The sequence below is a fragment of the Saccharospirillum alexandrii genome (assembly GCF_004000275.1).
Lineage (GTDB): Bacteria > Pseudomonadota > Gammaproteobacteria > Pseudomonadales > Natronospirillaceae > Saccharospirillum > Saccharospirillum alexandrii.
This window is the reverse complement of record NZ_RCIP01000002.1, coordinates 460,589-518,259: the sequence shown is the minus strand read 5'-3', so window position 1 is coordinate 518,259 and position 57,671 is coordinate 460,589. Positions and strand designations below refer to the sequence as shown.

Sequence of the window (57,671 nt, the reverse complement as noted above, 5' to 3'; positions counted from 1 at the left end):
GCACTTGTCCGTGCCTTCACGTTTATGGCCAGCCAGTTTTTTGAAACACTCAAGCGGGATGGCACCACCGATAATTTTCGGAGTCAGATGTTGAACTTTACCGAGTTGAACGATTATCTCGGCACTCAGTCCATGCTGGAACTGGGTCAGCAGTACGAAGACATTTCGCGCTAGGAGCAGAGGCAATGAACCGATCAGGAGGCGATGTATGATTACCACCGACAAGACGGCAAAAGAAATTTTCCACGAAGTGATGGCCAATCCGCAACGCGTACCCTTCGGGTTTGGCAAGAAAGCGGTGCTGGTTAATGTGGATCCGCAAAAAGCCTATACCCGCACCGATTTGTTTAAGACCGCGTATGAACATGACCCCAACCAAATGACGTACGTCATGGATCTGGTAAAACGCTTTAGGACACTCGGCTGGCCGGTCGTCTGGACGCATGTTGCCTTTATGGACAACGCCGATGACGCCGGTGTCTGGGGAACCCGAACCGACACGCCGGATTCGTTGCAAAACATCAAGCACGGTTCAGAGCGGGCCGAGTTTGATGACCGGCTCGACATCGACCCGACAACAGAGCCAATCTACACCAAGCGCATGCCGTCCGCCTTTTTCGAAACACCCTTACAGTCGTTATTGGTCTGGCATCAGGTGGATACCGTGATCATTACCGGTGGCTCCACTTCCGGGTGCATTCGAGCCACGGCGGTCGAGAGTCTGTCACGTGGGTACAGAACCATTGTTCCGGAAGAATGCGTGGCGGATAAACACGAAAGCTACCACTACGCAAATCTAACGGATCTGCACCTGAAGTACGCGGACGTGATGACCGTCGCGGATGTAAAAACCTGGCTGGACCAGGAAATCGCCAAGTAAGAGGGGCTCCGCATGATGGAATCATTGAACGCCTACGAGTATTACGCATACGAGAACCGGCCTAAAATCCGTTGGCCAAACGGTGCCCGGGTGGCGTTTTGGGTAGCACCCAATATTGAATTCTACGAATTGAACCCACCACCCAATCCATCCAGAAAAGCCTGGCCGCAGCCGAACCCGGCAGTACCCGGCTATAGCATACGTGACTGGGGTAACCGGGTCGGGCATAAACGTCAGATGGATCTGCTTGAAAAATACGGCATTCGCGGTTCGGTATCCTTATCGGTTGCGCTGTGCGACCACCACCCTGAAATCATTGCCGCCTGCAAGGATCGCGACTGGGAGTTTTTCAGTCATGGCATCTACAACACGCGCTACACCTACAACATGAGTGAGGATCAGGAACGGGCGATGATTCGCGATAGCATCGAGACCATTCATCGCCACACCGGCCAGAAGTGTGCGGGGTATCTGGCGCCGGCACTGTCGCATTCGGAGCACACCCTGGACCTCTTTGCCGAAGTGGGCACGGAACTGTTCGGTGACGACGCCGGTTTTTACACCTGCGACCTGTTTCATGACGACCAGCCGACACCGGTGCAGGTACGGTCGGGAAAACGCTTTATATCCATGCCCTATTCACTTGAGATGAACGACACCATTGTCTACGCCGTGAATAAGGTCGAGCCGCGCCACTACCTCAACATGCTGAAGCGGCACTTTGATCGTTTGTATGAAGAGGGGGCTGAATCGGGCACGGTTATGTGCATTCCGACGCACAATTACCAGATCAGTTGCCCGCACCGGATCAAGGCGTTTGAAGAAGCGCTGGAATACATCACCGGCCATTCCGATGTGTGGGTGGCAACCGGACGGGAGATTGCCGAGCATTATCTGGCCAACGGCTATGACGACGCTCGCACGGCGATCGCCCGGCAAAACGGAGGGCAGCGCTGATGAGCTTGCCAGACGACTACCTCGACTACCCCTGGCGCCAGTACGGCAATGACCACAACCGCTACGACTGGTCGATGTTGACCGATCGCCCCCCGGTTCAGTGGCCCAATGGCAAACGATTAGCGGTGTGGGTGAATGTATCGGTTGAGTTCTATCCGCTCAATCAGCGTGGCATTCCGTTTAAGGTGCCAAACGGCATGACGATGCCGTACCCGGATTTGCGACACTATTCCTTGCGCGACTACGGGAACCGGGTGGGCATTTACCGGTTCTTGAAAGCCTTCGACCGGTACAACGTCACGCCCACGTTTGCGCTGAACGGACAGATAGCCGAACGGTACCCGAGTCTGTTGAGTCGCCTCGCCGATACCGGTGCTGAGCTGCTGGCCCATGGCTGGAACATGGATCATTTGCACTACGGTGGGCAGGATAAAGCCGAGGAGGCGGAGCAGATCAAACGCACGCTCGACACGCTTCGCAAACACAGCGGTCAGTCCATCGACGGTTGGCTGAGCCCGGCCAAAAACCAGAGTGAGAATACGCCGGATTTGTTGACCGCTGAAGGCGTTCGGTACTGTTGCGACTGGGTCAACGACGAAATGCCGTACCCGTTCCGGACCGAACAGGGCGACCTAATGATGATGCCGCTGCCCACTGAGCTTGAAGACCAGTTCGTCATTGGCAACAACCTGCATTCGGAAGATTCCTGGGTGCAACAGGTAAAAGACGCCTTCGATTTTCTGTTGGAAGAGTCGGCTACTCAGGGTGGGCGGATGCTGGGGCTGAATATCCACCCCTGGATGATGGGGCAACCGCATCGTATTGGATGCCTCGAAGAGGTTCTGGAGTACGTGTCCGGTCATGACGCTGTTTGGCAGACCGGTTCTGGCGAGATACTTCAGGCCTTTCAGGGACAACAGGGCTCTGGTCGCGAGGCATCGTCATGAGTGCGGTGCATACCGGGAGTAAACCGTCTGAATTCGACTTCAGCATGCCGCTGGTCATTGTCGGCGCCGGTGCCTGTGGACTGGTGGCGGCACTGGCGGCCAAAGAAGCCGGCATTGAACTGGTGGTGCTTGAGCGTGATGCCTTTCCACGGGGCAGCACATCCATGTCCTCCGGTTTTGTGCCCGCTGCCGGTACCCGCTTTCAGATGGCCGTCGGTGTCGTTGATTCTGCCGACATTATGGCTGGCGACATTCAAAAGAAGAATGGTAACGAAGCTGATCCAGCCATTGTGACTACCCTTGCTGAGCAGTCGGCGGGCATCATCGAATGGCTAGCTGACCGTCACGATATTCCGTTTGAGCTGGTGCAAGGGTTTTTGTATCCGGGTCACAGTGCCGAACGCATGCATTGCACGCCTCGCCGTACCGGCGAAGAGTTGATGGGCGCCTTGCTGACGGCCGCTGAAAACGCGGGTATCGACATTATCACGGATGCGCTGGTGACGGATCTTTATGCGAAGGCCGACGGTCGGATTACCGGCCTGACCTATGAACAGCCGGATGGATCTCGTGAAACATTGGGCTGTGATACGCTCTTGCTCGCTTGTAACGGGTATGGCGGTAATCAGACTCTGGTCAAACAGTACCTGCCGCAGATGGAACGTGCCCTTTACTATGGGCACGAGGGGAACCAGGGCGATGCCATTCGCTGGGGCGAGCAACTGGGGGCCAGTCTGAAAGATCTGGGGGCTTTTCAGGGGCATGGATCGCTCGCCGACCCACCGCAAACCCTCATTTCCTGGGCGGTGATGATGCAAGGTGGTATTCAGATCAATATCCATGGTCATCGCTTTTCCAATGAGCACGGCGGGTATTCCGAGCAAGCCGCCAAAGTATTGTCGCAGCCGACTCAACACGCCTGGAACGTATACGATGAACGTATTCATGATTACCTGACCCGGTTTGAAGACTATCAAAATGCGATGGCAACGCGATCGGTCAAGACCTTCGAATCCCTAGAAGACATGGCTCGTGGATTGAACATGGACCTCGCCGTCCTTCAAGCCACATTTTCTGAGATGGCGAGTCTCGCAGAGAGTGGCCAGAGCGATCGGTTTGGTCGCACCTTTGCGGCGCAGGATTTGTTAAAACCGCCTTACTGCGCCATTCGGGTCACCGGAGCCTTGTTCCATACCCAGGGTGGGCTAGAGATTACCCCAGACGGCCGGGTAGTTGATAAAGCGGGTGAGGTGTTGCCGAATCTCCTGGCAGCCGGTGGTGCCGCACGCGGTGTTTCTGGCAGTAACGATACCGGGTATCTGTCGGGGAACGGGTTGTTGCATGCCATTGTGATGGGAGGCATTGCCGGTCGCACGGCAGCCGCGATGCTGGCTGACTCACGTTGATCGTATAGCCACCAAGGTGAACTCAATGGCAACCAGCAAACAGGGCCAGCGCTGACAACGCAGGCTCTTTCTTCAACTGATGCTGGCGCTTCTATTGAGATAAATCCACCTGTTAAACCCTGCTTTTCAGACTACACTGCCCTGCGTCGGGATACCCCGGCCACGCAGCACTCATTCGAGTCTGCCTCTGCAAACGAACACCAGGGAAGCACCATGTTTCTACCCATTCTTGCCATCGTCTTCGGCTTAATGCTGCTGGTTTGGAGTGCCGACCGGTTTGTCGGTGGCGCGTCCTCAACGGCGCGTCATTTTGGCATGCCACCCTTATTGATCGGTATGGTCGTGGTGGGTTTCGGCACATCGGCCCCGGAAATGGTGGTCTCGGCGCTGGCAGCCAGTCAGGGAAACCCGGGCATCGCGCTGGGTAATGCCTATGGCTCGAACATTACCAACATCGCGTTGATTCTGGGCGTTACCGCGCTGATCAGCCCGATCGCTGTGCACTCTCAGGTACTGCGCAAAGAATTGCCGATTCTCATGGCGGTAACGGCTCTGGCTGCCTGGCAAATCTGGGATAGAACACTTACCCGGCTGGATGCGGTCGTGCTGGTTGCCGTGTTTGCGGGATTGATGGGCTGGACCATTCGACAAAGCCTGCGTCAGCCAACGGATGCTTTGGCAGCCGAGGTGGCACAAGAGCTGACGGCGCAACCCCTGCCGTTGAAGCGCGCCCTGATGTGGCTGGGTATTGGTCTGGTACTGTTGATTATCAGCTCACGCATTCTGGTTTGGGGGGCGGTGTCCATTGCTCAGAGTCTGGGTGTGAGTGATCTGATCATCGGTTTGACCATCGTGGCTGTTGGCACCTCACTACCTGAATTTGCCTCGTCGATTATCGCCGCCCGCAAAGGTGAGCATGACATCGCCATCGGCAACATCATCGGGTCAAACCTGTTCAACACCCTGGCGGTTGTCGGCATTGCCGGTTTAATCAGCCCCTTGTCGGTTGGTCCCGAAGTGTTCTCGCGTGACATCATGGTAATGGCCGGTCTGACACTGTTGCTGTTCCTGTTCGGCTATGGTTTCCGTGGCCCGGGGCGCATTAATCGGGTTGAAGGCGGAGCTTTGGTGGCGGCTTATGTTGCCTACACCGGATACCTGATCAGCACGATGTTCAGCTGATGAACCTGCGTCACAACCAACCCTTGTGCTTAAAGAACCAATAGGGGGCAATGCCGGAGGCCAGCATTAACACCAGTGCCATCGGGTAGCCCAGCATCCAGTTCAGTTCCGGCATGACATTGAAGTTCATGCCATAGATGCTGGCCACCAGGGTGGGTGGCAAAAACACCACCGCTGCGATGGAAAACGTCTTGATGATCTTGTTCTGATTGATGTTGATAAACCCCTGGGTGGAATCCATCAGAAAGTTGATCTTGTCGAACAGAAAGCTGGTGTGAGTCAGCAGGGTCTCGATGTCGTGCAGCACTTCATTGCACAGTTCCGAGGTGGAGAGCCGGCTGCGCACCTGGCGTTGCAGGAAGGTCAGGGAGCGTTGCGTATCCATCAGACACAGGCGGATCTTGCCATTGCTGTCTTCCAGCTTGGCCAGTTGGTCAATCGCCCATTCCAGGTCGGAATCCTCTTCTTCCAGAACCACCTTGCTGACGCTTTCCAGATCCCGGTGAATGTCTTCAATGAAGTCGGCCAGGTTCTCCACCTTCTGTTCGAAAATGGTCATCATCAGCTCGGATGGAGACGCGGCTTCAACCTGGCCGCGCCGAGCGCGCAAGCGCAGCAGGCGGAAGTCGGCGAGCTTGCCTTCGCGTACCGTGATCAGGCGTTTGGGTTGCAAAATAAACGCAACGGTCGCGGTTTTATGCCGGCCTTCCGAGTGGCTTAAAAACAGGGAGTGAACGTGAACGCCCTCGTCGTCTACAAAGTAGCGGGCGGACGATTCAATTTGTGACACATCACTGCTTTGCGGCAGATCCGAACGCATCAGCGCGTTAATCAGTTCGCGCTCGCCAGAATCGGGTTCGTGGGCGTCCAGCCAGTCGGCATCAGCAATGCTGCTTTCAGTGAGTTCATCGTTGGGTAACTGGTGAATGGTGTTCTGGTCGAGCTTAAACAGTCGCAACATGATGCAGAATCCTGAACGTCATACGGGTAGACCCACTGTACCGGGAACATCGTTCAAACTCACCTCTGGCGAGCGGTCAATGCATTGCCATGTGAACCCGGTGACATGCCGGCTGAATCAGGGCAGGGCACTGCGAATCGCGGCTCTCAGGGTTTCGATGCGCACGGGTTTTGGAATGAAACCATTCATCCCGGCAGCCGAACAAGCCCGGCGCTCTTCATCGATAACGGCCGCCGTAAGCGCGACAATGGGCAGAGTGTAGCCCAAAGAGCGAAGTTGCTGGGTGGCCGTAATGCCATCCATCTCGGGCATGTTAATGTCCATTAACACCAGATCGAAGGGTTTCTCTTTAATGCGGTTGATGGCAGCAAGCCCGGTATTCACTACTTCAACATCGGCCTCAAGGAACTGAACCATGCGTCGAATGATGATCTGGTTGGCCGGGTTGTCTTCGGCCACCAGAATGCACAGCCCGCTGGGAATGCCGAGCTGTGGTGCCTGGTCCGAATCTGCGCTGCTTTGAACCAGACGCACGGGAAGGTGCACGCTGACCTCGGTGCCTTTGCCGGACTGGCTTTCGATGTGAAAGCGGCCGTCCATCAGTTCCGCCAGCGATTTGCACACCGACAACCCAATACCCGAGCCTTCGTGCCCGCGGTTGCGCTCCGGGCTGATCTGGTAAAACGGAATACCGACGTTGGCCAGTTTCTCGTGCGGAATGCCAATACCGTTGTCGCTCACCTTAAAGTTGACGATGCCGGTCTCCGGCGTTTTTTGCTCGTAATGAACCGCCAGCTCTACTTTGCCGCTGTCGGTAAATTTAATGGCATTGGTCAACAGGTTGGACAGTATCTGGCGAATGCGCGCTGCGTCGGCCAGAACCAGGCCGGGCAGGTTGTCGTCTACCACACAGGCATACTCGAGTTGCTTGTCTTCCGCCTGCTGTTGCACCAGTACAAAGGAATCACGAACGGGCTCCCGCAGGTTGCAGGGGGCCAGATCAATATCGAGCCGGTTATTCTCGATTTTCGACAGATCCAGAATATCGGCGGTCAATCGTTCCATCGCGGCGGCAGACCGTTCGACCAGGTCGAGGTTTTCGAGCAATTCCGGGTCCTGGCTGCGTGCGCGCAGCAATGAGACGGTGCCAACAATGCCGTTCAGTGGGGTGCGCAGCTCGTGGCTCATGTTGGCCAAAAACAGGTTCTTGGCCCGGTTGGCTGATTCCGCCTCTTCTTTGGCGTGGGCCAGAATGGTTTCGGCTTCTTTTATGTCATCGATGTTGCGCGAGGAACCAAGCAAATACTGGTTGCCCTCATGCCACACAGGCACCAGCATGGTGTGAAAGTAGTGAACCGAGCCATCCGGGGCGACCCCGGCTTCTTCATAATAAATGGCTTTATCTTCACGCTGGCACTTGCGATAGCGTTCAATCTGCACCTTGTGATCCGGCAGAAAATCGGCAACCCGGGTGCCCGACAACTGATCGCTGGTGACACCAACGGCGGCTTCTAGAACCGGGTTGATGTTGTGGATGAAAAAGTCATCGTCTTTCACCAGTATCAGGAACATGGTGTCCCGGGTGTTTTGCCACATTCCCCGGAAAAACAGCTGCTCAATGACGTCCATGTTCAGCTTCTTCCCAGTAAGACAACGGCTGGTAAGGGCCCGGGTAGCCCATAGGCAGCAGCGCAGCCCGATAGGCTGCCAGAATGCTGGGTGTCAGCAACTGGGGAACGGCACTGAGCCCAATCAGGTGCAGGGTCGGTGCAGTCGGGCTCAGGTAGTCATTCAGGGTGGCATTTGAGAAGGGTACGCCGTCTTCGGTCACCCAGCACAAGCTGTCTGGCCCAACGGCCAGCGGGTGCGCCAGATCGTCGCGCCAGGCCATCATCGATTCGTTCAGGGCGTAGAGTGTCAGCCCCGGCTGGCCGTCGCTGGCCATTCGCACCTGGGTAATGTCAAAGCCCTGGGCGGTGTGGCTGTCGACTTGGGTCAACTTGCCGGTATAAAGGCAACGCATCCGGCTGCCAAAGTACTGCTGTAAGGCGGATACCGGGTCTGCTCCCTGCGCGCGCACCTGTTTCAGCAGGCGGCCGACGTCCATTGCCTGGCCGACCGAGCCTTGTACCGCCACTTTTCCCAGCTGGCTGGCGGTCGAAGGCCAGGTGGCAAAGGCACCGCTTGAGCCGAAACTGGCCTCGCTGACAATGCCGCGCGTCAGCGCATCGGCCTGCTCTGGCGATTGCACGGTAAGCTGGGCAGTGACCTGGTCGGCCTGGGTTTCGGTTTCATTACCCAGCAGGTAGGGCTGAGTGGCCGCGACGGCATTAAAAGTACTCATTGCCAGCGTAGACATGGCCCGGCCAGCGCCGTCGCCATTGAGCACAGGTATGCCCAATTGCGCGGCTGCCATCATCGGGATCAGGCTGTTCATGGGGCCGGTTTCGCCGGGAATCAGACACTCAATTGAGTATCCCAGCGCCTGCTCCAGGGCTTCAATCATGCGTTTGGGGGCGATGGTAAAGGGCGATTGGACCGACTCAGCCGCGTTGGGCGAGCCAATACCAGCGGTGGTTGCCACCCGGTAATTGCCGGGTACTTCAGCCCATTCCACCAGCGTTGGGTTCATGCCTTGCTGCTTCATGGTGGCCAGCAGACTGCGCGCCAGTGGCAGCGGGCCGCCGCCGCCGCTGCCCATAAAGGCGGCGCCTTCGATCAGGTTATCCAGGTCGTCAAAACTCAGTACGGTCGGCATCCCCATCCTCCGGGTTTTTGTTTGTAACGCTGGCCGCGACTCCTTCAGGCAAGTGCCCGGTCAAGGCCCCGCTACGGACAGCGTTTTAATGGGTGCTGAAGGATGTTTTTTGAGCATCCTGAGGCCAGTTTAGGGGGATGCAGCGTTCGGTACTAGTGAAAAATGCCCGGTACGACCCGGATCGATCAAATCAGGCCGTAGCGCAGGCTGATCACCACCAGAGTTGACGCGCCAATCAGGAGGTTCATGGGCAGGCCGACCTTCAGATAGTCGCTGAACCGGTAACCGCCTGGCCCCATGACCATGAGGTTTGTCTGGTAGCCGAGCGGGGTGGCGAAGCTGGCCGAGGCGGCCATCATCACAGCGATGATAAAGGGTTCGGCGGCTACGTTCGCGGCACTGGTAATCGACAGAACAATGGGCACCATCACCACGGCTGCGGCGTTGTTGGTGATGATTTCGGTCAGCACCGATACGGTAAAATACACCATGATCAGCATCAGCAGGGTATCGCCGCCACTCAGTGACACCAGCCACTGGGCGATTACTGCGGCCGCTCCGGTTATCTGCAGCGCGTTACCCAGTGCGAACGAGGCCGCAATGGTTAGCAGTACAGGCGCATCCAGGCTTTTCTGAATCTGGCTGACACGCAGGCAGCCGGTAGCAATCATGGCTGAGGCTCCCAGCAGCGCCGCATTGAGAATGCTCAGCAGGCCGAACGTGGCACTGAGAACCACGGCAGTCAGTATCACCCAGGCGAGGCCCGCTTTATCGTGACGCGGGCGCTCGGTCTCGAGATCGTTGATCAGCAGGAAATCCTGAGCGTAGTGCTGGCGGCTGACAAAAGCCGGCCGGGCTTCCAGCAACAGCACATCGCCCGCTTGCAGCCGAATGTTGCCCAGATTCCCCTGCACTCGTTTACCGTGACGGGCCACGGCCAGTACCACAGCGCCAAAGCGGTCCCGAAAGCGGGCATCGCGAATGGTCTGGCCAATGACATCAGACCGGGGCGAGAGCGCCGCTTCAACCAGACGGCGCTCGGCCCGGTGCTGGTCGAGGCTGGGCTCGTCATCGTGGGTGGAAGGCACAATGCCCTGAATGCGTAACAGGTCGGAAATGGCCTGGGTTTCCCCGGCAAATACCAGGCGGTCGCCGCCCATCAGTCGCTCTTCCGAAGGCACCGCCGTCACCACGCTGCCCTGGCGTTCAATCTCGACCAGATACAAGCGGTCGAGGTTACGCAAACCGGCCGAATCGACGGTTTTACCCACCAGGGGCCCGGTCGGGTTCACCCGCACTTCCAGCGTAAACTCCCGCAGTGAACCAAATTTCTGGGCATCCTGCCGCTCCGGTAGAACCCGGGGAAAGACCCAGATAATGGCGACCAGGCCAATCAGCGCCACGGGTAGGCCAATGGCGGTGATGGAAAACAGCGACAGTGAGGTATCACCGGTCAGATCCCGGTACAGGCCGTTGACCACCAGATTGGTGCTGGTGCCCATCAGCGTGAGAGTGCCACCCAGAATGGCGGCATAGCTCAGCGGAATCATCAGTTTGGACGGGGCAATGCCAATACGGCGGCACCAGGCGTGAATGGCCGGAATCAGCGTCGCAACGACGGGGGTGTTGTTCAGAAAGCCACTGAGCAGCGCGACCGGGAAGATAATGCGCGCCTGGGCGCTTCGGGTAGAGGCGGGCCGGCCCAGAAAGCGGTGCACCAGTACATCCACACCGCCCGAGTTATGAATGCCGGCGGCGACCACAAACAAGGCAGCCACGGTCATCACGCCGGTGTTGCTGAACCCGGCAAGGGCGGCTTCGGGGCTGATAATGCCGCTGGCACTGAGCACAATCATCACTGCCAGCATTACCCAATGCGGCGCATAACGACCGCTGGCCATCGCCGCCAGGGCGATCAATGCCAGTGCAATGGTGGCGCAGCCTTGCCAGGTCATTCAGGGGGTGCTCCCGCTCGGAAAACCCCAAGAGTAACCAAGGCCGATGATTCTATAAATGAATTAAAAAGAATCTACTGCTAACTAATTGGTATAAGGAGGCTGTCACTGAAACGGCTTGTCCTCTGCGCCTGATGTTATTCAGTCGAGGCGACTTCGGCTTTCTTGCGCTTGATCACCGGGTAGGCCACCGCTGTCAGGTGGGAACAGATGCGTTGCATATCGCGCAGTACGTCGATGAAGATCTGAGTCGACAGAAGGTTTTCCGAATGGTGGCCGCCCAACTGGTCGAGGTGAGCATGGCGCGCGGCCATGATTTCGGTACGGTAATTGCGCTTCACGGCGAGCAAGTCCTGGGCGAGGGTCAGGCTATCGCTCGTAAATACCGCTTGCGACAGACGAAACGCATCGACCAGCTCATCGTGCAATCGGTTGAGTACGGCTTTTTCTTCAGCATTGAACGCCACATTGTTGCGCACTTTGGTGCGCGCCTGGTGCATCAGACTGGCATCGATGATGTCGCCAATGTGTTCCAGGTTGGTCATGTAGATGATGATTTCACGGCGCAGCGGTTGCGTCGAATGGGAATGATCCGACTTATCGATCGACAGAATGTAATTCAGGGCTTCGCGATGCAGCCGGTCGATGTCGTCGTCGAGTTCACTGATCTGGCGGGCCAGATCCTTGTCGTCAAACGCATCCATGCTGTTGTTCAGCATGCGAAACACAACATCGGCAATGTGCATCGCCTCGTTGCGCACGTTGGCGATTGCCCGGCGCGGGTTGTGAATATCGTCAATGGCGAGGTAAATGGGCATCTCGTCTTCCTGCGACAAATCGGTGCCTTCTTCCTCGCCGGGGGCCGTGCGGCTGATCAGCGGCAGCAACCAGGGCAGGAACAGCAGGAGCAGCAGGCCGTTGATCAGATTCAATAGACTGTGCGCGACGACGACGCCAACAGAGCCGCCGGGCAGGAAGTCGCTCAGATGCCCGGCCGTCAGCGTCAACATCAGCAAACCAAGTACCATGGCGATACCGCGGAAGATCAGATTGCCGATCACCACCTGTCGGCCCTTGCGGTTCAGCGACCAGCCGGCGACCAAGGCGGGCATAGCACCGCCGAGGTTCGCACCCAGCAACATAAACAGCCCCGCATTCATGCTGATCGCATCGTCGCTGACAAACTGGGCAATCAGCAACACGCTGGCCAGGGTGGAGTGAATCAGCCAGGTCAGAATGGCCAGCATGGTAATGGCCAGTGCCGAGTCGGATTCTACCCGGTTGATGATCAGCGTCGTGATATCGCTGTGGCTCAGCATCGAGGTGGACTGGCCAATCAGATCAAGGGACAGCAACACCAGACCAACACCAATGGTAATGCGCCCGGTGTGTTTCCAGGCCCTGCTTGTGCTGTTTTTGAAAAAGACAAAACCGAGCAGTACCAGCGGTAACGCCAGCGCCTGAACATCGAGGTTGAGCAGAAACGCCGCCAGGCTGGCGCCGAATTCAGCGCCGAGTACGGTGGCCAGTGCCGCCGTAAGCGTCATCATGTTGGAGGCGGTAAAGCCGCCGACCATCAACACAACCGCCGTCGAGGATTGCAACAGAAACGCCGCGCTGACACCGCTGCTGAAGGCGAGTGGGCGATTGCGGGTGGTTTTGCGCAGCAGACGTTCCATGCGGCTGCCCAGCAGCCGGCTGAAACCGGTTTGGACCATGCGTATGCCCCACAGCAGCAGGGCAATGGCGCCGGCCAGTTGAATCAGAACACCCATGTTCCGTTATTGTCCCAGTGTTGTCGCCTGGCCTTTGGTTGCCAGCCAGGTCTGTATCAGTTCAGTCACCCCATCGCCCGAGGCAGAGGGTGTTATGGCTTTCGGGTGGTGCGTCATGTGCTCAAGGTGTCGGGCAATATTGGCAACGCCCACCGAGTTCGGGAAAAACTCGAACATGCTTTCATCGTTGGGGGCATCGCCGACGAAGACGACTTGCTGTTGCATCTGGGTATCGGTCAGTTGCCATTGCTCGGTTAGCATTCGGCGAGCCATGGCACCTTTATCGAAGGCACCGCGCCAGACATTGATGTGGATCGAGCTCTTTTTCACGCTGAACCCGGCCTGGCGCAGTGAGTGTACCACGGTGTCGGCCTGCACTGGCGTCAGACGAGTGTCCTGGTTGTAATCGATCGCGACATCAACGTGCCGGAACGATTGGTCTTTAGCGTACGTCACCTCAAACGGCAGTGCCAGCTTGTCGACCGTCTGCACGATGGCTGCCTGGTCCGCCCGGTGTGTTGCCAGGTCCTGCCAGTAGTGCCAGCGCGTGCGTTGCTCTGGGTCTTTGACGATATAAAAGCCACCGCTTTCGCCAATGACACCGGCCACTGGCCAGGTACGAATAATCTGGTCGCACCAGCCGGCGCAGCCACCGGTCACCGGAATAATATGAATGCCGGCGTCGGCCAGTGCCCAGAGCGCCTGGTAGGTTTGCGGCAGCAGTCGGCCGTGGGTGGTCAGGGTGTCGTCGACGTCGGTTAACAGGAACCGCGCCTGGCTAAAATCCAGAGTTTTCATTCGGTGGGGGTGACCTCTGTGTCAGTAGGAGCTGTATTTGAATCATCCGCCGGGTTGCCGGTTTCAAAAACGGTCAGTGCCGTGGGTCGCCAGTCGGACCGGCCGTCGGGGAGCTGATCGGTCACGAACCAGTCCAGGGCGGTAAAGGGGGCAACCCGGGCCAGCGCCTGGCGTTCCCATTTGCTGGCATCGGCAACCAGCACCCGGTGCCGGCTGTTATCGAGAATGGCGCGGCTGATCTGGGCTTCGCGCATGTCGAAATCCATCAGGCCGCGCTCCGGGTCGAGGCTGCCGGTGCCGATGAGGCCATAGTCGGCGTAGTAATCGGAAAAGAAGCGGGTGGTTTCCTGGCCCACCACATCATGGTCGTTGTGGCGCAGCTGACCGCCGGAGACAATGACATCGATGTTGGGGCAGTTGCACAGCAACGAGGCTATGTTGAGGTTGTTGGTCAGCACTTTCAGCCCCTGGTGCTGCGACAGCTCCCGCGCTACAAACTCCAGGGTGGTGCCGATGCCCAGAAATACCGAGGAGTTGTCCGGAATCATCGCCGCGACTTTGCGGGCCATGGATTGTTTGGCGAACTGGTTCAGCACCTGGCGTGACGTGAACGACAAATTGGACACCGAAGAGGGTAGGCTGACGCCGCCATAACGCCGTCGCAACAGCCCGCTTTCGCACAGCTGGTTGATGTCGCGTCGAATGGTTTGCGGCGTTACCCCAAACCGGTCAACCAGGGCATCCACTTCAAGATGCTCCTGCAGCTGTGCCCAGTCGAGAATGGCTTGTTGGCGTTCTGTGATTTTCATCGGCTCACGGTTCCGGTGCATAAACAGGGTTCAGGATGGCCACAACGAGCGCCAGTGTCCCCTTGTGGTGTTACCGGCTGGCGCCGAGCAACAGCGGGTCGTCGGTGATAATACCATCAACGCCCAGCTGCAGAAGGTGCGCTGCCCGCTCGGGCTCGTTTACGGTGTAGCAATACAGGTCGAGACCGCTGGTGCGAATCTGGCGTATCTGCTCTTCCGTCAGGTGGCGGTGGTCACAATGCACACTCACCAGATTCAGGTCTTCGGCAATCTCTGCCCAGTCTTTGGGAATACGCTCCCACAGATGGCCGCATTGCCAGTCGGGCCGCCAATGGTGCAACAAATTCAGCACCTCGGAGTTGAAACTCGAGATCAGCAGTTTGTCTGTGTCATGCCACTGAGTATCCAGCACCTTGATGGTATCGAACACAATTTGCTCGGGCGTGAACTCCGGGTAGACCTTGATCTCAAGGTTCAGGCCGAGCCCCAGCGCCTGAATATGATCCAGCGCCTGACTAAGCGTCGCCATGCGTTCACCGCTGTAGTCAGCCGAAAAATGGCTGCCGATATCCAGCGCTTTCACATCGTCCCAGCGCTGGTCGCACAGCCGGCCCCGGGCCGAGGTGAGTCGGCCGAGCTGGTCGTCGTGAAACATCACCAGAGTGCCATCACCCAGGCGGTTGACGTCGATTTCCACCCAGGGTGTGCCGATCTCGTAGGTTTTGGTCATCGCCCCGAGAGTATTTTCCGGTGCCAGTAACGAGGCACCGCGATGCGCGATCAGGCGGCTGGCTATCATGAACCCAACCTCTTGCCGGTGGCCTTGTCGAACAGGTGGCAACGCTCCCGGTCGACGCGTAAGGCCAGGCGATGGCCACGTTTGAATTGCTGCTTGCCAGGCTGCTCCGAGGTGATCAGCGATTCCGTACCCGGGAAATAGCCGTACAACAAGGTGTCTGCACCCAGGGGTTCAATCATGTCGACACTGAGCGTGAAGTCGGCTTCGGCTTCCTCGCAGGCTTCCATGTGTTCGGGGCGAATACCCAGCACCACGTCGAGGTCGTGCGCATCGGCAGGCAGGTTCGGGTCGTTCAGCTCCAGCACCACATCAGCTGACAGGGTTAGCCGGTTGCCGTTCAGGCTGGCGTCGAGAAAGTTCATGGCCGGTGAACCGAGAAAGCCCGCCACAAATTGCGTGGCCGGCTTTTCATAGAGTTCGATCGGCGGGCCAACCTGTTCGACGTTGCCTTCGTTCATCACCACCAACCGGTCAGCCAGAGTCATCGCTTCAACCTGATCGTGCGTCACATAAATAGCGGTGGTCGCAAATTCCTGCTGCAGGCGTTTTATTTCGATGCGCATCTGTACTCGCAGTTTGGCATCCAGGTTCGACAGTGGCTCGTCAAACAGAAACACCTTGGGGTTGCGCACAATGGCGCGGCCCATGGCAACACGCTGGCGTTGTCCGCCGGAAAGTTGGCCGGGTTTGTTATGCAGCAAATTGGTGATTTCAAGAATCTCGGCCGCTTTCTCGACCTTTTTCTGAATCTCGTCTTTGGGTACCTTACGGTTTTTCAGGCCATAGGCCATGTTCTGAAACACCGTCATGTGTGGGTAGAGTGCGTAATTCTGGAACACCATGGCGATGTCGCGCTCGGAAGGTTCCAGGTCATTCACGCGAACATCGTCGATGTAGAGGTCGCCGCCGGTAATGGTTTCCAGCCCGGCCACCATGCGCAGCGACGTGGATTTACCGCAACCGGAGGGCCCGACCAGTACCAGCATTTCGCCATCGGTAATATCGAGGTTCAAGTTCTCGATTGCCTGATGACCGTTGGCGTAGGTTTTGTTGATGTTTTTCAATGAAACTGTGGCCACGCTTAGTCCCCTTTATTTTTCCTGCTCAATCAGGCCTTTGACGAATAGTTTTTGCATGCCAAGCACCACAATAACTGGTGGCAGCATGGCCAGAATGGTGGTGGTCATAATGATATTCCACGGAATGTTGCCTTCACCGGCCGACATCAGGCGTTTGATCACCATGACGATGGTGTAGTAATTCTCATCGGTAGTAATCAGCAGCGGCCAGAGGTACTGGTTCCAGCCGTAGATAAACAAGATGACAAACAGGGCGGCAATGTTGTTGACTGACAAGGGCAACAAAATATCCTTGAAGAACTTGAATGGGCCAGCGCCGTCAATGCGTGCCGCTTCCATCAGCGAACTCGGCACCGACATGAAAAACTGCCGGAACAGAAAGGTTGCCGTCGCACTGGCGATCAACGGAATGGTCAGGCCGGCATAGGAGTTCAGCATCCCCAGGCTGGCGACCACTTCATAGGTTGGCAGAATGCGCACCTCCACCGGCAGCATCAGCGTTAGAAAAATCAGCCAAAAGCAGGTTTTGCGAAACGGAAACCGAAAATAGACGATGGCGTAGGCCGACAGAATGGAGATCACAATTTTACCCACGGCGATGACCATGGCCATAATAAAACTGTTCCACATCATCCACGAGGCCGACACACTGACACCGAGCACGCGTTCTTCATTGGTCAGCACACGCCGGAAGTTGCCAAACCCTTCCTCGCCAAACCACAACGGCATCAGACCAGAGACAAATTCGCTCGACGAATTGGTGGAAGCCACCAGGGCAATCCAGATCGGGAAGCCAATAATAAACACACCCAGAATCAGAACCAGGTGCCGGGTTACGGTAAGCCAGGGGCGATTCTCAACCATCAGTATTGCACCTTCTTCTCAACGTAACGGAACTGAACGACCGTCAGCGTAATCACAATAATCATCAGAATGACCGACTGGGCCGCCGAGCCACCCAGATCAAGCCCGACAAAGCCGTCTTCGTACACCTTGTACACCAGCGTTTTGGTCGAACTGCCTGGCCCGCCGAGGGTGGTGGCGTGAATCACACCGAAGGTTTCAAAGAAGGCATACACAATGTTCACCACCAGCAGGAAAAAAGCCGTAGGCGATAGCAGCGGAAACACAATTTGCCAGAACCGTTTGAACGGGCTGGCACCATCGATGGCCGCCGCTTCAATCAGCGAGCGGGGAATGGCCTGCAGGCCTGCCAGGAAAAACAGAAAGTTATAACTGATCTGCTTCCAGGCCGAGGCAATCACCACCACCGTCATTGCCTCACCGGAATTGACGTAGTGGTTCCAGTCATAACCGAAGGCGTCCATCCAGAACGGCAGCACACCCATGGATGGGTTGAACATGAGCCACCACAAGACGGCAGCAACAACCGGTGCCACGGCATAGGGCCAGATCAACAGCGTTTTATAGGCGGAAGCGCCTTTAACCACCCGGTCGGCCATGGCGGCGAGTAACAGCGCGAGAATCATACCGACCAGTGCGACCATGGCGCTGAACACAAAGGTAACGCGGACACTGTTCCAGTATTCCGGGTCTTCCAGCAAATAGATGAAGTTCTCGAACCAGACAAACTCCACCGAGAATCCAAAGGCATCTTCAATCAGAAACGATTGATAGAGCGCCTGACCCGCAGGCCAGATAAAGAACACCAGCGTGATAATCAGCTGGGGAGCAAGCAAAAAAAAGGGCAGCACTTTATGGCTGAAAACCGCATTGTCGTGCATGGTTTGGCTCGTTGCGCAAAAGTGAAAAAGGACGCCGGCACCTGCGGGTGAATTACTCGGGTGAACCGGCGTTAATAGAAGTCAGGAGACTCCTTAGTAATGTCATCTAGTTTCAGCTTTCGGAGTTCGCCGAAGATGCAAGCGGCGGGTGCCGGGTATGCTCCTGCGGGGTAGTCCGAAACATGGATGTTTCGGCCTAGGCCCGAGACGTCGGACGGCCACGGATGGATTTACGCCGACCCCGCAGGAGCATACCCGGTAGCCGGTGCGGCCCAGGGACTCCCAGCCGTCCCGAACTCCAATACTATCTTTAGCGATTGGCGCGCTCGAAACGACGCAGTTGGTCGTTGCCACGCGAAGTCGCTGTGTTCAGCGCTTCTTCAGCCGTCGCTTCGCCGTTCCAGACGGATTCGAGCGCTTCATCGATGATGCCGCGAATCTGCGGGAAGTTACCGAGGCGCAGGCCACGTGAATTAGCCGTTGGCTCGACAGCGGTCATCTGGTTGATTGAGGTGTCGGTGCCCGGGTTTTCACTGTAGAAACCCTGCTCTTCCGTCAGCTCAATGGCGTCATAGGTCACCGGCAGATAACCGGAGAACTGGTGCCAGTCGGCCTGAACTTCCGGCAGTGACAGGTAATCGAAGAAAGCCGCAACCGCTTCGTAATCAGCGTCATCGTGGCCTCGCAGTGTCCACAGGGTGGCGCCGCCGATGATGGTGTTCTGCGGGGTGTCGATGACCGATTCCCAGTACGGCAACTGGCTCACACCGAATTCAAACTGAGCGTTGCGATTGATGCCGGCATAACCCGCAGAAGACTCGGTGTACATGCCGCATTCTTCACTGTAGAACTTGGCAGAGCCTTCGTTGGTGCGGCCGGAATAGCTGAAAATGCCTTCCTGCTGCCATTCGCCCATTTGCTCGATGTGGGCAATCTGAACGTCGGAGTTGAACACCAGCTCGGTGTCCAGGCCGCCGAAGCCGTTTTGTTGGGTGGCAAACGGCACATTGTGACGAGCCGACAGGTTTTCCAGGTGGATCCAGGATTGCCAGGCCGTGGTGAAGCCACAGTCGTAACCGGCTTCGAGCAGCTTGTTGCCAAACTCATCCATTTCTTCCCAGGTGCGCGGGCCGCGATCGGGCAGGCCAGCCTCGGCGAACATGGCTTTGTTGTAGTACAGCACCGGCGTCGAGCTATTGAACGGCATGGACAGCATGTTGCCGTTTTCATCAGCGTAGTAGCCGGTAACGCTGCTCAGATAATCTTCCTGATTAAAGCCGTCGCTCAGCTCATCCATCATTTGATACATCGGGTAGATGGCGCCTTCAGCGGCCATCATGGTGGCGGTGCCGACTTCATAAACCTGCACGATTTCTGGCTGTTCACCGGAACGGAAGGCCGCAATGGCGCCGGTCATGGTGTCGTTGTAGTTGCCGCGGTAAGTGGCATTGACCACGTAGTCGGACTGAGAACCGTTGAATTCAGCAACGATCTCGTCGACTTTTTCACCCAAGGCGCCGCCCATGGCGTGCCAGAGTTCGATTTCAGTTTCGGCAAAAGCCTGGCTGGCGCCCAGAGCGCTGACCGCGAGGACTAGCAGTTTCTTGTTCATCAGACGTTCTCACTCTTTTTAGTGTGACTTGAGTTTGTTGTTCATGTTTTTTCGAACGAGCATTAAAAATAGCATCGAACGAAAATAATTGACAAGCGAATTCGACCATACAGGCAAAAAATGACAGTTTTATGATCGTTTGAGATTTATTTTCATCGCTTTATACATCTTTTGGTTCGAACGAACATAGCAGCGAAAATGCTCTGTTCAGTGTGAACTTCGTGCTGGGGCGGCTTTAATCCGGTCACGAGACCGGCTAAGGTTGGCGACCCGAATCCGGAACCGACGCAATGAAACTGCTGCACACCTCTGACTGGCACCTGGGCCGACAATTTCACAACCAGTCACTGCTGGCCGACCAGGCCGGGGTGCTCGATCAGGTCATCGACCATGTAGAAGCGGAACAGATCGACGTCGTGCTGATTTCCGGCGACATTTACGACCGGTCAGTTCCCCCGGCCGAAGCCGTCACTCTGCTCAATCAGACCCTGCGCCGGCTCTGCGTCGACCTGGACGTGCCGGTGATCATGATCAGTGGTAATCACGACAGCCCCGAGCGCCTGGGCTTCGGCGCCGGGCTGATGCAGGGTGCGGGTCTGCACATTCTCAGCGACCTGGCGCAGGTAGATACGCCGGTCATCATTCCGCACGCCGAGGGCGACGTGGCGTTTTACGGCATTCCTTATTGTCAGCCGGAGCATGTTCGGTCTGTCTTCGACGAAAACGTACGCAGCTTCGATGAGGCCCATACGTTTTTGGTCGAGCGCATTAAAGCGGCGTTTCAGCCGGGTCAGCGACGGGTGCTGTTATCCCACTGTTTCGTCAGCGGAGCTGAGGAAAGCGATTCGGAGCGGCCGCTTTCTCTGGGCGGTGCCGATACCGTTCGCTGGCAACCGATGCGCGATTTCGATTACGTTGCGCTCGGCCACCTGCACGCGCCCCAGTTCCGGGGCGAGGCCCACATCCGCTATTCCGGCTCACTGATGAAGTACAGCTTTTCGGAAGTGACGCAGAAAAAAGGCGTCACCCGGGTAGAGCTGCCAGCACAGGGTGAAGCAACCGTCACGGCCCTGCCACTCACACCCGAGCGGGATCTGCGCATCGTAGAAGGCGAGTTCGATACCCTGATGGCCGAGGGTAAAGATGACCCCCGCAGCGATGACTACCTGCTGGTGCGCCTTACCGATACCCGCGCCATACTCGATACCCTGAACCAGCTGCGTCAGGTTTACCCCCATGTGCTGCATTTGGAAAAACCGGGCCTCGCCCCCGACCGCCCAGCGCAGCTGGCCTCCCGCGAGCAATTGAAGCGCACTGAACTGGAGCTGTTCGCCGACTTCTTTGAACAAACCCAGGGCGAAGCCCTGAACGACGCCCAGCGCGAGGCGCTGAAATCCATCATTCAATCGGTGCACCAGAGCGAGGGCCAGGCATGAAGCCGCAGCGTCTCAGCATCAGCGCCTTTGGCCCCTTCGCGGGCGAAGAAGTGGTCGACTTCACCCGCTTTGGCGAGTCGGCCCTTTTTCTGATCAACGGCCCGACCGGCGCCGGTAAAAGCAGCCTGCTCGATGCCATCTGCTTCGCCCTCTATGGCGTGACCACCGGCGGCGAGCGCGAAGCCGCCAGCATGCGTTCCGACCAGGCACCGGATGACCTCGACACCTGCATTGTGTTTGACTTTCAACTCGGGGATACCCTCTACCGGATCGAGCGCACACCCATCCAGCAAGTCGCCAAAAAACGCGGCGAAGGCGTCACTACCCGCCAGGCCGATGCCAAATTATGGCGCATGCCCCCGGCTCTGCTGCCGACCTCGTTTGACGAACACCAAGCCGACTTGCTGCCCTTAAAAGGCATTCGCGAGATCAACGACGAGATTCAAACCCCCACCGGCCTGAATGCCGATCAGTTCCGACAGGTGATGGTGCTGCCCCAGGGCAAATTCCGCGAACTGCTGTTAGCTTCGTCGAACGACCGCGAAGCCATTTTCAGTCAGCTGTTTCAGACACACACCTTCAAAGCCATTGAAGACCGGCTGAAAGAGCAGGCGGCCGAGATCCGCAACCAACGTGACAAGCTGACCGAACGCCTGGCCGGGCATCTCGATTCGGCCGGCGTGGAGACGGCCGAAGCACTGGATGAACGCCTGGCAGAACTTGCGCCCGTAGTGGAAGCTGCACGCACCAAACAGGCCGACGCGCTCAAGGCCGAAGCCAACGCCCGGCGCGCGCACGAAGACAGCCAGGCACTGCAACAGCAGTTTGAGCAACTGGCCAAAGACCAGGCGGCCCGGCGCGACTGGGAAACCCAGGCCAAGGCAATCTCAGAAAAGGAAGCTCTGATCAGCGCGGCCCGACAGGCGGACAAACTGGGTCCGGTCTGGGAGCATCAGCAGCAGAGCCAGCGTAATGAGACCAAAGAGCAGGAAGCGCTCGCGCAACTGACGCAGGCAGTCACCGACCTGGAACAGCAAAAACCGGCCATCGACGCCGAACTCGCCGCTGCCAGAGACGCCCACGCCGGGGTCGATGCGCTGAAATCGGAACAGGACACCCTGACCCGGCTACGAAGCCAGAGCGAGCAATTGCGAGCGGGACAAGCTCGCCTCGCGCGCTCCCGTTCAACCGTTGAATGGTTCGACAAAGACGCCCGGGCCCGCAGCGAGCAGAAGGCCAGCCTGAACGCCCAGTTACAAAACCTGGAGCGCCAGATCGCGGAATCCGGTGATCTTTCTGCCGAGCAGTTGCGGTTGCAGCATCTGCTGGAGCGGCTGACTCGGCTGGGCAAGCTGAAACGCCGCTGGGTCGAGCTGGATGCAACGGCGACCAAGCAGCACGCCGAGGCCGACCGCTGGCAACAGGAACTGACCAGCGCCGAAGCCAGCGCCGATGCCCTGAGAACCGAGGCGCTAAAGCAAGAGCAGGCCTGGCATTTGGGTCAGGCAGCCCAGCTGGCGGCCCAGTTAAACGAAGGGCAGCCGTGCCCGGTGTGCGGCAGCGAAGCCCACCCACACCCGGCGCAAGCCGATGCCGAACCGGTTAGCCGGGAGCAGGTTGCCCAGGCGCGCACCGCACTGGAAACCCAGTTGGCCGCCGTCAGCAAGGCCCAGCAAGCCCGAGACCGGGCCCGCCATAGCGCGGAAGAGGCAAGCCAGCAAGCACAGCGGTTGCGGGAAGATCTGGAAGAGTACGCCGACCGGTCGATGGAAGACCTGGAACAGGACTACAAAACCAACCAGCGTACCCTCAAAACACTGCAGCAACAGGCCGAGGCCCTGGCAAACGCCAAAACCCAACTGGAAAGCACCCGCCAGGCCATCAGCCAGATCGACCAGCAAGACACGGAAGCCAGGCCATTGCGCGAGCAGGCCGTGAGTGAAAAAGCCGCCGCCGAGCAGGCGGTCGACAGCCTGGAGAAAGCGATTCCCGAGGCCTACCGGGAGTCGGGCGCACTGGAAGCCCGGCTAAGTGATGTTGCTCGGCATATTGAGCAGATCACCCAGCGCTGGGAACAGGCGCAGCAACAGCAAAACCGCTTCAGTGAGGCGCTGACCGCAGCCAAGGCACGGGTTTCGGACCAGAGCACCCGGCTGGCAGAGGCCAAACAGGGCCTGGAAGAGGCCCTAAAACGCTGGCAGTCCGCCCTGGAAGACAGCCCTTTCGACACAGAAGCCGACTTTACCCGGGCGCGTCACGACGAAGCCGAACTTGAGCAATGGCAACGCCAGATCGAGGAGCATCGCCAGGCCGGTGAAAAACTCATCTGGTCCATTCAGCAACAGGAAACCGCCCTGGCCGATAAAACGAGACCAGACCTAGCGCAGCTGGAAGCCGACTGGAAACAGACCCAGGTCGCGTTGGAAAGCGCAACCCGCCACTACGATGAACAGCAAGCCCTATTGAAAGCAGCCACTGACGTTAAAAAACGCATGGCCGAAACCCTGCAGAAAATCAAACAACTGGAAGCCGATTACGGCGTAACCGGCACCCTGGCCGAAGTCGCCAGCGGCAAAAATGGCCAGCGCATCAGCTTGCAGCGGTTCGTACTCAGCGTGCTGCTCGATGACGTGCTAATCGAAGCCAGCCACCGGCTGACCACCATGAGCAAAGGCCGCTACCAGCTGCTGCGACGGCAAGACAGAACCAAGGGTAACGTGGCTTCAGGGCTGGATCTGGATGTCGAAGACGCCTACACAGGCAAATCCCGACCGGTAAACACCCTCTCTGGCGGGGAAAGTTTCATGGCCGCGCTGGCCTTGGCGCTGGGGCTATCGGATGTGGTGCAGGCCTATGCGGGCGGGATTCGGCTGGATGCTTTGTTCATCGATGAAGGCTTTGGCTCATTGGACCCCGATTCACTGGATCTGGCCATCGAAACCTTGATGGAACTGCGCGCCAACGGACGCAGTGTGGGGATTATTTCGCATGTGTCGGAACTGAAGGAGCAGATACCGCAGCGCATAGATGTACGGCCTTCGCAGGCGGGCAGCAGAATCGATATTGTTGCGAATTAACCGGGCTTCAATTTAAGGCGGTTGCAAAGAAGACTAGCGGCGGTTACCGGGTGAGCCCCTGTGGGGTAGTCCACAACATGGACTAAAACGCCGGGAGCGTTTTAGCATGAGCGCAGCGAACCCGAAGGGTGAATCCCATGGATGGGATTCATATCATGTGGCCTAGGCCCCATGGACGGGTTCACGCCGACCCCACAGGGGCTTACCCGGTGGCCGCCGCGGGCCACTGCCGCAACACTAAACTTTAAACCGAGAAACCACCTGGTTCAGGCCTTCGGCCAACCGCGCCAGCTCTTTGCTGGAGGTCAGGGTTTCGTCGGCACCGGTCGCGTTCTGCACAGCAATGTCACGAATCGACACCAGGTTACGGTCGACTTCGCGCGCCACTTGAGCCTGCTCTTCAGCCGCACTGGCTGAAGCCGTGTTGCGCTCGTTGATCTTCTCGATCAGTGCGGCAATGGCCTGCAGGGCATCGCCCGCATCGCGCCCGGCTTCCAGCGTGTTGGTTGCGCTGGTGTTGCTGTCGCGCATGGCGGTCACCGCCTGGTCGGTGCCGGATTCAACCGCATCGATGATGGTTTCAATTTCTTTGGTGGAATCGGCTGTGCGGCTGGCCAGCGCCCGCACTTCATCGGCCACCACGGCAAAACCACGACCGGCTTCACCGGCACGGGCCGCTTCAATGGCCGCGTTCAGCGCCAGCAAATTGGTTTGTTCGGCAATGCCGCGAATCACGTCCAACACCGAACCGACGTCTGACACCTTCGACGCTAGGGCTTCCATGTTGCTGGCGGTATCGCCAATGGCTTTGGCCAACCGCTCAATAGCGGCGACGGTGCCGCTGACTTTTTCCAGGCCAAGCCGTGTCTGGGTTTCGGCCTCGTGAGATTCCTCGGCGGTGCCGCTGGCATTACTGGCGACCTCTTCAATGGCCGCCGTCAGTTCGTTTACCGCTGTGGCCGCCTGTTCAATTTCTTCATTCTGGCGCCGTAAGTTGCGAGTGCTGTCGTCGGTTACTGCGCTTAGTTCCTCTGAAGAAGACGCCAATTGCTCCGAACTGGAGCTGATTTGCGCCAGCGTCGCGCGCAGGGCGGTTTGCATGCGCGACATGGCGGCAACCAATTGGGTGACTTCGTCGCGGCCGCTGTTGGTGATGGAGGTGGTGAGGTCGTTGTCGGCAATGGCATCGGCCAGTATTACCGCCGAGCGCATAGGCCCGGTAATGCTGCGCGACAATACCAGAGCCGCGGCCGCCAGCAACGCAACCAGCACGGCCACAGCCGACCCGATGGTCATCAATGCCTGATCGTACACCCGGTCTGCCAGAGCTGAAGCCTGGTCTACCCGGTCACTTTCCAGTGAAATGAAGCGCCGTATCAGCGCGCTGATGTCGGAGCCGGCCGGGGCCATTTCATCGTTGCGCAGGTCGGCAACCATGGCAAACTGCCGGTCGTCAATGAAGCCGAACAACTGGTCAACCAGCGCCAGATAGGCGGTTTCCGCCGCTTCGTACTCTGCAAACGCCTCCCGGTCTGCCGCGTTGTCGATCAGCTCCAGGTAGGCCTGTTTGGTCGCTGCCATGTTGTCGAGCGCGTTTTGAGCCGCATCCCGAAACTCCTGCTGGCGCGAGCCCATCAGGTTGGTCACCACATTGCCCAGGTTAACCCGTAGCCGCAGGAACTCGCTGTTCAAATCCCCCAGCAATACCTGCTTGGGCACCAGCACTTCATCAATCTGGTTGATCTGCTGCTTCAGGTTGTTCAGCTGCAACAGGCTAAAGGCACCCAGCACTACAAACAAAACAGCGGCCAACACAAAGGTTAGGGTCAGACGAGTGCCAATGGACAGTTGTCGGATCATGGTTGTGCTCCAGGGGCTGGGGGAGTCGGGGGTACCGGGCCGGTTCGTTCCTGCGCGGTGTTCAGGAATTGTAATAGAGTTTAACGGCCACCGTTCCGTTTTCTTTATGGTTTAGTGGCGTTACGGGTGGGAATCAGCGGGCAGGTTCAGCAGGTAAGCGCACCAGCCCCGCTTGGTTTGAGCGGCGCTGGCGTAGAGGCAACAATGCCGTTCAGGCAGCGTCGCTATCTTTGGTTGGGTTTTGCTCAGTGTTGTCTTGCGCGGGGGCGTCGGCTGTGGGTTCCTCAATCTCCCCTTTCGCCGCCTTCTCAGCCGTCACCCGCAAGGCTTCCAGCTCTTCACGCAGCTTGGCTTCTTCCAGTTTCAGGTCTTCCGCTTTGGACTGGTCTTTCTCGACCGTTTTCAGAATGTTGATGGCTTCGGTGATGTCACCGGCTTCAATGCGGGCAATGGCATCGGCCTTGCGCTCTTCCAGAGACTCCACCTCAAGCAACTTTTCCAGCACTTTATCGAGTTTGTTGTTCAGCTTCTGGATGTCTTTGCCGGTGTTTTCCAAGGTTTTTCCTATCAGTTGATAATCCAAGGTACTGCTCCCATGAGTCGCCGCCCGCCGGGCCGTAATCGGCACCGGTCGTTGCAGGCGGGTTTGTCAAATCTATAACTGGATATTAATACAGTAGTTGCTCGGTAGCAATGCGCGTATCCCCGTTGCGCTCAGACACCGGAAAGTGTCGCAACTGGACAATTGAAAGACCGGCCAGGGGGTAAAGTTGGCTGGGAGCCTCTGAATAGTTTCCCTCTGGAGAGGTATTCAGAGGCTCCAGACGTTCCCAATCCCTCACAACAAAAAGGAACACGCCATGACCAGTAACGCAGGCAACCGCGGGGTGATTTATCAGGGCCCCGGTAAAGTTTCCATCGAATCCATCGCCTTTCCCGAACTTGCCCTGGGCAGTCGCCGTTGCGACCATGGCGTGATTCTGAAGGTGCTGACCACCAACATTTGCGGGTCGGACCAGCACATGGTGCGCGGCCGCACCACCGCACAGCCAGGCCTGGTGCTCGGCCATGAAATCACCGGTGAGATCATCGAATGTGGCCGGGATGTCGAGTTCCTGAAAGCGGGCGACATTGTCTCGGTCCCGTTCAACATTGCCTGCGGCCGTTGCCGCAACTGCAAGGAAGGCCGCACCGGCATCTGCCTGAACGTGAACCCGGCTCGCCCCGGCGCTGCTTACGGCTATGTTGATATGGGCGGCTGGGTCGGTGGCCAGGCCGAATACGTCATGGTGCCTTACGCCGACTTCAACCTGCTCAAGTTCCCGGACCGTGACCAGGCCAAAGAGAAAATCCAGGACCTGACCCTGCTGTCAGACATATTCCCCACCGGTTTCCACGGTTGTGTGACGGCGGGCGTCGGCCCTGGTTCTACGGTTTACATCGCCGGTGCAGGCCCTGTGGGGCTGGCAGCCGCAGCGAGTGCTCGCTTGCTGGGCGCTGCCTGCGTGATCGTCGGCGACATGATCGACGAGCGCCTCGACCAGGCGCGCAGCTTTGGCTGCGAAGTCATCGACCTGAAACAGGATGCCGAGCTGCCCGACATGCTTGAGCAGATTCTGGGTGAACCGGAAGTCGACTGCTTTGTCGATTGCGTGGGCTTCGAAGCGCATGCCTGTGGTCACAACCACGCTCATGAGCAGCCAGCGACGGTGCTGAACTCCGCGATGAGCGTCACCCGCGCCGGTGGCCAGATTGGGATTCCCGGTCTGTACGTGACCGACGACCCGGGTGCTGCCGAAGAGGCGGCCCAGAAAGGGGCGCTGAGCATGCGTTTCGGATTGGGCTGGGCGAAATCCCACTCCTTCCATACCGGGCAATGCCCGGTGATGAAATACCACCGCGCCCTGATGCAGGCGATTCTGTTCGACCGGGTGCACATTGCCAAGGCGGTCAACGTGCAGATGATCAACCTGGATCAGGCACCCAAAGGCTATGCCGATTTCGACGGCGGCGCCGCGAAGAAATTCGTGATCGACCCGCACGGGTCATTCGCGGCCTGAGAATCAGGGTTACCAGTGTGGGCGCAGCGTTGCAGCAGGCAATGTACAAGCGCCCTTTAACCGGGTGTACACTGGCAAATAGTGCCCGTGTGCACGCCGGTATTTTAAGGCCCTGATTACAACAACTCCACAGGTGACCCTGCATGCTCCAAGCAACACCCTCAGATACGCTTTCCCGGGTAAAGGCCATTGTGGCCGACCTGAAACACAAGCCCGGTGCCTTGCTGCCCATTCTGCACGAGGTACGCGATACCCTGGGTTACGTTCCCGAAAACGCTGTGCCTTTAATTGCCGAGGGCTTGCAGATCACCCGCGCTGAAGTACACGGCGTGATCAGTTTTTACCACGATTTCAACACCCAGCCGATAGGCAACCACCGCCTGCAAATTTGCCGGGCCGAAGCCTGCCAGGCACGCGGCAGCCGCGAGCTGGAACACTACGCCCGGGAGCGCCTGGGCATCGATTACCACCAGACCACGAGAGACGGCGAATTCACGCTGGAGCCGGTGTATTGCCTGGGCAATTGCGCTACAGGCCCCTCGGTTCGCATTGGCAACCACATTCACGGCCGGGTCAGCGCCGAACGGTTCGATGCCATTCTCGACAAGGCCCTAACCGTGCCGATAGACCTGGAACCGCTGACGGAGGGCGACGCATGATCACCCTCTATGTACCGCGCGATACCACCGCCGTCTCACTCGGCGCCGACGACGTTGCCATCTCACTGGCACGGGCTGCCGAGGCCAAAGGCATCGACCTGCACATCGTGCGCAATGGCTCGCGCGGCCTGTTCTGGCTGGAGCCTTTGGTTGAAGTTGAAACCGACCAGGGCCGCATCGCCTATGGCCCCGTCATGCCGGAAGACGTGCCTGCGTTGCTCGACGCAGGGATACTGGAAGGTGCCGCAGGCCATCGGTTGCACCTGGGTCTCACCGAAGAGATCCCCTACCTGAAAAACCAGCAGCGGCTCACCTTTGCTCGCGCTGGCATTACCGACCCGGTGTCTATTGACGATTACCGCGCCCACGGCGGTTTCAAAGGCCTGGAAGTCGCTCTGGCGAAAACCCGGCAACAGATCGTCGACGAAGTAAAAACCTCTGGCCTGCGTGGCCGGGGCGGGGCGGCTTTCCCAGCGGGCATTAAATGGCAGACGGTGCTCGATGCCAACCCGCGCAGTGACGATAACGAGTCCGCCAACAGCCGCTATTCCGGCCAGAAATTCATTGTCTGCAACGCCGATGAAGGCGATTCCGGCACCTTCGCCGACCGCCTGGTGATGGAAGCCGACCCCTACATGCTGATTGAAGGCATGGCTATCGCCGGCCTCGCCGTTGGCGCCGAAACCGGCTACATCTACCTGCGCTCCGAATACCCCCTGGCGCAGGTGATCCTGAACGACGCCATCGCCCGCGCCGAAGCGGCAGGCTACCTGGGTGACAATATTCTAAGCTCTGGCAAAGCGTTTCATCTGGAAGTCCGCCTGGGCGCCGGTGCCTACATTTGCGGCGAAGAAACCTCCCTGCTCGATAGCCTGGAAGGCAAACGCGGCCAGGTGCGGGTAAAACCCCCGCTGCCCGCGCTGAAAGGCGCCTTCGGCCAGCCCACCGTGGTCAACAACGTACTCACCCTTGCTGCTGTGCCGTCTATTATGGCCGAAGGCGGCCGGGCCTATGCAGACTACGGCATGGGCCGTTCACGCGGCACGCTGCCATTCCAGCTGACCGGCAACCTGGAACGCGGCGGCGTGGTTGAACTGGCGTTTGGCATTACCCTGCGCGAACTGCTGTACGACTATGGCGGTGGCTCCGCCTCTGGCCGACCCATTCGTGCGGTTCAGGTGGGTGGCCCGCTGGGGGCTTACATGCCCGAAAGCCAGTGGGACACCCCGCTCGATTACGAAGCCTTTGCCGACATTGGCGCCGTGGTTGGCCATGGCGGCATTGTTGCGTTCGACGACACCGTCGACATGCTCGAACAGGCCCGTTTCGCGATGGAGTTCTGCGCCGTTGAATCCTGCGGCAAGTGCACGCCGTGCCGCATTGGCTCTACCCGTGGGGTTGAGGTGATTGACCGCATTCGCCTGAACGAGAACCGCGATGCCAACCTCACCCTGCTGAATGATTTATGCGACACCCTGGAATACGGTTCACTCTGCGCCATGGGCGGCATGACCCCCAATCCGGTGCGCAGTGCACTACACTACTTCCCGGACGACTTTGCCCGAACCACCGCGTCACCGACGACGGAGGAGCGTTAACATGCTGCACATCTTCGACCCCAACACCCGTACCGACCGCGACCTGGGCACACCACCACCCGCGCTGACCGGCAACACGGTTAGCCTGAGCATCGACGGCCATGCCATCGACGTGCCCGAAGGCACATCGGTATTGCGCGCCGCCGCCCTGGCGGGCATCCAGATCCCCAAGCTGTGCGCGTCCGATAACCTCGACGCCTTTGGTTCCTGCCGCCTGTGCGCGGTCGAGATTGAAGGGCGGCGCGGTATGCCGGCTTCCTGCACCACGCCTGTAGCCGAAGGCATGAATGTGCACACCCAGACCGACCGGGTAGCCAAACTGCGCCGCAACGTCATGGAACTCTACATTTCCGACCACCCGCTCGACTGCCTGACCTGCCCGGCCAATGGCGACTGCGAACTGCAAGACATGGCCGGTGCCGTCGGCCTGCGCGAAGTGCGCTACGGCTACGAGGGCGAAAACCACCTCGTTGCCGAAAAAGACACCAGCAACCCCTATTTCACCTTCGATGCCAGCAAATGCATTGTGTGTTCGCGCTGCGTGCGCGCCTGCGAAGAAGTGCAGGGCACCTTCGCGCTGACCATCGACGGCCGTGGTTTCGATTCCAAAGTATCCGCAGGCCAGAACGACGACTTTATGGATTCCGAATGCGTCTCCTGCGGCGCCTGCGTGCAAGCCTGCCCAACCGCCACGCTGATGGAAAATTCCGTGATCGACCAGGGCCAGCCGGAACACTCGGTGGTGACCACCTGCGCCTATTGCGGCGTTGGCTGCTCGTTCAAGGCCGAAATGAAAGGCAACGAAGTCATCCGCATGGTGCCGTTCAAGGATGGCCACGCCAACCACGGCCATTCCTGCGTGAAAGGCCGTTTCGCCTTCGGCTACGCCACCCACCCGGACCGCCTGACGAAACCGATGATCCGCGACAGCATCGACGACGCCTGGCAGGAAGTGAGCTGGGACGAGGCAATGCAATTCGCCGCCGACCGCATTAAAGCCATTCAGGCCAAATACGGCCGCGACAGCGTGGGCGGCATTACCTCATCCCGCTGCACCAACGAAGAAGCCTACCTGGTTCAAAAGCTGGTGCGCACCGCCTTTGGCAACAACAACACCGACACCTGCGCCCGGGTGTGCCATTCCCCCACCGGCTATGGCCTGAAACAAACCCTCGGCGAAAGCGCCGGCACCCAAACCTTCGATTCGGTGATGCAGTCCGACGTCATCGTGGTGATTGGTGCCAACCCGACCGATGCCCACCCGGTGTTTGCCTCCCAGCTGCGCCGCCGGCTGCGCCAGGGCGCCAAACTCATTGTCGCCGACCCGCGCCACATCGATTTAATGACCACCCCGCACGGCGGCGAAGCCCTGCATTTGCCACTGCGCCCCGGCACCAACGTCGCGCTGATCAACGCCCTGGCACACGTAGTGGTGAGCGAAGGGCTCGAAGACCGCCTGTTCATCGCCGAACGCTGCGACCCGGCCGAATACGCCGCCTGGAACGCCTTTATTCGTGAAGAACGCCATTCTCCGGAAGCGACCGAAAGCATCACCGGCGTACCCGCAGAAAGCGTACGCGCCGCCGCCCGCCTGTATGGCAGCGCCCGCAACGGCGCCATCTATTATGGCCTGGGCGTTACCGAACACAGCCAGGGTTCGACCATGGTCATGGGCATTGCCAACCTGGCGCTGGCGACCGGCAACATCGGCCGCGAAGGCGTGGGTGTAAACCCGCTGCGCGGCCAGAACAACGTGCAGGGCAGCTGCGACATGGGCAGCTTCCCGCACGAACTGCCGGGCTACCAGCACGTGGCACAAGACGGCCCGCGCAAAGCCTTCGAAGATGCCTGGGGCGTGACCATTGATAACGAACCCGGCCTGCGCATTCCCAACATGTTCGACGCCGCCATCGACGGCAGCTTCCGGGGTCTTTATGTGCAAGGCGAAGACATCGCCCAATCCGACCCCAACACCCAGCATGTGGAAAAAGCACTGAGCTCACTGGAATGCCTGATCGTTCAGGACCTGTTCCTGAATGAGACCGCCAAGTACGCCCACGTATTGCTGCCGGGTTCCTCCTTCCTGGAAAAAGACGGCACCTTCACCAACGCCGAACGCCGCATTAACCGCGTGCGCAAGGTAATGCCGCCGCTGGCCGGCAAGGAAGACTGGCAAATCACGCAAGACCTGGCCAACGCCCTGGGCTACGCCATGCACTACGACCACCCGGAACAGATCATGGCCGAGATCGCCAGCCTGACCCCAAGCTTCCGCGGCGTGACCTACCAGAAACTCGACGAACTCGGCAGCATTCAATGGCCCTGCAACGACGCCTACCCGAACGGCATGCCGATTATGCACGAGCAGGACTTCCCGATCGGCAAGGGCCGCTTCGTAGTGACTGACTATGTAGCCACCACCGAACGCGCCAACCGCAAATTCCCGCTGCTGCTGACCACCGGCCGCATCCTCAGCCAATACAACGTAGGCGCCCAAACCCGCCGCACCAGCAACCAAAGCTGGCACGACCAGGACTGGCTGGAGCTGCACCCGCACGACGCCGAAGAACGCGGCATTAACGAGGGCGACTGGGTAGGCCTGACCAGCCGCGCCGGCGACACCGTGCTGCAAGCCAAAATAAGCATCCGCATGCAACCGGGCGTGGTGTACACCACCTTCCACCACCCGGTAAGCGGCGCCAACGTCATTACCACCGACAACTCAGACTGGGCCACCAACTGCCCCGAATACAAGGTAACTGCTGTGCAATGCGAAAAAGTAGCCCAACCCAGCGCTTGGCAGGAACGCCACCGGGCCCAGCACAAGAAACAATGGGGCCTGCTGAAAACACCAGAACCCACCGAACCGGTGGTGAAATGAGACCAAACCTATGAGCCCCCAGATCGACACCCTGGTTAAAATGATCAACCAGATTGCCGACAACGCCCCCAGGCAAGAAACCCCGGAGGCCACGGCAGAGGCTGTGGTTTCGCACCTGAAGAAATTCTGGGCGAAGCCGATGAAGCAGGAGATGAGGGAGTATGTTAAGGCTGGTGGGGTAGGGTTGAATGAGGTGGCTGCTGAGGCTGCTTTGCGGTTGTAGCTATAGCCACCAACTAAACGCTAGCCAACTAACTGCTCCATCTTCCGCTTGCGGGAGAGGGGGCTTTTGACCTAACGGCTGCATATTCAACCCCGAATCCATCACACGACCCCCGCCATACCGCCGCCACCGTCCCCCGTAGGAGGCCAGTCACCTGGGCGACAAGGAGTAGAACAAACCACAGACACCAACTACCGTTCGTCCTGAGCCTGTCGAAGGACCGTGGGGAGGGTAATTGGCCGGGGAAACTGCCCCAGAGCCCAACTGTTGACCTAACGGCAGCCAATTCAACCCCCAATCCATCACGCCAGCCCCGTCCCATACCGCCGCCGCCGTCCCCGTAGGAGGCCAGTCACCTGGGCGACATGAAGTACAACAAACCACAGACACCCACCACCGTTCGTTCTGAGCCTGTTGAAGGGCCTTGGGGAATCCGTTTGAACGGGGAAGCTGCTCCGATGCCCTGACGCAGGTGTTTCTGTTTGCTGTGAAAACCGGTGGCGGTTGGGGGCCTTTTTTCTAGTTGGTTTTGTTGGGCAAGAGACAAGCGAAGGGCCCGCAAACGACAACATTTCTTGCGATGGATGTCTAAGTTAGCCTATCTGACAGGAATCTCAGTCACTGGTTTACACGCAACGGTGGTGAATTCCGCACTCTTCGCTATATTCTTGGGGGCAGTGATTGGTAACCACTGAGCACATTTTGATGTGGGGAATTTTGGGGAATATACAGCTATCTACACGTTGCTCCTCCCGCTCAATCTAAGCTTACTATATTAGAAAATTCATTATTCGACTGAAAAGCAAGGCACTGCTAGCATCGGTACTAGTCTCGCTCAGTGCTGCAGCAATAGTAGATACCAAAGACGGTTCATATTAAGAATGGGAAATGGAGTAATGTCAGCATGGAAATGGTCAATTGGATATCAGACTACTATCAAGTGCTACTATGTGTACTAGGTGCACTAGCAACGGCCGGTATCCTAGTGAAAATGTTTATCATTAATTCTGGTAAAAACAATCTCAAGCAAAAATCAGGCTCTCACTCTAAAAATTATCAATCTGGTGAAACTCTTATCATCAACCGGGATGATGGGAGGGACAAAAAATGAATAGAAAATCTCAGTCCTCTGGTGATAACTCGAATAATTATCAAGCAGAAAGAATGGAACTGAACTTTAATGGCATAAGCTATACAGATGCAAGAAGCATTGCGCTAGATACTTTTAACGAAAACTTTCCAAAATTAGCCGAGGTTGCAAGAAAGACTGCTGAAGATAGAGCTGCAGAATTATTCGATTGTTTTGCCGAAAAGCAGCGCTATAATAGCGATGCTAAAATGGAAAGCTTTAGCGATCCAGCGTTTCTTTCAGGTTTATTCGAGGCTCAAAAAGGATATGCACTATCTGGAAGTGAAAAACTCTTAAGCATCCTTTCTGAATGCCTATCCAAGATAACAACAACTTCTCCTGGAACGATACAGAGCATCTCGCTATCCGAAGCAATAAAAGCTGCATCAATACTTACTCCAGAACAAGTCAACTCTATTACTCTGCTATTCTTGGCAGATCGTTACCAGCATCATTTAGTAAGAGATGATAAGTCCCTCGGACTATTTTTAGACCAATGCTACCAGCCTTTTCTAGAGATAGCAGATTCACGATCTTCAATATTGCATCTTCAGTATACTGGTTGCGCTTTTTCGATTGATGTTCAGGCTACCCTAGAGAAACGGATAAAACTAAGGTACCCCGGTCTATTTCAAACTGAAACAACAACAGATGAAATCAACAACCTGAAACTTGAAATTCCACGCTATTTTCCTTTGCTTCGAGACGATAATTCATATAGCCAAGGCGAAATTTTGAATTTTAATTCTGTGATAGCTCTGAATCGAGTGGGTGTCAGGCTAGGTTGGGCTCAAAGGGATATACAAAAACTCTCAAGCCTAATCATATCAAAGTCCATGCCTGAACAGCATTACAAAGAGAGTATAATAAAAGACAGGCCGTACATGCTAGACTTGTTCAACAAGTGGAACAGTAGTCAATTAACTCGTATCGATATTACAAATATTGGAGAAGCTATTGGGTATACGCAGATGAGCATTCATTCCAATATTGATCCAGAAATTAGCGAATGGATTAACTAACCATTAGTTTTGGCTGGGTCAGACTCGGTGAATGCTTTGCATTTCGTATGATAAGTCAATAGGATAGAGGACGGCTAATGGGGCATAACCTAATAGGATATTCCCGCGAAGCGACTATCATAGTGCTCGTTCTAATAGTATGTAGCTATTTCTAGCGGTGGGTATCCAACAGCCCTTGAGACGCCCACATTAGTTGGTGATCAGGGGTTATCTCTTAATGGATTTGATTAATCAAAGTAGGAATGTGTGTCTCATTTGTGATATGGTTTTACTGATCTTAAAACCTTTCGATTTGCTCTAAAAGTTATTTAATTTACATTGAGCGAAAAGATATAACGTCTTGATTCAAAAAAATAAAAATAACTTTGGATATCTTTTTATCAACTGGTTTTTGTTGACTAAAATTTTAAGGTTGCAGGGATAAGAGAATGAAGTACTTACGTGATCAAATTTGGTCTAGAATTCCAATAGATGATTTTAGATCAAGATTTTTTGTAGAAACGTATATTGAAAAATTAAGCGTATATACGCCGCACTTTTCGCAGTCTCGATTAATGAATTTGTTCAGTAGCTGCTCAGAGTTATTGGTATACATCGAAGAGTACTCAAATAATGAGAAAAATGCGGGATATCTATTTTCGGCTTTAGATGAAATTGATAGTTGTTTCAGTACTGATGTTATAGCACAAGAAATTTTAATCAGTTAGACGGCCTGCGTTCAAGCCTATTTAAAAGAGTGAGAGGAGGGGATCTAAATCCGTCTCAACTAACCCGTTTGAAAGTTTTCTGCCGTACTGTATTAGCAAATGAAGAGGTTTACGCTGCCAAATTACTCGAGGATCTAAAAAGCTCAATATTTGATGCTGTAAATTTAGATCAGAAAGGTCGCATAACATCAAAAATATATTTGTTGACTGGGCTTTATACAACGCACCTATTAAGTCGAGGATATTCACCAACATACTTGTTCAATCGGGCTGAGATGTTTACTCGAGAGAATAACTACCAAGGACGAAGTTTTCTTCAACAGTTTGAGGCGATTACTGAAAGACTTAGAACATACACTACTGAACATGAAGTGTGCTTTGCTATTAGAGCAAACAAACCAAACAGTCTTTTGACTATTGACGATGATTCAGTTTTTACATTTATGGATGAAATCCCTGCCGCTATCCAGGGGCAAGATCGCGAAAAGTTGATCCGCGAGTTTACCCCTAATGTAATTGCTTCTGCGACGGTAGAAACCACCGATCATATTGGTGCCTCTTGGTACGTTAAAGACAAGCTTGATCAGCTTCTAGATACAGTAACAGCGCTTGATCTAAATCCAAAAATTCAAATTTCATCACATTGTGTGACGATAGCGAGACACCCAACCGGGAGCCATACCAAAGCGATAAATATAAGTTTTTTGTTGGGCTTTCTCTCGTCAGAGGGTGGTACTTATTTCTCAAGTTCAAACGCCTCAATCAGACATGCATTTAGTAAGTTGGATGAACAAGGAGAGGAGCAGTTAGGTCGTTCGCTTCGTTATCTTAGACTGGCTCGAGAATCAGTTTCAATGGAACAGAAACTGCTAAATTTATGGATCGCGCTTGAATCACTGTATACTGGAGGTCAGTCTACTATTCTTTCTAATATTATAGAGTATGTTCCTCAAATATATGCCGTGGCAGCATTGTCAAGAAGGGTTCGATATTTACGTGATTTACTTGTAAAAGCACGAGCAATAGCTCCTCAAAGAGTTAGAGATGAGTTTGGGCTGCCTGAAATATTCGATGAAGAGGTGACTGGAGAGCAGATATTCCTTCTTCTTCGAAATGAGGGATTAACCATTGAGCTATTTAATAGCTTAGCTCCAAAAGAGCATTTAAAGTACAAAATAATGTCAACCTTTGAAGAGATGAAAACAAATGCGACGATTGCCAAGAGAATTAGAAATTCTGAAATTGATGTAGAGCGGCAGCTGAAACGAATATATTTTTTGAGAAATAAAATTGCCCATACAGGTCATTACTCGAATATTCGACCTCAACTTATAACCCACTTGCTTGATTATTTAGCATCCTGTTATTTGGCTTTGTCAGTATCGGCCGAAAATGCATCAAGCAAGAACGGTCAGTCGGTAGATGAGCTTTTTGCGGGTTATAAGATGGGTGCTGATATTGTTTTGGCCCGTGTAAATTCTGACTGTCAAGTTGATCATTTGAGTGAGCTGGTACCAGTTCCAGTAGGGTAATGAATTAAAGCGGCTAACAGTGGAGAGTTTGTGGACATCCATCGTTGCCAGGGACCAAGTGGCTAACAGGACATATATGGAGGCCCGACACCTGTCAAGTCACAGTAGTCCGTTAAGCCAGATTGTCATCCGAAACGGGTAAACAGGACACCCAAGCTAGTGAACTTTGAAAGGGATTTTGGTCCCAACGGGGTAAACAGGAGCGGGGTAAACAGGACAGCAAGCTAGTGAACTTTGAAAGGGATTTTGGTCCCGGAAGTGAAAAGGCATTTAGCGGTGAATGGCGAAGACGGTCCGTGCCCGGAAAATCGGAGTGTTTGGCCCAAAACTATGGTTTTCAGGCATAAGAAAATCTCAGGAAAACCTGATAATTGATTCTGAGAGGGTGAGTTAGGCTAGCTGTGTCGCAGCTGCCAGCCCCAGTGTTCGCTGGCACCAGGCTGTTTAGACACCCATCGTTACAGTTTGTAACTGCGATGGGTGTCCTGTTAGCTTGCCCCTCATGTTCAAACGACCACCCACAGGCCTCTCATCAGTACCTAATGACTTGACAAAAAAACGCACACTAGGAACTGATATGTAGCTCACATCCATCTAATTTTATTCTTTATTGCTTCTATTAATAAAATATCCACATTCTTGGCGGAGGAAAGCGCCGAGTCTACTAGCTGACCTCCCTTTCAATCCAATTGTATTTATTATACGAAACCGTGTCCAATAGAATGCATATTAAGTGAAATATCAAACCAAGGGTATGATGTGAGTGGTTCCTAGATGGCTTACCACTCAATGATAGACCTAATAACAGCGTATCTATTTCGATTGTCAACTGTTGTGGACTTTCTTGCAAGCGGTAGTATGCATTTCAAAAAGACTGCTATACCCGATAATCAAGAACACCTTTGCGTTCAATGAGGTATTGAGAAAACTAGTTAGAGGTGCATGATACTGATGATGTATGTGGTATTGGTCTGCCCGTTACATTCTGATACTTTGGTAGGTAAACGCAAAATATGCTTGCCAGAGGGGTGGATATAATGACTAGGTTACCCAAAGAAGAAGAAAGCCAGACCATTGGCAAGTTGGCGGGAAGAGCATTTTGCGCCAGTATTCCACTTTCATGGATAGAGCAGCCGCTCGATGGAGATTCAGATTATGGTATTGACTACTTAATTCAATTAAAAGATGAAAATAATTATGTATTAGGATCTTTTTTCCTCCAACTTAAAGGTACTACTAGTCCTAGGTTTGTCGGCAATGGGGAGGAAATATCGTACTCTTTTGACGTAAAGACAATTAACTACTATAAGCAACAAGAAACGATTGTTATGGTTGCGTTGGTTGATTTGTCAAATGATATGACTGCAAAAGAGGCGCCTGTCTGCTATAGGTGGCTGGACGAAGCTTTTCTGGAAGACCTGACTAAGAATGTTAAGGCAGGTCAAGATAAAATAACAGTTAGGGTGCCTGTCGAAAGTGTAGTTCACCATGAGCTAGATATTTTGCCGTACTTTTTAGATAGACTTCAGAAGAGAGACCCTCTGAATCGAATAAAACGCGTTTTTGAAGAAGGTTCGGATAATCCTGTTGGAGACTTAAATAAGACTGCAGAAGCGTTTAAAGAGCGGCCTGTGTATTTTGATACTTTAAAAGATAACAGTGGTGCGCCATGGGTTAATAACCCCAGAGAACACAATTCTGGGAGGTTAGAGCAAATAGAGATAGATATCGAATCAAATAGAGTTGTAAAGGCAGAGGGTATCCTAGATGAGCTAGAAGGGAATGATAACCTGACCGATCACGAAGCTGCAGAGCTATACTACCAAAAATGCAATGTGGCAATATTGCGAGGAAAGTATGAAAAAGCACTAGAGTACGCAAGTTTGGCAAGAGAAAAAATGCATACCAGCAGGTACAATTGTGCATACTTTGAATCAATTCTAAAAACCATCGATTTTGATGATAAGCAAAAGCTGACAGAAATCATCAGTGAAATAAATGTAGATGGAAAAAGGGAAGCATCCTTAAAAGCAAGGTGCTATGTATTGATGGGTGATTTCTCTTCAGCGGAAGTGCTATTAGGCGAATATAGAAATGATGGTTCAGTAATAGATTGGTTGCTGTTATTTACAATCGCTGGTGACCGGGAACGTTTCTATCAGGAAGTGCGGAAGGCTAAACTAAATAAGCTAAATGACAAGCAAAAAATACTATTTCATTGTATGGCTGCTAGGCAGTTTTTTAATGATGGAATAACAACAGAAGAGAAAGGAACTAATGACACAGTAATTCCAGCGAGAGGGAGAAGAGAGTATGACTACGACAAACTCGAAATCGCTTACCGCCATACAAGGGAAGCATTTAAGCTTGCAAAGCAGTGTGGGTATCCATTTAATATCTATGTGATTCTTGATTTGGCTGTTGCAATTTATAGTTTTTATCATGATGATGACGAGTTGATAGAGGTTTTCGAAGAAATTCTCTCAGGAAGGCCAGGCGCTAAATTAGTTGTATCCGCGATTTGCCCTTTGTTAATCAATAAAAGGCGTTATGGCGAAGTTGTAGATTATGTGGAAAGTGTTGATGAGCTAGATTCCGAGCTGATTTCGTACCTAATTAATGCAAAATACAACTTGGATCAAAATCGTGCTGTAATAGATTTGGTAGATAAGTATAAATCACAGTTAAAATCAGAAAAGCCTCAAAATTATGATGTTATTTTTTGTCTGGCTGCAGATTCTGCAGAAATTCTACTTGAACAGAAAAAAGAAACTGAATATCTAAATGACTTAGAGGGAACGGAGCGTAGTCGCGAGCTAATATCAACTTATGAATATCTGCGTGGCTGTAAAAATCACCCTGATCAAACTGCTGACTATATTCAGCGACTTTATGATGAGTATGTTGAGTTAGAAAGGCCTAGTAGCATAGCACAGCAACTGCTAAATGATTTGGATCCAGGGGATTCGGAGTTTGTGGAGAAAATCCCTGAATTGGCTGCAGATATACAAGTTCACAGAGAGTTGTTTTCAGACGAGTCATTAAAGCTAGCAATGTCTTATGCAAATCTTCAAAGGTGGAAAGACTTGCTAAGTTTATGTGAGGATGTTCAGAGTCGATATGAATTGGATCCACTTTGGTGTTTGCTTAAAGCATCTGCTTTACATGAAATCGGAGATAGCGGCAGCGCAATGGAAATCCTCGACGGTGAGGTGACGAGTGATTTTCATTCTGTCCAAAGGGCCGAAAACTACGTAAACCTATGTGTCAAATTAGGGTTTTATGAGGAAGCGGAAAAAAAGCTGGAAGGGATGTTGGAGCACTCCCCAAAAGATAAAAAGTTAAAAGTATACGAAGGGTTAATGTATATATATGCTGCTGACGAGAACCCTTCGATTAAGTTGAAGGCTGCACTGAGCAAATATGGTGGTCTAGTCGATAGAAATAATGAAGCTCAGGAGGGGAAGTTCTTATACCTATTTTTGATTTTTTCCAGGTACTTTGAAGCTTTTCAAAGTGATTTTATTGAAGAGGTTAGGACCCGATTTGAGGAGTATTTTAACAACTTTCCTGAACCAACGGTTATAAAACGTGCTACTTTTCCAAAAGGAGTAGGTGGCGCACAGGTCTTCCAGATATTGCAAAGCCTTACAGGTATTTCTTCGAAACAGCAAAGTTTAAGGGAGAAATATCGAAATCAAATTAGGAGGAGAGCATTACCCGTCCCCTATGCAATGCTACATATATTTTTGAATGATGTACCAGATATTTTTGGTTCATGGTTTTTTCAAAAGCTTTTCGCAGTTTCACGCCCTGAATATAGACTTTACTACAATGGGGGAGCGCTGCCTGATTTTTTATCGGATGAATACATCAAACCATCATTTGGCGAAGAAGAACGGTCAATCAGGAATTTAGAAGTAGTGTTCGATGAGACAGTGTTGTTGGTTTTGGCCGAAACCGATTACTTAGATTTTGTACTGTCTAAGATGGATAGAATTACTTTGCGATTTGAAACGTATCAGTTGTATTCTTATAGCTCCCATCTTACGATGGGATCGGTATATTCATCGATACCTCGTAAAATTTTGCGTGTATTAAAAAAATACTTCAGCAATATCCGTATTCTTAAAACAAGTGACGAGAGTAATCAGATTGTCGATTCATATTGCAGGTTGTTGGAAAGGGAAAGACATACAATACTGTGCTCTGACGATCTTTATCTATCTAAATACATCGAAAGTGCTGGTCATCACTCTATATCTAGTTCAGGTTTGATGGATATACTTCAAACTACTGGAGAGCTAACGATTAAGAAAAAAATGGAATTCAAAGAACGATTGTGTGACTTGGGAATAGAGGGAGTGCCGATCAGCTTTGATGAATTGATCATGTCAGCATACAAGTACAATTATTCAAAAGAGCAATTGCTCTTATCAAAATCGGAATTCTACAAGGTCTTTTTGTCATACATAGAACGCATGGATGACGAGGATGCCTGCCGACATCTCTGTGTTCTCTTTTCAGAATTGTTGAATGAGACACTTGGTGATATCGATATTGATAAGTTAAGACCATTGCTCGATCTATTCATGATTCAGGTTGGAAGTATGAGTCGGCTTGAATTTATTACGAGATGGTTTGTAGTAACGTGTGCTAATACAAAAAAAATTGGGTATAGCCCGATGCAAAACTATTCGCTGCCACATTCCAAACTACTGAGGCTCGCTACTAGGTGTACTGTAGAATATGGATTTGAATACAGTATGGAAATGCTTTTAAGGAAAATATCTGAATTAATGGTGTCTAAGGGGCCCAGCCAATCATCAAAACTGTACGAAATAATTCAAATGGCGTTTGTTGATGGTTCTCGTGAAAGTGAATTGTTTTCAAGTATTTATACAGACGTCGTGATGAATGCTCGAATTGACGAAGCGGAGTCATGAAGCTAAACCGCGAGGTAAACAGGACACCCAAGCTAGTGAACTTTGAAAGGGATTTTGGTCCCGGAAGTGAAAAGGCATTTAGCGGTGAATGGCGAAGACGGTCCGTGACCGGAAAATCGGAGTGTTTAGCCCAAAACCATGGTTTTTAGACATAAGAAAACCTCAGGAAAACCTAGGGTCAGTTGGGACACCCATATTAAGGAAGTAGGGGTGGGTGTCTCGTTAGCTTCTTAGTTTTCTTGGCTTTTCAAATAGCCCTGCGACAAGGTTTCGTTAGTAACTTTAACATCAATTATTTAGAGAAGAATAATACCTCTTACATGCTTTCAGTAAGGGGAAGTCTAATATTGGCGCTCCATAGGTAAAGCTTGGTCGTATGGCTTCTTGCTCTGTTTCGAGATTAAAGTGTTGATGGCTCGGCCCAAATGGAACGTGAGGGTGATGATTTGCTGAGTCAATTCTATGTATTTGGTTTCCTGAAGGGTCGTAAAGTAGGTATGCATAATTGGACAGTTTTTTCAAACGTAATATCCAATACCAGCCATCTTTCAAAAATATCTTGATATTCCATCGGTCATTCATTTTATTTTTAGTTGTGGTCTCTGCTTCTAAATGTGAGGCTATTAATTCTGTAAAAAGCCCTACTAGTTCATCTGGAATATAATCCAATTTAATTAACTCAGGAAGATCTAATTTTAAGAGAAACAGGCTTGCAAAAAAATCAAGTACACAAGGATGTCCTTCAGCTTCTCTTTTATGCTCTTCGCATAAGGATATTGACAACATTGCGGTAGTGAAGGAAGACATTGTAGTTGAAGCGTGATGTTCACTCTTCTTACCGCAGACAGCACAACCATTTCCTTTTGTTATTATCATGACTTTTTCAACAGATGTGTTGCTTATCCTACCTTCTGCAAGCTCTGATGGTATTTTATTGACTTCCAATATGTGCTTTTTCCAATTAGTAAAAGCTGTAGTGTATTCAGTACAATCCAAAATGCTCATTAATACAGATTCATTTTTTATCTTTCTCCACTCACCTACATCCCATGGAAAATCTCTGTATATATCTTGGTGCTTGTTTGGTTTAAAACGATAAATTCTAGTGTAACCACAATCTTGGGTTGGCAAATATACTGCCCATCCACGACCTTCACCTGTTAACCAAAACAAAAGACTTGCGTTCCTGATTAGTTCTTGCCAATAATCGTACCGGTAAGTTGCCAACTCAAGGATATGCTCTTTTCTCTTATTGAACTTCAACATATTCATACTCATAGTACAGATATACCCATCAATAACTTCAGCAGTTACCGATTCGTTATCTAATTCTGAATACATTTTATCAATAGCAAGCATAGCTGTTTCCATGGATATTCCCTTGGTAAAAATCAGAGTTGTTAAGTCGTTATATCTATATAGCAAGACTGAAATATACTGGCTTCAGAGCTGTATATAAATACAGGCATGTATATATAGCCAGTATATTAAGCGAAAGTCAACACGGCTAATAACGAGGGGCAAGGGTAACTCGGACATCCACATTAACCGCCTATTGATATTTTTATTTTAATAGCTTCTATCTATTGAATGATATGGCCAAGCTGGATACTAACACTAAGCAATCAGACTAAAGCTACACCTATTAATTGAAAACCTAATACCTTTAGGATATTCTGCGCACCTGTTGATTCAAGAGGCGGTGTTATGGCCGGTCGCGCAGGTTTAACAGCACAAAAGTTGATTCAGGCAGGTGCCGAGATGGCCGATGACCTGGGTTTTGAACAGGTGACGCTGTCGGCGCTCGCCCGCCGTTTCGATGTCAAAGTAGCCAGTCTTTATTCCCACCTGAAAAACTCTGAAGACCTGAAAGTCCGCCTGGCGCTGTTGGCGCTCGATGAGCTGGCCAATTGCGCTGGCGAAGCCATTGCCGGCCGCTCCGGTAAGGATGCGCTGTTTGCGCTCGCCAACGCCTACCGCCATTACGGTCAGGCCCATCCGGGCCGCTTTGTTGCTGCGCGCTATCCACTGAGTGATGAAATCGCCGCCGCCAGTTCCGGTGTCAAACTGTCGCGCATGCTGGGTGCGTTGTTGCGAGCCTATGGCTTGGCGGACGCCGAACAAACGCACGCCATTCGGTTTTTGGGCAGCGTCTTTCTGGGTTACACCACGCTCGAATCTGCCGGTGGCTTTGCGCACGGCGACGTTGCTGCCCAGGCATCCTGGGAACGTACTTTGGCGGTTCTCGACCTTAGCCTGCGTCATTGGCCGCCATCGTCTGCCGCCGTCTGATCTTATTGTTAATTCTCGCTTTGGAGCCAAGATGACAACATCCTCTGATTGGGTCACCTCAGTGCTGCCGGTATTTATCAAGGGCGCTGTCGATGTTGAACAGCGTGGCGACGCTCTGGTACCGCATCGACTTCCCGCCTGGGCACGTGACTATTATTCCGACCCTGGTCTTGCCATGGCGGAATCTCACCCGGCAGGTGTGCGGTTAGCGTTGCGTACCAGTGCCAATTGGCTTGAGTTGGATATCCGGGCTACTCGCTACGGTTATGTCGGCGTTCCGCAGCGGCCCCCGGGTCAATTCGATCTGTGCATCAACGGCCAATGCCTGGTTCAGGCAGTGCCATCCAGCGCCACTCAGATCAGTTTTGATATGCAAAGTGGGCAAACTCACCAGCAAGCTGGCGGCATCAGTACCTTGCGTTTTACGGGCTTGCCCAAGGGTGACAAAACGATCGAGATCTGGCTGCCGTATTACGAAACCATGGAACTGTTCCAACTACGCAGCGATGCCGAATTACACAAGGTGGCCGACGCCAACCGACCCACCTGGGTGCATTACGGCAGCTCCATCAGTCAGGGTTCCAATGCCGCCAGTGCGTCGGGCATCTGGCCGGCTCAGGTGGCCATGCATGCGAATTTGAATCTGGTTAATCTCGGTTTCAGCGGCAGTGCCTTGCTTGATCCATTCGTGGCCCGGGTGATTGCCCAAACCAAGGCGGACCTGATCAGTCTGAAGCTGGGCATCAATCTGGTGAACAGCGATGTGATGCGGGCCCGGGCCTTAGGTCCGGCGGTACTGGGTTTTCTTGATGCTATCCGGGATCGGCAACCGGATACGCCCTTGCTGGTCATATCGCCCTTGTACTGCGCAATTCACGAAACCACACCCGGCCCCGGCGCGTTCGATTTGCAGGCATTGGCCCAGGGTAAGGTTCGGTTTCAGGCGACGGGCAATCCGCAGGACAGTGCTGCCGGTAAACTGACCCTGCAATCGATCCGCACTCAGCTAGCCGGTTTAGTGCGCGAACGGATGAAAGCCGACAGTCACTTGTTCTATCTCGATGGTTGTCAGCTCTATGGTCCAGGGGATCATGAGCGCTGGCCATTGCCGGATGCATTGCACCCTGGCCCGGAAGCGCACGAACTGATTGGTCAGCGGTTTGTTGAGCATGCGCTGGGCGGAGATTGGGGGGAGGGCGTGACTGCGAAAGGTCATTGTGGAAGCTTACGCTAGAAGTGCAAGCAGGCAAACAAGGCACCCAAGCTAGTAGCTTGCTGAGACACCCACGGTAGGCAACTATCAGGAGTTGGGCTTTGATAGCCTTCGTTAATTGGTTTTGGGTGGGGGCACAAAGTGGACATCCATCCTAATGGAGTATCAAAGGGATTATGATTTTTACATTAAGTTTCCATAGATCTTCAGACACCTAGATTAGTTGGCTTTTTGTAGCTTTGGTTAATCAATGTGGCAATGTGGCAATGGGGCTACATAAACCCGGCAGCCAATATTTTGACCCCTCGGTCATCCTGACCGTTAGTACCGTCAAACAACTATCATATAGAACCAGATTCGTTGGTATCTGGCTTATTGCCAGTCAAACTCTTGCATCACCATGGTTACATCATTAGCGTCTGAATAAAGTTGAATACAACAAGGACTAATAATGAAATCAACCATTCAAACGCTGGCGACCCTGGTTTTCGGTATTCCCTTGCTAGTGGCCTGTAATTCCTCCGGCGGAGGCGACAATAGCGACCCTTCGATAGTATTGGTACATCCATCGGTTACCATCGAGCCATTCGACATTAATGATGAGATTGAGATGGATCTAAGAGTATTCGTAGTTGTCGATGACCCAGATGGCTATTCGGATATACAAAGTGCAACGGTTCGATTTCCCGGCGGCCAAAGTTACGATATCGATTTAACAGAGCGATTGTATGAACACAATGGCCAAACTGGGTTCAACGCCAATTTCGGACTGTATGACGTGCCTGAGGGTAGCAACGGGAAAGAACTGCTGATGACGGGGTACTCACTGACCTTGACCGATAAGGGCGGCTTGTCTGATGAGGTTGAATTCGACCTGTTAGGCATCGATGGTGCGACCGTACCAATGGGTGCCTACCTGGTCCACCCTGACGACTATCCGGTCTCCAGCGGCGGTGATTACGTCGAAGGCATACGCAGGCCGATCGTTGGTTATAATTCTATAGCGGTGAGCACAACCGACATCAGTATGGACATCAGCATTAATGATGACAGGGCTTATGACCTCACCATTCAGCTCTATGATGTGAACGATGACTTCATCGCGCGTGTGTATATCACGGGGCCAGAGAATCTTACGTTGGAGGGTGAGGCAAGCTATAGTATCCCATTGGATGACTTCAGTTTTATCGAAGGTAAAGGGGTAAATGACATTGACGCGGTGAAAGTTTTTACCGGTGACGAAGGGTTGTATAAAACAGGTTTTACTGCAGGCGTCAGTCATAATTTGGCCGAGTCACTAATGTATAGCTTGTAGGGGCTCAGGTACAGCTATGAAGACACCCAGCTATGAAGACACCCACCGTTACAGTTTGTAATTGCGATGGGTGTCCAGTTAGTTTCGTTATGCGAAACCGCGGTCAACTAACGTGGATGTTCAGCAATGCTAGTATTAGATAATGTTGCAGGCAGCCAGCGCCCTTTTGAAATTCGCTGCTGTACGAATTGCTTATCAAGGACAAACCGCTAACTAAGTGGACACCCATCGTTACAGTTTGTAATTCTGATGGGTGTCCTGTTTGACCCCTAAAAATAATCTGTTTCCATAAGGTCATTCAGAAGGTTTGGCCCGGTAGGGTTCCAGCCTAATTGGGCGCGTGTCCATTCGCTGGATGTAGGCTGATCTATACACGCAAAGCCAAAGAACCAGCCGAAATGTTCACGTGCCTCATCTGCAGTCAACGATACACAGGGGACGCTGAGACCAATCGCAATCGCTTCCGCAATTTGCCTGAATGGAATACCCTGTTCAGCCACCGAGTGATATATCTCGCTGCTCGAACCACGTTCTAACGCGAGACGAAAAGCGCGGGCGGCATCGTGTACATGCACCGCGGGCCAGGCGTTTTTGCCCTCTCCAACATAGGCTGACACGCCCTTCTGTCGCGCGATGTCGATGAGCATCGGGACAAAGCCATGGTCGCCCATGCCATGCACTGACGGAGGCAGGCGCATAACGCTCGTCAAAATTCCTTGATCGGAGAGCGCCTTTGCGACAGCTTCTGAAGCACGCGGATAGGTGGCTGACGGTGGCAAAGCGGGATCATTCTCGATCGTAATGGAGCCCGCGGCATCAATGAAAGCAACACCTCCTGTGACGATCAACGGCTTTTGTGTGTCCTGAACAGTAGCACCGAGTGCCTCAATAGCTGCGCGGTCTATGTCGCACGCTTCTGCAAAACGGGAGAAATCGTGTATAAATCCTGTATGAATAACCGCCTCTGACGCCAACACCCCCTGGCGGAGCGTTTCGGGCGCTTCGAGGTCACCACGAAGCGCTTCAGCACCTAGCTGTGTGAGTTTATCTTCGCTTTGCCCGGAGCGGGCTAGCCCCAGAACTTGATGGCCATTTGCGAGCAGCTCACTCGTAACGGCTAAGCCAACAAAGCCTGTCGCACCAGTAACAAACACTTTCATAACTATTCCCCTTCCTGTAAGCAGATTCTTGTCAATGAGAATACTATCGAATACTATTTATCCTGGTAAATGAGTTACTTTATAGGGGTATAATGACTAATAGGCTCGATAATACCTACCATTCCAATAGTCTCGGAACTTTCTTGAAAGACCGGCGGCATCGGCTCGACGCAATCGCACTTGGTTTCGGAGGACGCCGAAGAACACCGGGCCTTAGACGTGAAGAGGTCGCTCAACGAGCCCACATCAGCGCTACATGGTACACATGGCTCGAACAGGGTCGCGGGGGAGCACCCTCCCAGCGGGTGCTCGAAAGCCTTGCTAAGGCGCTGATGCTAACCGAAGCGGAACGGGACTATCTTTTTTTGGTCGGTATTGGCCATCCGCCAAAAGCCCACTCGTCTGCGCAGGAGGGTATTTCAGTACGGCTACAACGGTTTCTCGACGCTATGCCCATGATCCCAGCGACCGTCGCGACTTCGACATGGGACATTGTCGGCTGGAACCACGCAGCTCAGATAGCGCTCACGGATTACGAAACACTACCTCCCGACGAACGAAACATATTAAAACTGATGTTTCTTGATACAGAGGTACGTGCTGCCCAACGCAATTGGGAATCTGTGGCACGGTTTCTGGTGGCGACCTTTCGCGCAGAAACCGCACGTATAGGCGAAAATCAGCGATCTACAGAGCTCGTGGCGGAAATCTCCAGTAGCAGTGAAGAATTTGCGCAGATGTGGAGAGAGAACGACGTGCATACTGTGGGGGAAGGGTCGAAGATAATCCTCCACGCAGTGGAAGGAGAAATCACCTTCGAGTTTTCATCCTTCGCAATAGACGGTCGGCCGGACCTGAAACTGATGATCTACAACCCTGCCAATTGCGTTGATATGGAAAAGATGGGGCGGCTGTGTAGCTCCGACTTAAATCCCTAACTGTTGTGTAGATACCCATCGTTACCCTTCCTAATTGCGAGGGCAAACGGGGGCAAACGGGACACCCAATCTAGTGAGTTTTGAAAGGGATTTTGGCGCCCCGGAAGTGAAAAGGCATTTAGCGATGAATAGCGAAGACGGTCCATGCCCGGAAAATCGGAGTGTTTGGCCTAAAACCATGGTTTTCAGGCACAGGAAAATCTCAGGCAGTCCTGATCATTGATTTTGAAAGGGTGGGTTAGGCTAGCTGCGTCGCAGCCGCCAGTCCGGGTGTTCGCTGGTATCCAAACCGCTGACACTGGGCTTTGATCGAAAGAACCGTGCCCACTAAACCTTTAAACTGGCTCTCGAAATGTTGAGTGTTGTAGATCCAGTGGTCATTATCGATATTGAGTCGTTCGAGAATCGGTGGAGCTTTCTGGTCGATGCTTCCACGTTTGTCTATGCGAATCTGTCTTCCCGTCCAGTCAACCAGTTCCAGATAATCTTGTAGCCGAAAGGGTAGGCCTGCTGGCATATCCTGGCGGGGGTAGCCTACAAACGGAAATAAAAGTCTCGGCTGTTCTGGTTCAATGTTTTCAGGTTTGCTTCGAGCCGCATTGATGCGTTCTTTGACGGACGTAAAGTCGGATGTTTCAGGGTTCTCAGCCATCTGGGCGCGAATAGGGTTTAAATCGACATAGGCCAGGCAGGTTGCCAGAGCCGTTTCATCGAGCAACGCCTGGGATTTGAACCGACCTTCCCAGAATCGGCCAGTGCAGGCATCTTCAGCGTTGGCCTGGCGCGCGATGTCTTCGTTCAAGGCTCGCATAAACCAGCTAATCGACATCAGGCGCTCACGCCATTCTGTTACCAGCTCTGAGAGGACTTTAAGTTGCTCTTCATACAAGTCTTTACCGGCCAAATACGCATGGCTTAAAAAGTTGCCGGCATAAAGACTGTGCCAGCGTTGAATAACTTCGGTATCCGACCAGGCTTTGGCTTTCTCGGCGTTGATGTGCAGCACAATATGGTAATGGTTGGACATGACGGCATAGGCGCAGATATCGAGCGCATACACTTTTGCCAGCTCCTGCATACGCTGCTCAATCCACCCACGGCGGTGTTCGTAGTCGTTACCGGTTTATTTATCACGGCCGCACGCAGCAATCCGGTATTGAAGGATGCGCGGCGCAAGCTGCTGCTGAGCCCAAGAATCGTCTTTGTCATGGTTTATTTCCTTTCTGCAGAGGTTTACCGGGCATCAAAGGTTCGGGTACTGGCCTGGTTAGTATCTTGGCTCACCCGAACATTAAGTTGCCCTGAGTGTTTTCGGTCAGTCGTTGCGTGTCGAGGCGGCAGACATGTTCCAGCGGGTCGGTTATGGATCTGCCAGCGCCTTCGGGATAGCATCTGTTCGGTACTAGAGCCTTTCTCCCAGTATTTATACAGGCAAGAGAGGTGGTTAGGAAGTTAGCTTCAAAGGGGAATGGACTGATGGTGGTCCGAAAGTTTTTCAAGATCGTCGGCATAACGGTCCATCATGCGGCCTTGGAAGGGCTGGGCGGATCCGTGGCCACAAAGATCGTGAGAGAATTCATGGCCGCGGCAAGCAACCCAACCAATGAAGTTATTTGATTCCGGGCATTCCGATATAGCCTGGCAGCGCCTTGATACGCTTTATCCATGCCTGAGTAGCTGGGTACTTTTCCAGTGTCACGCCCCCTCCCAGCCCAGTGCCACGTAGGGGAACACTGCGCAGTCGGCGATGGTGGGGCGGCCAAGTGCCAGCCATTCATGTTGGCCTAGATGCTGCTCGATCAACGGCAGGACCTGTGCACTGATTTCCAGCGCGCGCTCCTTACTCAGCGGATTTCCAAACTTGTCGATCAAACGGGCCGCGTTGGGACCACCGTGAATTTCGTTGGCGGCCGTCGACAGCCACTGCATTACCTCGGCCTGCTGCGCCGCGCCATCCGGCCACCACTGATTGCCGCCATATCGACGAGCCAGGTAGACCAGAATCGCTTGGGAGTCGCGCAGAACAACACCGTCATCGATCAACACCGGCACTTGGCCCCAAGGGTTAAGGTCGATCAGCGGTGATTGCTTGTGTGCGCCACCAGGGACATCCACTGGTTCCATTTCCAGCTCGATACCCGCCAGGGCAGCAAACAAGCGAACTTTGTAGCAGTTACCAGAGAGTTCCAAGTCGTATAATTTCATGGTCAGTACCTTCTTAAAATTGATCTTCTTTATATGGCGCTCGATTTAGGCCGCCGATTCAGGCACTAGCTGGTTAAACTCCAGCACGTTCCTATCGGGGTCGCGGATAAACAGGGTTATTCGCCGTGGGCCCAGACGGTGAATGCCCTCGGTTATGACAATGCCCGCCTGTTCCAGCCAGTCCCTCAGGGCATAAAGATCATCGACCACAAAGGCAGGGTGGGTGACGCCGGGTAACTTGATCGGTTCATCCAGCAACACGTTGCGACCATGGGGTAACTTCGTGGCGTTGTAGATCAGGTTAATACGCACGCCATCCGGCGATTCCATCTCATTCGCTTCGGATTGCTCAAAGCGACGCACCTCCCTGAACCCAAGCTGCTCATAAAAAGCCACCGCCTCCTGGCGGTCACTTACCCGAATACCAACATGATCAAACTGACGAATTGACTGAGGTTGGTGCATGACTGACTCCGAAGGGACGACGTTGTTGCAGTAGTAGATACTTTTGAGCGGATTCAATAAATGCCGTCTGCCTGCTATGATTATTCAGCTTTTTGCACAAATCTTCTTTCAATACGCTGCGATGGTGCCTGCCGATGGACAAGCTCAAAGCCATGACTACTTTCGTCACTATTGTCGATCAGGGCAGTCTCTCGGCAGCCGCAGATAAGCTGGACCGGTCCCCTGCCGCCATGGTCCGAGCCCTGGCCGGTCTGGAAAAGTACCTAGGCGTCCGGCTGCTCAACCGCAGCACTCGTCGTATAGCCCTCACGGATGAAGGTCGCGAGTACTTGCAGCACTGTCGCCGGATTTTGTTGGACGTAGAGGCCGTCGAATTCCAACTCGACAGCCGTCGCGCCGATCCGGCAGGCAAGCTTTCCATTACCGCCCCGGTGATGTTCGGCCGCCTGCATATCGGGCCGTTACTTAACCAGTGGCTGAAACAAACCCCCTCAATGAGTGCAGAGTTGATCCTGCTCGACCGTGTCGTGGATGTCATTGAGGAGGGCTTTGATTTGGCCTTGCGTATCGGTCACCTCGCCGACAGCTCGCTAGTAATACGGCCGATCGGAAGCACACCCTATGTACTCTGCGCTAGCCCGGAATTCATTGCGCAACGAGGAGAGCCCAGCCATCCTGAACAACTGTCGGATTGGCCGACTGTATGTTTTGCTCCCTCCAGAGAGGTGTGGCAATTCCAAGTAGAAGGGAAGCTCTGGGAGCAGCGCATTAGCCCTGTGATCAGCGCCAATCAGATTGATACCGAACTAGCCGCCGCTCGGGACGGCATTGGGATTTGCAGGGTTTTGGGTTATCAAGCACAACAGGACCTTGAACGCGGTACCCTGGTACCGGTGTTACCCGAATACAACGCTCCTGCACTCCCTGTGCAATTTGTATTCCCACACAGTCGCTTGTTATCTCCTCGGGTGCGTCAGTTTCTGGATGCCGTGGTGGAACCTTTGCAGGCAAGCCTGATGAAAACGAGCCAGTACCAGTGCAAAAATAGCAGCTAGCGCCGGAGTATCTAAGCGCCCAGAGCTGTGCTGCCCCAAGCTAGCAATTAATGCCGAGAGCATGCCATCAGTAAACAAAACACACTCTTCATATTACTATCGTGGTGTCCAGGCCTTGTAGTGCGAGACTCAATGTGAATAAGTCGGTTACTACTCAGTCCCGCTTGAATAGGGCGTAGACACCTGACGTAAATATCCAATGCTCAATTGAGTGAGATGATGGGTAAAGGTCTCGGCGCGCTCTATCGGTATCGCTCCCGTCACCATCAGTTGGACTGGCCCTATTAGGGAGCCAGTAAAGATTGACGTAACTAAATCAAGTTCATTGAACCTAGCATCGGCGCACGTGCCGAGTAATTTGGAAATGGCTAACTGACCGCGGCCAGTCGTTCTGGCAACAATCGAATCGGTTACCTCATCTGAAGGCAAACCATAAAGTGCCCGCGACACTTCCGGTCGTAGCATTTTCACAGCGACAAACGCCGAAGTTACAGCCAGTCCAATGGAATCGAGCGATTTACCACGCTGTTCTTCGCAAACAGCCTCTATTACATCAGCGACATGATCCAAATGCCGATTCAATACGGCGATCAGCAAGGCCTGCTTGTTGGGGAAGTACTGGTAGATAGACCCAACAGACACTCCGGCACGTTCCGCCACGCGGGCACAGGTCAGATAAGTGATTCCCTGAGTTATCAAAACCTGAATAGTAGCTTCAAGAATGACCTCGACTGTAGCTATTGAACGCGCCTGTGTCGGGGATTTCCTTGGGTTTCGCTGGACCTTTTTACTCATAAAAGAACGCGACTACTAAAGCTGACGGATTGTTCACATAATAGCATCTTCAGCAATTGAGTGGAATTCATACATGACTTTGAACGCATTGATCACCGGAGCAACCTCCGGCTTAGGCCTGGCGTTGATTAAACAACTTATGATCAACGACGACATTCATCTAATTCTGCCGGTACGGGATTTACAACGAGGTCAGCAACTTAAAGATTCGTTCACTGGCAAAGATAGACAGCGAATCAGCCTAATAGAAATGGACTTATCAAGCTTGGAGAGTGTTCGTATTGCGGCCGATTCACTTGATTCTCCAATTGACATTGTCATGCTGAACGCAGGAGTGCAGTCCTCCGAGAAAACGATCTATACCCAAGATCACTTGGAGCAAACTTTCGCAGTTAATCATCTAGCCCACTTTGTGTTGTTACGAAAAATTGAACACCTGATTACTCCCGAGGCGATCATTGGCTGGGTCGGTAGCGGAACTCATCACCCAGAGCTCGCTAAGGCTTTTGGTTTTCCAGGAGCCCACTACATTGGTCCGGAACGGCTTTCTAAGGGTGAGTTTGAAGGCAATGCCAATACGAGCCAGGCAAGCCGCGATGCCTATGGAACGTCTAAAGGGCTAAACATTCTCATGGCACGGCACCTTGCTCGACAGCCTTCGTCACGCACTTATTTCTCTTTTGATCCGGGGCTTATGCCGGGAACGGGACTGGCACGCGAAGGAAGTCCGGCATTGAAGCTGGCATGGAAATACGTTCTACCGATCGTCGCAAAATTCATGAAGGGTACCAGTACACCGACTCGCTCTGCTGCTATGTTGTCTCGAATACTCTTAAAAAGTAAAAAAGTCGAGACAGGTGACTACTTGGAGTACACAGGTAGTTTGCTCAATCCGTTTATGCCGGAAAATGAAGAATCCTATGCAATAAAAATATGTGATTTTAGTGATTACTTTGTTGTAGCGTAGACAAAAGTTGATTGTTTGGAGTCATACTCAATGATAGATGCTCTTGATGGCAACGTAAGACGGCTATTGAGGATTTTTTCGATAGATAAAAGCACAAGTAATAGTCCAGTTGTCCACGCTAGGAAGGATGTGTACAAACAGTGTGATCTCAGCTCACACTCGCAGTGACCTTCGGGCAAACAGGACACCCAAGTTAGTGACATTTGAATGGGATTCTGGCTCAGGAAGTGAAAAGTCATTTAGCGGGAAAGGGTTGGGGCGCCTTTGCAACAAGAATAGGCGCGTTTGTCCGACTGTAGTGGTCTACTAATACCGGATAGTATTTTAAGTTTTTCTTCCGCTACTACCAGCTGAGCTAATATGGACGCCCACCCTATGCTAGTGATAGGTGTCCAGCCAGTCTTGCGGACCGTTGGCGTTGAGCGCATCGGGTAATTAACTCACGGGTAGGAGATTCGGGCACGGCAACAAATTCGTTTAGCAACAAAGCGCCTGGGAAAAAATCAGAGCCAGTATTTACTGGCTCTATCCTGCGATTTGGCACTTTATTTGGCTTTCCAGAATACGTATTCACCGGTATAAGCGACCAACACCTTCTTGCCGATATCATCGGCTCCGCAGCCGGTTTGCGGCGCGGCGCCACCATCCAGATTCAAGCGTTGGATGTAGGTTGTGCCTTTCAGCCAGCCGTCTTTTTCAGAAGGGTTGGCTTCGACCAGCTGATAAGGAATGTTGCCATCACCGGCTGGCGCCGTTGCCAGTTGGGTGCCGGTTACCTTACTGCCATCCATGGCTTCCCAGGTTGCAGGAGGGCCGTAATATGAAATGACCGGTTTACCATCCTCATCGGATAGCACTGCAGCGGGGCCCGCAAAAGTCCAGGCTGCGCCCATGTCTGCGTCTTTGCAAACCCAGGCTACTGTGCCCTGAGCCATGGTGGTGAGTGCTTTCTGATTGCCCTCAGGTACTGCCACTGCATCCGGTGCCATATGACTGCCGGCCATGGTCGTTCCGGCCATCAACGATAAGGATACTGCAAGCGCTCCTGGGGCATTAAATACTGATAGCTTCATGTTAATTTCTCCTTGGTTTGCTTCACAGAGACAGTCTCTGTAAGAAGTAAACTCCTGAGTGGCCGGATTGGATGCAGCATAACTATTATTTTTCATGAGTAGCTAACATAGACATCCACACGAAATGACTATTGAAATCTTCGTTTTTATAGGATTTAGCTATAGCCTACGGTGGGTGTTCAAAGATTACACGTTGGTGTCCGGAATCACTGAACCACTGCACCTGGCAGTCCAGACAGTCTCAAGTAAAGCACCTGCATTGCTGCTATATTTAAACCTTCCCGGATAACGCAGGATGAGGCCCCCATTGGAAAGCCAGCTGTTCGACTACATTGCACAATACATCACTCTCACAGATGAAGAGCGGAACGCCATTATTGCGTTGAACCTGTTCAGGCGCTACCCGAAAAATACGCTGCTGCTAAGGCAGGGGGAACGATCGAATAAGAGTTACTTTGTGCTTAAGGGCTGCCTCCGTTGCTTTTACCTCCTTGAGGGTGACGAGAAAACGACTGAGTTCTATACCGAGTCTCAATCCCTATCGCCCGTCTGTGCTGTCAACAACGAGCCGTCAGAGTATTACATTGAGTGTGTAGAGGATTGCATTCTCAGCGTAGGCACCCCGGATATAGAGAAGGACGCCTTTGAAAAGTACCCCAGGCTTAAATCACTGTGTTTGACCATCAGTGAAGAGAAGCTGGCTGAGAACCAGGCTTCCTATTTCCGGTTCAAAAACTCCACAGCCGAGCAACGGTATCTGTACCTTATGGAAAACCGGGCTGAGCTTCTGAACCGAGTCCCACAACACCAGATTGCCAGTTACCTGGGTGTTCAACCGGAATCGCTCAGCAGAATACGCAAACGGCTGTCAACTAGAAGCATCGCCTGAGTTTGTCCGCGCCATTAGGAGAACCCGGAGTCAAAACCTAAAGCCAATATTCAAGCCGGGCTCGAATAGGAAATAGGTGGCCCATTGATCGTCACGCGATTCGAATGCATCAGGTACATGAGTTCGCACAGGCCAGCTCGTTGCGGCGATGGTGGGCTCAATGAAAAATCGATCGTGCGACCAAGACCAGTTGTACCCCAGTCGAGCTGCGGTAAAGAGCTGAAAGCCCTGCTGTATTGGTTCCCCTGCTTCGTCGGTATAGAACTGAACCAGCGGTGTCGCGTGCAGTTTGACAAACAGTCTGTGGGTAAAAAAGTGCTTGAAGGTCAGCCCGATACCAAGGTCCCGAACCCGACCCGGGTAGTTCTCGCTGGCGTCGCCAAAAGAGTCACCATAGGGAATGCCAAGGGGCGCTTTATAGGTCCATGTAATGAACTCCAACCCGAGGTACTGGTGGTCGTTCAGTTTCCTGGCGAGCTCCAGGTGCCCGTACTCGGGTGAGTCGTCGGTC

The 57,671-nt window shown here is 53.5% G+C and carries 46 protein-coding genes (2 of these 46 running past the window's edge); 24 read left to right on the top strand and 22 right to left on the bottom strand.

Translation table 11 applies throughout. The features are described 5' to 3' along the window. From EP166_RS10090 to EP166_RS10065, 6 genes are all read left to right on the top strand, one after another. Positions 1–174, top strand: the 3' portion of a protein-coding gene (locus tag EP166_RS10090; protein ID WP_127556688.1) for an isocitrate lyase/PEP mutase family protein. 723 nt of this gene lie to the left of the window's left edge; only the last 174 of its 897 coding nucleotides appear in the window; its start codon lies off the left edge, out of view; it ends in the stop codon at positions 172–174. A gap of 34 nt (positions 175–208) precedes the next feature. Beyond that, positions 209–880, top strand: a complete 672-nt coding sequence (locus EP166_RS10085) for an isochorismatase family protein (RefSeq protein ID WP_127556687.1) — start codon at positions 209–211, stop codon at positions 878–880. Positions 881–892: 12 nt separating this feature from the next. Continuing rightward, the gene (locus EP166_RS10080) at positions 893–1,837 is read left to right on the top strand and encodes a polysaccharide deacetylase family protein (RefSeq protein ID WP_127556686.1); all 945 of its coding nucleotides are present in this window, start codon (positions 893–895) and stop codon (positions 1,835–1,837) included. After that, the gene (locus EP166_RS10075; protein WP_127556685.1) at positions 1,837–2,784 is read left to right on the top strand and encodes a polysaccharide deacetylase family protein; all 948 of its coding nucleotides are present in this window, start codon (positions 1,837–1,839) and stop codon (positions 2,782–2,784) included. The genes EP166_RS10080 and EP166_RS10075 overlap by 1 nt, the downstream gene beginning before the upstream one ends. Then, positions 2,781–4,190 carry an FAD-dependent oxidoreductase gene (locus EP166_RS10070; protein WP_127556684.1) on the top strand — a complete coding sequence of 470 codons (1,410 nt, stop codon included), beginning with the start codon at positions 2,781–2,783 and terminating at the stop codon, positions 4,188–4,190. The genes EP166_RS10075 and EP166_RS10070 overlap by 4 nt, the downstream gene beginning before the upstream one ends. A gap of 213 nt (positions 4,191–4,403) precedes the next feature. Next, a complete protein-coding gene (locus tag EP166_RS10065) occupies positions 4,404–5,372 on the top strand; it encodes a calcium/sodium antiporter (protein WP_127556683.1) in 969 nt (322 codons plus the stop codon). Positions 5,373–5,382: 10 nt separating this feature from the next. On the opposite strand, the gene corA is transcribed toward EP166_RS10065, so the two are convergent. The 12 genes from corA to ugpB all read right to left on the bottom strand — a co-directional run bounded on the left by corA (position 5,383) and on the right by ugpB (position 19,663). Beyond that, on the bottom strand, positions 5,383–6,333 hold the full coding sequence (gene corA, locus EP166_RS10060; RefSeq protein ID WP_127556682.1) for a magnesium/cobalt transporter CorA: 951 nt from the start codon (positions 6,331–6,333) through the stop codon (positions 5,383–5,385). A gap of 117 nt (positions 6,334–6,450) precedes the next feature. Next, positions 6,451–7,962 (bottom strand): ATP-binding protein, encoded by a 1,512-nt coding sequence (locus EP166_RS10055; RefSeq protein WP_127556681.1) that lies wholly within the window; start codon positions 7,960–7,962, stop codon positions 6,451–6,453. Further along, the gene (locus EP166_RS10050; protein ID WP_164743894.1) at positions 7,949–9,091 is read right to left on the bottom strand and encodes an S-methyl thiohydantoin desulfurase family protein; all 1,143 of its coding nucleotides are present in this window, start codon (positions 9,089–9,091) and stop codon (positions 7,949–7,951) included. Before EP166_RS10050 ends, EP166_RS10055 begins: the two co-directional genes overlap by 14 nt. A gap of 185 nt (positions 9,092–9,276) precedes the next feature. Further along, complete coding sequence (locus EP166_RS10045; RefSeq protein WP_127556679.1) at positions 9,277–11,046, bottom strand: SLC13 family permease; 1,770 nt, start codon at positions 11,044–11,046, stop codon at positions 9,277–9,279. Between the two features lie 137 nt (positions 11,047–11,183). After that, positions 11,184–12,821: a Na/Pi cotransporter family protein gene (locus EP166_RS10040; RefSeq protein ID WP_127556678.1), complete on the bottom strand. Its 1,638-nt coding sequence runs from the start codon at positions 12,819–12,821 to the stop codon at positions 11,184–11,186. A gap of 6 nt (positions 12,822–12,827) precedes the next feature. Beyond that, positions 12,828–13,619, bottom strand: a complete 792-nt coding sequence (locus tag EP166_RS10035; protein ID WP_127556677.1) for an HAD-IIB family hydrolase — start codon at positions 13,617–13,619, stop codon at positions 12,828–12,830. Then, on the bottom strand, positions 13,616–14,428 hold the full coding sequence (locus tag EP166_RS10030) for a DeoR/GlpR family DNA-binding transcription regulator (RefSeq protein ID WP_127556676.1): 813 nt from the start codon (positions 14,426–14,428) through the stop codon (positions 13,616–13,618). Before EP166_RS10030 ends, EP166_RS10035 begins: the two co-directional genes overlap by 4 nt. 70 nt (positions 14,429–14,498) lie before the next feature. Next, positions 14,499–15,227, bottom strand: coding sequence for a glycerophosphodiester phosphodiesterase family protein (locus tag EP166_RS10025; protein ID WP_127556675.1), 729 nt, complete (start codon positions 15,225–15,227; stop codon positions 14,499–14,501). Continuing rightward, positions 15,224–16,306 (bottom strand): sn-glycerol-3-phosphate import ATP-binding protein UgpC, encoded by a 1,083-nt coding sequence (locus EP166_RS10020; RefSeq protein WP_127556674.1) that lies wholly within the window; start codon positions 16,304–16,306, stop codon positions 15,224–15,226. The genes EP166_RS10025 and EP166_RS10020 overlap by 4 nt, the downstream gene beginning before the upstream one ends. Before the next feature lie 12 nt (positions 16,307–16,318). Next, positions 16,319–17,170 carry a sn-glycerol-3-phosphate ABC transporter permease UgpE gene (ugpE, locus tag EP166_RS10015; protein WP_127556673.1) on the bottom strand — a complete coding sequence of 284 codons (852 nt, stop codon included), beginning with the start codon at positions 17,168–17,170 and terminating at the stop codon, positions 16,319–16,321. Continuing rightward, a complete protein-coding gene (ugpA, locus tag EP166_RS10010; RefSeq protein ID WP_127556672.1) occupies positions 17,170–18,051 on the bottom strand; it encodes a sn-glycerol-3-phosphate ABC transporter permease UgpA in 882 nt (293 codons plus the stop codon). Before ugpA ends, ugpE begins: the two co-directional genes overlap by 1 nt. A gap of 310 nt (positions 18,052–18,361) precedes the next feature. Further along, the gene (gene ugpB, locus EP166_RS10005) at positions 18,362–19,663 is read right to left on the bottom strand and encodes a sn-glycerol-3-phosphate ABC transporter substrate-binding protein UgpB (protein ID WP_127556671.1); all 1,302 of its coding nucleotides are present in this window, start codon (positions 19,661–19,663) and stop codon (positions 18,362–18,364) included. Positions 19,664–19,953: 290 nt separating this feature from the next. Between ugpB and EP166_RS10000 the strand changes: the two genes are divergently transcribed. Both EP166_RS10000 and EP166_RS09995 read left to right on the top strand, forming a co-directional pair. Beyond that, positions 19,954–21,099, top strand: coding sequence for an exonuclease SbcCD subunit D (locus EP166_RS10000; protein WP_127556670.1), 1,146 nt, complete (start codon positions 19,954–19,956; stop codon positions 21,097–21,099). After that, positions 21,096–24,176 carry an AAA family ATPase gene (locus EP166_RS09995; RefSeq protein ID WP_127556669.1) on the top strand — a complete coding sequence of 1,027 codons (3,081 nt, stop codon included), beginning with the start codon at positions 21,096–21,098 and terminating at the stop codon, positions 24,174–24,176. The genes EP166_RS10000 and EP166_RS09995 overlap by 4 nt, the downstream gene beginning before the upstream one ends. Before the next feature lie 237 nt (positions 24,177–24,413). Here EP166_RS09995 and EP166_RS09990 read toward each other — a convergent pair whose 3' ends face one another. Together EP166_RS09990 and EP166_RS09985 are read right to left on the bottom strand one after the other, a co-directional pair. Continuing rightward, a complete protein-coding gene (locus EP166_RS09990; RefSeq protein ID WP_127556668.1) occupies positions 24,414–26,036 on the bottom strand; it encodes a methyl-accepting chemotaxis protein in 1,623 nt (540 codons plus the stop codon). Between the two features lie 211 nt (positions 26,037–26,247). Then, on the bottom strand, positions 26,248–26,619 hold the full coding sequence (locus EP166_RS09985) for a hypothetical protein (RefSeq protein ID WP_127556667.1): 372 nt from the start codon (positions 26,617–26,619) through the stop codon (positions 26,248–26,250). Between the two features lie 277 nt (positions 26,620–26,896). Here EP166_RS09985 and fdhA point away from each other — a divergent pair, with 277 nt between their 5' ends. From fdhA to EP166_RS09940, 9 genes are all read left to right on the top strand, one after another. After that, positions 26,897–28,096 carry a formaldehyde dehydrogenase, glutathione-independent gene (gene fdhA, locus EP166_RS09980; RefSeq protein WP_127556666.1) on the top strand — a complete coding sequence of 400 codons (1,200 nt, stop codon included), beginning with the start codon at positions 26,897–26,899 and terminating at the stop codon, positions 28,094–28,096. A gap of 143 nt (positions 28,097–28,239) precedes the next feature. Continuing rightward, the gene (locus EP166_RS09975; protein WP_127556665.1) at positions 28,240–28,755 is read left to right on the top strand and encodes a formate dehydrogenase subunit gamma; all 516 of its coding nucleotides are present in this window, start codon (positions 28,240–28,242) and stop codon (positions 28,753–28,755) included. After that, positions 28,752–30,353, top strand: coding sequence for a formate dehydrogenase beta subunit (locus EP166_RS09970; protein ID WP_127556664.1), 1,602 nt, complete (start codon positions 28,752–28,754; stop codon positions 30,351–30,353). The genes EP166_RS09975 and EP166_RS09970 overlap by 4 nt, the downstream gene beginning before the upstream one ends. Before the next feature lies 1 nt (position 30,354). Then, on the top strand, positions 30,355–33,234 hold the full coding sequence (fdhF, locus tag EP166_RS09965) for a formate dehydrogenase subunit alpha (protein WP_127556663.1): 2,880 nt from the start codon (positions 30,355–30,357) through the stop codon (positions 33,232–33,234). Positions 33,235–33,244: 10 nt separating this feature from the next. Then, positions 33,245–33,457 carry a formate dehydrogenase subunit delta gene (locus tag EP166_RS09960; RefSeq protein ID WP_127556662.1) on the top strand — a complete coding sequence of 71 codons (213 nt, stop codon included), beginning with the start codon at positions 33,245–33,247 and terminating at the stop codon, positions 33,455–33,457. 904 nt (positions 33,458–34,361) lie between these two features. After that, complete coding sequence (locus EP166_RS09955) at positions 34,362–34,568, top strand: hypothetical protein (RefSeq protein ID WP_127556661.1); 207 nt, start codon at positions 34,362–34,364, stop codon at positions 34,566–34,568. Next, the gene (locus EP166_RS09950) at positions 34,565–35,608 is read left to right on the top strand and encodes an LPO_1073/Vpar_1526 family protein (RefSeq protein WP_127556660.1); all 1,044 of its coding nucleotides are present in this window, start codon (positions 34,565–34,567) and stop codon (positions 35,606–35,608) included. The genes EP166_RS09955 and EP166_RS09950 overlap by 4 nt, the downstream gene beginning before the upstream one ends. Positions 35,609–36,383: 775 nt before the next feature. After that, positions 36,384–37,847 carry a HEPN domain-containing protein gene (locus EP166_RS09945; protein ID WP_127556659.1) on the top strand — a complete coding sequence of 488 codons (1,464 nt, stop codon included), beginning with the start codon at positions 36,384–36,386 and terminating at the stop codon, positions 37,845–37,847. Positions 37,848–38,884: 1,037 nt separating this feature from the next. Continuing rightward, positions 38,885–42,793, top strand: a complete 3,909-nt coding sequence (locus EP166_RS09940) for a DUF4365 domain-containing protein (RefSeq protein WP_164743893.1) — start codon at positions 38,885–38,887, stop codon at positions 42,791–42,793. Positions 42,794–43,081: 288 nt separating this feature from the next. Here the strand turns inward: EP166_RS09940 and EP166_RS09935 are convergent, their stop codons facing one another. Next, a complete protein-coding gene (locus EP166_RS09935) occupies positions 43,082–44,164 on the bottom strand; it encodes a DUF6516 family protein (protein ID WP_127556657.1) in 1,083 nt (360 codons plus the stop codon). A gap of 336 nt (positions 44,165–44,500) precedes the next feature. On the opposite strand from EP166_RS09935, the gene EP166_RS09930 reads away from it, so the two are divergent. From EP166_RS09930 to EP166_RS09920, 3 genes are all read left to right on the top strand, one after another. Further along, a complete protein-coding gene (locus EP166_RS09930; RefSeq protein WP_127556656.1) occupies positions 44,501–45,085 on the top strand; it encodes a TetR/AcrR family transcriptional regulator in 585 nt (194 codons plus the stop codon). Positions 45,086–45,116: 31 nt separating this feature from the next. Further along, entirely contained in the window at positions 45,117–46,319 is a 1,203-nt protein-coding gene (locus EP166_RS09925) for an SGNH/GDSL hydrolase family protein (RefSeq protein ID WP_127556655.1), read from the top strand. Between the two features lie 430 nt (positions 46,320–46,749). Then, on the top strand, positions 46,750–47,613 hold the full coding sequence (locus EP166_RS09920; RefSeq protein WP_127556654.1) for a hypothetical protein: 864 nt from the start codon (positions 46,750–46,752) through the stop codon (positions 47,611–47,613). Positions 47,614–47,882: 269 nt separating this feature from the next. Here EP166_RS09920 and EP166_RS09915 read toward each other — a convergent pair whose 3' ends face one another. Continuing rightward, positions 47,883–48,773 (bottom strand): SDR family oxidoreductase, encoded by an 891-nt coding sequence (locus tag EP166_RS09915; protein WP_127556653.1) that lies wholly within the window; start codon positions 48,771–48,773, stop codon positions 47,883–47,885. A gap of 92 nt (positions 48,774–48,865) precedes the next feature. Here EP166_RS09915 and EP166_RS09910 point away from each other — a divergent pair, with 92 nt between their 5' ends. Further along, a complete protein-coding gene (locus tag EP166_RS09910) occupies positions 48,866–49,711 on the top strand; it encodes a helix-turn-helix transcriptional regulator (RefSeq protein ID WP_127556652.1) in 846 nt (281 codons plus the stop codon). A 238-nt stretch (positions 49,712–49,949) separates the two neighbouring features. On the opposite strand, the gene EP166_RS09905 is transcribed toward EP166_RS09910, so the two are convergent. The 3 genes from EP166_RS09905 to EP166_RS09890 all read right to left on the bottom strand — a co-directional run bounded on the left by EP166_RS09905 (position 49,950) and on the right by EP166_RS09890 (position 52,381). After that, the gene (locus EP166_RS09905) at positions 49,950–50,789 is read right to left on the bottom strand and encodes a transposase (RefSeq protein ID WP_164743892.1); all 840 of its coding nucleotides are present in this window, start codon (positions 50,787–50,789) and stop codon (positions 49,950–49,952) included. Between the two features lie 617 nt (positions 50,790–51,406). Then, entirely contained in the window at positions 51,407–51,916 is a 510-nt protein-coding gene (locus EP166_RS09895; RefSeq protein ID WP_246026267.1) for a glutathione S-transferase family protein, read from the bottom strand. A gap of 45 nt (positions 51,917–51,961) precedes the next feature. Further along, positions 51,962–52,381: a VOC family protein gene (locus EP166_RS09890; protein WP_127556650.1), complete on the bottom strand. Its 420-nt coding sequence runs from the start codon at positions 52,379–52,381 to the stop codon at positions 51,962–51,964. A 134-nt stretch (positions 52,382–52,515) separates the two neighbouring features. Here EP166_RS09890 and EP166_RS09885 point away from each other — a divergent pair, with 134 nt between their 5' ends. Continuing rightward, the gene (locus tag EP166_RS09885) at positions 52,516–53,436 is read left to right on the top strand and encodes a LysR family transcriptional regulator (RefSeq protein WP_127556649.1); all 921 of its coding nucleotides are present in this window, start codon (positions 52,516–52,518) and stop codon (positions 53,434–53,436) included. A 150-nt stretch (positions 53,437–53,586) separates the two neighbouring features. On the opposite strand, the gene EP166_RS09880 is transcribed toward EP166_RS09885, so the two are convergent. Continuing rightward, positions 53,587–54,231 (bottom strand): TetR/AcrR family transcriptional regulator, encoded by a 645-nt coding sequence (locus EP166_RS09880; protein WP_127556648.1) that lies wholly within the window; start codon positions 54,229–54,231, stop codon positions 53,587–53,589. A 73-nt stretch (positions 54,232–54,304) separates the two neighbouring features. Between EP166_RS09880 and EP166_RS09875 the strand changes: the two genes are divergently transcribed. Then, on the top strand, positions 54,305–55,198 hold the full coding sequence (locus EP166_RS09875) for an SDR family NAD(P)-dependent oxidoreductase (RefSeq protein WP_127556647.1): 894 nt from the start codon (positions 54,305–54,307) through the stop codon (positions 55,196–55,198). 545 nt (positions 55,199–55,743) lie between these two features. Here the strand turns inward: EP166_RS09875 and EP166_RS09870 are convergent. Then, positions 55,744–56,271, bottom strand: a complete 528-nt coding sequence (locus EP166_RS09870; RefSeq protein ID WP_127556646.1) for a DUF3455 domain-containing protein — start codon at positions 56,269–56,271, stop codon at positions 55,744–55,746. Between the two features lie 295 nt (positions 56,272–56,566). Between EP166_RS09870 and EP166_RS09865 the strand changes: the two genes are divergently transcribed. Further along, positions 56,567–57,160: a Crp/Fnr family transcriptional regulator gene (locus EP166_RS09865; protein WP_220432539.1), complete on the top strand. Its 594-nt coding sequence runs from the start codon at positions 56,567–56,569 to the stop codon at positions 57,158–57,160. 30 nt (positions 57,161–57,190) lie between these two features. On the opposite strand, the gene EP166_RS09860 is transcribed toward EP166_RS09865, so the two are convergent. Beyond that, positions 57,191–57,671, bottom strand: partial view of a hypothetical protein gene (locus EP166_RS09860; RefSeq protein ID WP_127556645.1) — the 3' portion only. 131 nt of this gene lie beyond the right edge of the window; 481 of the gene's 612 nt are visible here — the last part of the coding sequence; its start codon lies beyond the right edge, outside the window; it ends in the stop codon at positions 57,191–57,193.

Bases quoted from the DNA above. Each gene is read 5' to 3' on its own strand.
- EP166_RS10030 (WP_127556676.1), bottom strand. From the start codon at position 14,428: ATGAAAATCACAGAACGCCAACAAGCCATTCTCGACTGGGCACAGCTG.
- EP166_RS09975 (WP_127556665.1), top strand. From the start codon at position 28,240: ATGCTCCAAGCAACACCCTCAGATACGCTTTCCCGGGTAAAGGCCATT.
- EP166_RS10055 (WP_127556681.1), bottom strand. From the start codon at position 7,962: ATGGACGTCATTGAGCAGCTGTTTTTCCGGGGAATGTGGCAAAACACC.
- EP166_RS10085 (WP_127556687.1), top strand. From the start codon at position 209: ATGATTACCACCGACAAGACGGCAAAAGAAATTTTCCACGAAGTGATG.
- EP166_RS10000 (WP_127556670.1), top strand. From the start codon at position 19,954: ATGAAACTGCTGCACACCTCTGACTGGCACCTGGGCCGACAATTTCAC.
- EP166_RS09910 (WP_127556652.1), top strand. From the start codon at position 48,866: ATGACTAATAGGCTCGATAATACCTACCATTCCAATAGTCTCGGAACT.
- EP166_RS10025 (WP_127556675.1), bottom strand. From the start codon at position 15,227: ATGATAGCCAGCCGCCTGATCGCGCATCGCGGTGCCTCGTTACTGGCA.
- EP166_RS09880 (WP_127556648.1), bottom strand. From the start codon at position 54,231: ATGAGTAAAAAGGTCCAGCGAAACCCAAGGAAATCCCCGACACAGGCG.
- EP166_RS09935 (WP_127556657.1), bottom strand. From the start codon at position 44,164: ATGGAAACAGCTATGCTTGCTATTGATAAAATGTATTCAGAATTAGAT.
- ugpB (WP_127556671.1), bottom strand. From the start codon at position 19,663: ATGAACAAGAAACTGCTAGTCCTCGCGGTCAGCGCTCTGGGCGCCAGC.
- EP166_RS10035 (WP_127556677.1), bottom strand. From the start codon at position 13,619: ATGAAAACTCTGGATTTTAGCCAGGCGCGGTTCCTGTTAACCGACGTC.
- EP166_RS09865 (WP_220432539.1), top strand. From the start codon at position 56,567: ATGAGGCCCCCATTGGAAAGCCAGCTGTTCGACTACATTGCACAATAC.
- EP166_RS09925 (WP_127556655.1), top strand. From the start codon at position 45,117: ATGACAACATCCTCTGATTGGGTCACCTCAGTGCTGCCGGTATTTATC.
- corA (WP_127556682.1), bottom strand. From the start codon at position 6,333: ATGTTGCGACTGTTTAAGCTCGACCAGAACACCATTCACCAGTTACCC.
- EP166_RS09905 (WP_164743892.1), bottom strand. From the start codon at position 50,789: ATGCAGGAGCTGGCAAAAGTGTATGCGCTCGATATCTGCGCCTATGCC.
- EP166_RS09890 (WP_127556650.1), bottom strand. From the start codon at position 52,381: ATGCACCAACCTCAGTCAATTCGTCAGTTTGATCATGTTGGTATTCGG.
- EP166_RS09870 (WP_127556646.1), bottom strand. From the start codon at position 56,271: ATGAAGCTATCAGTATTTAATGCCCCAGGAGCGCTTGCAGTATCCTTA.
- fdhF (WP_127556663.1), top strand. From the start codon at position 30,355: ATGCTGCACATCTTCGACCCCAACACCCGTACCGACCGCGACCTGGGC.
- EP166_RS09895 (WP_246026267.1), bottom strand. From the start codon at position 51,916: ATGAAATTATACGACTTGGAACTCTCTGGTAACTGCTACAAAGTTCGC.
- EP166_RS09875 (WP_127556647.1), top strand. From the start codon at position 54,305: ATGACTTTGAACGCATTGATCACCGGAGCAACCTCCGGCTTAGGCCTG.
- EP166_RS10045 (WP_127556679.1), bottom strand. From the start codon at position 11,046: ATGACCTGGCAAGGCTGCGCCACCATTGCACTGGCATTGATCGCCCTG.
- EP166_RS10050 (WP_164743894.1), bottom strand. From the start codon at position 9,091: ATGCCGACCGTACTGAGTTTTGACGACCTGGATAACCTGATCGAAGGC.
- EP166_RS10080 (WP_127556686.1), top strand. From the start codon at position 893: ATGATGGAATCATTGAACGCCTACGAGTATTACGCATACGAGAACCGG.
- EP166_RS09955 (WP_127556661.1), top strand. From the start codon at position 34,362: ATGGAAATGGTCAATTGGATATCAGACTACTATCAAGTGCTACTATGT.
- EP166_RS09995 (WP_127556669.1), top strand. From the start codon at position 21,096: ATGAAGCCGCAGCGTCTCAGCATCAGCGCCTTTGGCCCCTTCGCGGGC.
- EP166_RS09915 (WP_127556653.1), bottom strand. From the start codon at position 48,773: ATGAAAGTGTTTGTTACTGGTGCGACAGGCTTTGTTGGCTTAGCCGTT.
- EP166_RS09885 (WP_127556649.1), top strand. From the start codon at position 52,516: ATGGACAAGCTCAAAGCCATGACTACTTTCGTCACTATTGTCGATCAG.
- EP166_RS09920 (WP_127556654.1), top strand. From the start codon at position 46,750: ATGAAATCAACCATTCAAACGCTGGCGACCCTGGTTTTCGGTATTCCC.
- EP166_RS10070 (WP_127556684.1), top strand. From the start codon at position 2,781: ATGAGTGCGGTGCATACCGGGAGTAAACCGTCTGAATTCGACTTCAGC.
- EP166_RS09970 (WP_127556664.1), top strand. From the start codon at position 28,752: ATGATCACCCTCTATGTACCGCGCGATACCACCGCCGTCTCACTCGGC.
- EP166_RS09990 (WP_127556668.1), bottom strand. From the start codon at position 26,036: ATGATCCGACAACTGTCCATTGGCACTCGTCTGACCCTAACCTTTGTG.
- ugpE (WP_127556673.1), bottom strand. From the start codon at position 17,170: ATGGTTGAGAATCGCCCCTGGCTTACCGTAACCCGGCACCTGGTTCTG.
- EP166_RS10065 (WP_127556683.1), top strand. From the start codon at position 4,404: ATGTTTCTACCCATTCTTGCCATCGTCTTCGGCTTAATGCTGCTGGTT.
- EP166_RS10075 (WP_127556685.1), top strand. From the start codon at position 1,837: ATGAGCTTGCCAGACGACTACCTCGACTACCCCTGGCGCCAGTACGGC.
- EP166_RS10040 (WP_127556678.1), bottom strand. From the start codon at position 12,821: ATGGGTGTTCTGATTCAACTGGCCGGCGCCATTGCCCTGCTGCTGTGG.
- fdhA (WP_127556666.1), top strand. From the start codon at position 26,897: ATGACCAGTAACGCAGGCAACCGCGGGGTGATTTATCAGGGCCCCGGT.
- EP166_RS09960 (WP_127556662.1), top strand. From the start codon at position 33,245: ATGAGCCCCCAGATCGACACCCTGGTTAAAATGATCAACCAGATTGCC.
- EP166_RS09950 (WP_127556660.1), top strand. From the start codon at position 34,565: ATGAATAGAAAATCTCAGTCCTCTGGTGATAACTCGAATAATTATCAA.
- EP166_RS09940 (WP_164743893.1), top strand. From the start codon at position 38,885: ATGACTAGGTTACCCAAAGAAGAAGAAAGCCAGACCATTGGCAAGTTG.
- ugpA (WP_127556672.1), bottom strand. From the start codon at position 18,051: ATGCACGACAATGCGGTTTTCAGCCATAAAGTGCTGCCCTTTTTTTTG.
- EP166_RS09930 (WP_127556656.1), top strand. From the start codon at position 44,501: ATGGCCGGTCGCGCAGGTTTAACAGCACAAAAGTTGATTCAGGCAGGT.